General features: G+C 67.7%; 51 protein-coding genes (2 of these 51 running past the window's edge). 24 read left to right on the forward strand and 27 right to left on the reverse strand.

Annotation, left to right across the window (positions count from 1 at the left end):
- The 9 genes from EJO71_RS22510 to EJO71_RS22550 all read right to left on the reverse strand — a co-directional run.
- Positions 1-723 carry the 5' portion of an L-idonate 5-dehydrogenase gene (locus EJO71_RS22510; protein ID WP_125950881.1) on the reverse strand. The gene continues 315 nt to the left of window position 1, outside the view, so the window shows 723 of its 1,038 coding nt (coding positions 1-723); the start codon lies at positions 721-723; the stop codon falls past the left edge of the window.
- Between the two features lie 115 nt (positions 724-838).
- Positions 839-1,675, reverse strand: a complete 837-nt coding sequence (locus EJO71_RS22515; RefSeq protein WP_125950882.1) for a transporter substrate-binding domain-containing protein — start codon at positions 1,673-1,675, stop codon at positions 839-841.
- 50 nt (positions 1,676-1,725) lie between these two features.
- Positions 1,726-2,571, reverse strand: a complete 846-nt coding sequence (locus tag EJO71_RS22520; RefSeq protein ID WP_125950883.1) for a transporter substrate-binding domain-containing protein — start codon at positions 2,569-2,571, stop codon at positions 1,726-1,728.
- A gap of 62 nt (positions 2,572-2,633) precedes the next feature.
- A complete protein-coding gene (locus EJO71_RS22525) occupies positions 2,634-3,368 on the reverse strand; it encodes a FadR/GntR family transcriptional regulator (RefSeq protein ID WP_125950884.1) in 735 nt (244 codons plus the stop codon).
- Between the two features lie 88 nt (positions 3,369-3,456).
- Positions 3,457-3,813 carry a response regulator gene (locus EJO71_RS22530; protein ID WP_125950885.1) on the reverse strand — a complete coding sequence of 119 codons (357 nt, stop codon included), beginning with the start codon at positions 3,811-3,813 and terminating at the stop codon, positions 3,457-3,459.
- Positions 3,814-3,862: 49 nt separating this feature from the next.
- Positions 3,863-5,086 carry a hybrid sensor histidine kinase/response regulator gene (locus tag EJO71_RS22535; RefSeq protein ID WP_125950886.1) on the reverse strand — a complete coding sequence of 408 codons (1,224 nt, stop codon included), beginning with the start codon at positions 5,084-5,086 and terminating at the stop codon, positions 3,863-3,865.
- A complete protein-coding gene (locus EJO71_RS22540) occupies positions 5,076-5,681 on the reverse strand; it encodes a chemotaxis protein CheB (protein WP_125950887.1) in 606 nt (201 codons plus the stop codon). Before EJO71_RS22540 ends, EJO71_RS22535 begins: the two co-directional genes overlap by 11 nt.
- The gene (locus EJO71_RS22545; protein WP_276311676.1) at positions 5,678-6,550 is read right to left on the reverse strand and encodes a protein-glutamate O-methyltransferase CheR; all 873 of its coding nucleotides are present in this window, start codon (positions 6,548-6,550) and stop codon (positions 5,678-5,680) included. The genes EJO71_RS22540 and EJO71_RS22545 overlap by 4 nt, the downstream gene beginning before the upstream one ends.
- Entirely contained in the window at positions 6,547-10,032 is a 3,486-nt protein-coding gene (locus tag EJO71_RS22550; protein WP_125950888.1) for a response regulator, read from the reverse strand. The genes EJO71_RS22545 and EJO71_RS22550 overlap by 4 nt, the downstream gene beginning before the upstream one ends.
- Positions 10,033-10,187: 155 nt before the next feature.
- Between EJO71_RS22550 and EJO71_RS22555 the strand changes: the two genes are divergently transcribed.
- Positions 10,188-12,518: an ATP-dependent DNA helicase gene (locus tag EJO71_RS22555; protein WP_125950889.1), complete on the forward strand. Its 2,331-nt coding sequence runs from the start codon at positions 10,188-10,190 to the stop codon at positions 12,516-12,518.
- Positions 12,519-12,794: 276 nt separating this feature from the next.
- On the opposite strand, the gene EJO71_RS34795 is transcribed toward EJO71_RS22555, so the two are convergent.
- Complete coding sequence (locus EJO71_RS34795) at positions 12,795-13,295, reverse strand: hypothetical protein (RefSeq protein WP_240651859.1); 501 nt, start codon at positions 13,293-13,295, stop codon at positions 12,795-12,797.
- Here EJO71_RS34795 and EJO71_RS34800 point away from each other — a divergent pair.
- Genes EJO71_RS34800 through EJO71_RS22570 form a run of 3 tightly spaced genes read left to right on the forward strand, consistent with a single transcriptional unit; the run spans position 13,270 to position 15,369 of the window.
- Entirely contained in the window at positions 13,270-14,121 is an 852-nt protein-coding gene (locus tag EJO71_RS34800; protein WP_240651482.1) for a glycoside hydrolase family 16 protein, read from the forward strand. The two genes, EJO71_RS34795 and EJO71_RS34800, sit on opposite strands and share 26 nt — an antisense overlap.
- A gap of 31 nt (positions 14,122-14,152) precedes the next feature.
- Complete coding sequence (locus EJO71_RS22565) at positions 14,153-14,782, forward strand: alpha-ketoglutarate-dependent dioxygenase AlkB (RefSeq protein WP_125950891.1); 630 nt, start codon at positions 14,153-14,155, stop codon at positions 14,780-14,782.
- Complete coding sequence (locus tag EJO71_RS22570) at positions 14,779-15,369, forward strand: DUF4304 domain-containing protein (protein WP_125950892.1); 591 nt, start codon at positions 14,779-14,781, stop codon at positions 15,367-15,369. The genes EJO71_RS22565 and EJO71_RS22570 overlap by 4 nt, the downstream gene beginning before the upstream one ends.
- 11 nt (positions 15,370-15,380) lie before the next feature.
- Here EJO71_RS22570 and EJO71_RS22575 read toward each other — a convergent pair whose 3' ends face one another.
- Genes EJO71_RS22575 through EJO71_RS22600 form a run of 6 tightly spaced genes read right to left on the reverse strand, consistent with a single transcriptional unit; the run spans position 15,381 to position 22,497 of the window.
- Complete coding sequence (locus tag EJO71_RS22575; protein WP_125950893.1) at positions 15,381-16,952, reverse strand: ABC transporter substrate-binding protein; 1,572 nt, start codon at positions 16,950-16,952, stop codon at positions 15,381-15,383.
- A gap of 34 nt (positions 16,953-16,986) precedes the next feature.
- On the reverse strand, positions 16,987-18,654 hold the full coding sequence (locus EJO71_RS22580) for an ABC transporter ATP-binding protein (protein ID WP_125950894.1): 1,668 nt from the start codon (positions 18,652-18,654) through the stop codon (positions 16,987-16,989).
- The gene (locus EJO71_RS22585) at positions 18,651-19,478 is read right to left on the reverse strand and encodes an ABC transporter permease (RefSeq protein WP_125950987.1); all 828 of its coding nucleotides are present in this window, start codon (positions 19,476-19,478) and stop codon (positions 18,651-18,653) included. Before EJO71_RS22585 ends, EJO71_RS22580 begins: the two co-directional genes overlap by 4 nt.
- Before the next feature lie 5 nt (positions 19,479-19,483).
- Positions 19,484-20,428 (reverse strand): ABC transporter permease, encoded by a 945-nt coding sequence (locus EJO71_RS22590; RefSeq protein ID WP_125950895.1) that lies wholly within the window; start codon positions 20,426-20,428, stop codon positions 19,484-19,486.
- Positions 20,429-20,461: 33 nt separating this feature from the next.
- Positions 20,462-21,349: a hydrolase gene (locus EJO71_RS22595; RefSeq protein WP_125950896.1), complete on the reverse strand. Its 888-nt coding sequence runs from the start codon at positions 21,347-21,349 to the stop codon at positions 20,462-20,464.
- A gap of 14 nt (positions 21,350-21,363) precedes the next feature.
- A complete protein-coding gene (locus EJO71_RS22600) occupies positions 21,364-22,497 on the reverse strand; it encodes a C45 family peptidase (protein ID WP_125950897.1) in 1,134 nt (377 codons plus the stop codon).
- Between the two features lie 161 nt (positions 22,498-22,658).
- Here EJO71_RS22600 and EJO71_RS22605 point away from each other — a divergent pair, with 161 nt between their 5' ends.
- From EJO71_RS22605 to bioD, 5 genes are all read left to right on the forward strand, one after another.
- Complete coding sequence (locus tag EJO71_RS22605; protein ID WP_125950898.1) at positions 22,659-23,555, forward strand: LysR substrate-binding domain-containing protein; 897 nt, start codon at positions 22,659-22,661, stop codon at positions 23,553-23,555.
- A gap of 111 nt (positions 23,556-23,666) precedes the next feature.
- Positions 23,667-23,981, forward strand: a complete 315-nt coding sequence (locus tag EJO71_RS22610) for a plasmid stabilization protein (RefSeq protein WP_125950899.1) — start codon at positions 23,667-23,669, stop codon at positions 23,979-23,981.
- A 304-nt stretch (positions 23,982-24,285) separates the two neighbouring features.
- Entirely contained in the window at positions 24,286-25,680 is a 1,395-nt protein-coding gene (bioA, locus tag EJO71_RS22615; protein ID WP_125950900.1) for an adenosylmethionine--8-amino-7-oxononanoate transaminase, read from the forward strand.
- A complete protein-coding gene (gene bioF, locus EJO71_RS22620) occupies positions 25,664-26,896 on the forward strand; it encodes an 8-amino-7-oxononanoate synthase (RefSeq protein WP_125950901.1) in 1,233 nt (410 codons plus the stop codon). The genes bioA and bioF overlap by 17 nt, the downstream gene beginning before the upstream one ends.
- Positions 26,893-27,636 (forward strand): dethiobiotin synthase, encoded by a 744-nt coding sequence (gene bioD / locus EJO71_RS22625; protein WP_125950902.1) that lies wholly within the window; start codon positions 26,893-26,895, stop codon positions 27,634-27,636. The genes bioF and bioD overlap by 4 nt, the downstream gene beginning before the upstream one ends.
- Here bioD and EJO71_RS22630 read toward each other — a convergent pair.
- The gene (locus EJO71_RS22630) at positions 27,619-28,671 is read right to left on the reverse strand and encodes an aldo/keto reductase (RefSeq protein ID WP_125950903.1); all 1,053 of its coding nucleotides are present in this window, start codon (positions 28,669-28,671) and stop codon (positions 27,619-27,621) included. The genes bioD and EJO71_RS22630 overlap by 18 nt on opposite strands.
- 233 nt (positions 28,672-28,904) lie before the next feature.
- Between EJO71_RS22630 and EJO71_RS22635 the strand changes: the two genes are divergently transcribed.
- The 3 genes from EJO71_RS22635 to EJO71_RS22645 all read left to right on the forward strand — a co-directional run bounded on the left by EJO71_RS22635 (position 28,905) and on the right by EJO71_RS22645 (position 32,849).
- Positions 28,905-29,900, forward strand: a complete 996-nt coding sequence (locus EJO71_RS22635) for an AraC family transcriptional regulator (RefSeq protein WP_125950904.1) — start codon at positions 28,905-28,907, stop codon at positions 29,898-29,900.
- A 153-nt stretch (positions 29,901-30,053) separates the two neighbouring features.
- Positions 30,054-31,286, forward strand: a complete 1,233-nt coding sequence (locus EJO71_RS22640) for a cyclopropane-fatty-acyl-phospholipid synthase family protein (RefSeq protein ID WP_125950905.1) — start codon at positions 30,054-30,056, stop codon at positions 31,284-31,286.
- Between the two features lie 75 nt (positions 31,287-31,361).
- Entirely contained in the window at positions 31,362-32,849 is a 1,488-nt protein-coding gene (locus tag EJO71_RS22645) for an MFS transporter (RefSeq protein ID WP_125950906.1), read from the forward strand.
- Between the two features lie 19 nt (positions 32,850-32,868).
- Here EJO71_RS22645 and EJO71_RS22650 read toward each other — a convergent pair whose 3' ends face one another.
- Positions 32,869-33,297, reverse strand: a complete 429-nt coding sequence (locus EJO71_RS22650; RefSeq protein ID WP_125950907.1) for a GNAT family N-acetyltransferase — start codon at positions 33,295-33,297, stop codon at positions 32,869-32,871.
- 217 nt (positions 33,298-33,514) lie between these two features.
- Here EJO71_RS22650 and mgrA point away from each other — a divergent pair, with 217 nt between their 5' ends.
- The 10 genes from mgrA (at position 33,515) to EJO71_RS22700 (ending at position 43,199) form a co-directional block, all read left to right on the forward strand.
- Positions 33,515-34,555, forward strand: coding sequence for an L-glyceraldehyde 3-phosphate reductase (gene mgrA, locus EJO71_RS22655; protein WP_125950908.1), 1,041 nt, complete (start codon positions 33,515-33,517; stop codon positions 34,553-34,555).
- A 123-nt stretch (positions 34,556-34,678) separates the two neighbouring features.
- Entirely contained in the window at positions 34,679-34,876 is a 198-nt protein-coding gene (locus EJO71_RS22660; protein WP_125950909.1) for a hypothetical protein, read from the forward strand.
- Positions 34,877-34,927: 51 nt separating this feature from the next.
- Positions 34,928-35,428 carry an AAA family ATPase gene (locus EJO71_RS22665; protein WP_125950910.1) on the forward strand — a complete coding sequence of 167 codons (501 nt, stop codon included), beginning with the start codon at positions 34,928-34,930 and terminating at the stop codon, positions 35,426-35,428.
- A gap of 101 nt (positions 35,429-35,529) precedes the next feature.
- The gene (locus tag EJO71_RS22670; RefSeq protein ID WP_125950911.1) at positions 35,530-36,543 is read left to right on the forward strand and encodes an LLM class flavin-dependent oxidoreductase; all 1,014 of its coding nucleotides are present in this window, start codon (positions 35,530-35,532) and stop codon (positions 36,541-36,543) included.
- A gap of 44 nt (positions 36,544-36,587) precedes the next feature.
- Positions 36,588-37,931 (forward strand): LLM class flavin-dependent oxidoreductase, encoded by a 1,344-nt coding sequence (locus tag EJO71_RS22675; RefSeq protein WP_125950912.1) that lies wholly within the window; start codon positions 36,588-36,590, stop codon positions 37,929-37,931.
- The gene (locus tag EJO71_RS22680; protein ID WP_125950913.1) at positions 37,931-38,470 is read left to right on the forward strand and encodes a GNAT family N-acetyltransferase; all 540 of its coding nucleotides are present in this window, start codon (positions 37,931-37,933) and stop codon (positions 38,468-38,470) included. The genes EJO71_RS22675 and EJO71_RS22680 overlap by 1 nt, the downstream gene beginning before the upstream one ends.
- Positions 38,467-40,293, forward strand: coding sequence for an amino acid ABC transporter permease/ATP-binding protein (locus EJO71_RS34965; protein ID WP_125950914.1), 1,827 nt, complete (start codon positions 38,467-38,469; stop codon positions 40,291-40,293). The genes EJO71_RS22680 and EJO71_RS34965 overlap by 4 nt, the downstream gene beginning before the upstream one ends.
- A 28-nt stretch (positions 40,294-40,321) precedes the next feature.
- Positions 40,322-41,242 carry an ABC transporter substrate-binding protein gene (locus EJO71_RS22690; RefSeq protein ID WP_125950915.1) on the forward strand — a complete coding sequence of 307 codons (921 nt, stop codon included), beginning with the start codon at positions 40,322-40,324 and terminating at the stop codon, positions 41,240-41,242.
- On the forward strand, positions 41,239-42,186 hold the full coding sequence (locus tag EJO71_RS22695) for an ABC transporter substrate-binding protein (protein WP_125950916.1): 948 nt from the start codon (positions 41,239-41,241) through the stop codon (positions 42,184-42,186). Before EJO71_RS22690 ends, EJO71_RS22695 begins: the two co-directional genes overlap by 4 nt.
- Positions 42,183-43,199 (forward strand): LLM class flavin-dependent oxidoreductase, encoded by a 1,017-nt coding sequence (locus tag EJO71_RS22700; RefSeq protein WP_125950917.1) that lies wholly within the window; start codon positions 42,183-42,185, stop codon positions 43,197-43,199. The genes EJO71_RS22695 and EJO71_RS22700 overlap by 4 nt, the downstream gene beginning before the upstream one ends.
- 115 nt (positions 43,200-43,314) lie before the next feature.
- Here the strand turns inward: EJO71_RS22700 and EJO71_RS22705 are convergent, their stop codons facing one another.
- From EJO71_RS22705 to EJO71_RS22725, 5 genes are all read right to left on the reverse strand, one after another.
- Positions 43,315-44,970, reverse strand: coding sequence for an ankyrin repeat domain-containing protein (locus tag EJO71_RS22705; RefSeq protein ID WP_125950918.1), 1,656 nt, complete (start codon positions 44,968-44,970; stop codon positions 43,315-43,317).
- Positions 44,971-45,124: 154 nt separating this feature from the next.
- Positions 45,125-45,856, reverse strand: coding sequence for a LuxR C-terminal-related transcriptional regulator (locus EJO71_RS22710; protein WP_125950919.1), 732 nt, complete (start codon positions 45,854-45,856; stop codon positions 45,125-45,127).
- Positions 45,857-45,879: 23 nt separating this feature from the next.
- Positions 45,880-47,826, reverse strand: a complete 1,947-nt coding sequence (locus tag EJO71_RS22715) for an alpha/beta fold hydrolase (protein WP_125950920.1) — start codon at positions 47,824-47,826, stop codon at positions 45,880-45,882.
- Entirely contained in the window at positions 47,826-48,857 is a 1,032-nt protein-coding gene (locus EJO71_RS22720) for a DUF4105 domain-containing protein (protein ID WP_125950921.1), read from the reverse strand. The genes EJO71_RS22715 and EJO71_RS22720 overlap by 1 nt, the downstream gene beginning before the upstream one ends.
- Before the next feature lie 78 nt (positions 48,858-48,935).
- On the reverse strand, positions 48,936-51,644 hold the full coding sequence (locus tag EJO71_RS22725) for a GNAT family N-acetyltransferase (RefSeq protein ID WP_125950922.1): 2,709 nt from the start codon (positions 51,642-51,644) through the stop codon (positions 48,936-48,938).
- A 102-nt stretch (positions 51,645-51,746) separates the two neighbouring features.
- On the opposite strand from EJO71_RS22725, the gene EJO71_RS22730 reads away from it, so the two are divergent.
- Positions 51,747-52,241, forward strand: a complete 495-nt coding sequence (locus EJO71_RS22730; RefSeq protein WP_125950923.1) for a protein tyrosine phosphatase — start codon at positions 51,747-51,749, stop codon at positions 52,239-52,241.
- Positions 52,242-52,344: 103 nt separating this feature from the next.
- Positions 52,345-52,923, forward strand: a complete 579-nt coding sequence (locus EJO71_RS22735; RefSeq protein WP_164546877.1) for an alpha/beta fold hydrolase — start codon at positions 52,345-52,347, stop codon at positions 52,921-52,923.
- 18 nt (positions 52,924-52,941) lie between these two features.
- On the opposite strand, the gene EJO71_RS22740 is transcribed toward EJO71_RS22735, so the two are convergent.
- The 4 genes from EJO71_RS22740 to EJO71_RS22755 form a co-directional block, all read right to left on the reverse strand.
- Positions 52,942-53,148, reverse strand: a complete 207-nt coding sequence (locus EJO71_RS22740) for a dodecin (RefSeq protein WP_070735159.1) — start codon at positions 53,146-53,148, stop codon at positions 52,942-52,944.
- Positions 53,149-53,214: 66 nt separating this feature from the next.
- Positions 53,215-54,375 carry a cytochrome c gene (locus EJO71_RS22745; RefSeq protein ID WP_125950925.1) on the reverse strand — a complete coding sequence of 387 codons (1,161 nt, stop codon included), beginning with the start codon at positions 54,373-54,375 and terminating at the stop codon, positions 53,215-53,217.
- Between the two features lie 6 nt (positions 54,376-54,381).
- On the reverse strand, positions 54,382-55,194 hold the full coding sequence (locus EJO71_RS22750) for an ABC transporter ATP-binding protein (RefSeq protein ID WP_125950926.1): 813 nt from the start codon (positions 55,192-55,194) through the stop codon (positions 54,382-54,384).
- Positions 55,188-56,125: the 3' portion of an ABC transporter permease subunit gene (locus EJO71_RS22755; RefSeq protein ID WP_125950927.1), read on the reverse strand. Its footprint extends 145 nt past the window's final position; the window shows 938 of its 1,083 coding nt (coding positions 146-1,083); its start codon lies beyond the right edge, outside the window; it ends in the stop codon at positions 55,188-55,190. The genes EJO71_RS22750 and EJO71_RS22755 overlap by 7 nt, the downstream gene beginning before the upstream one ends.

Genomic DNA, 56,125 nt, shown 5'->3' on the forward strand with positions numbered 1-56,125 from the left:
GAAGCTCGCGTCGACCTGGCCCTTGCCTTCGGCGAGCGCTTCGAGCGCAGCCGGATCCTTCGCGACGTTGATGGTCTGGGTGGCGCCCACGCGGGTGCAGGCGGCGAGCGTCTGGTCGACGATGTCGACCGCGATCAGCCGGCTCGCGCCCGCCAGCTTCGCAGCCATGAGGATCAACGCGCCGATCGGGCCCGCGCCGACCACCATCACCGTCTTGCCCAGCAGCGAGCCCGCCTCCTTCACGGCGTGCAGCGCCACAGCCAGCGGCTCGCCGAAGGCGGCCAGCTCGAAGGGCAGGCTCTCGGGCACCGGCACGCACTGGCTCGCCTCGACGACCACCTGCTCACGCATCGCGCCCTGCATGTGGGGCCACTTGCTGGCGCTGCCGAAGAAATGCACGTTCTCGCAATGATTGGAGGCACCCATGCGGCAGAAGCGGCATTGGCCGCAGGTGCGCGAGGGGTTGACCGCCACGCGGTCGCCGACGCGCACGGAACTGACCTGCGAGCCCACCTCCAGCACCTGGCCCGAAGCCTCGTGGCCCGGCGTGAGCGGCGCGCGAATCAGGAAGTCGCCGACGCGGCCGTGCTGGTAGTAATGGATGTCGGAGCCGCAGATGCCCACGGCCTTGATGCCGACGCGCACCTGGGTGGGTGAAAGCGCCTCGGTGGGAGCTTCCTCCACGCGAAGGTCGCGGGCTCCGTGGATCTGGCAATTCAACATGTTGGGAACCTCGATGAAATGATGGGCAAAGGGTGGCCCGCGGGCAGCGCCGATGGCGGCGGCCCGGAAGGCTCTGTCGGGGAAAGATGGGGCGCCCCGAGAGGGCGCGCCCGGCTTACTTGAGGTTCTGCGTCATGCGGCGCTCCTCGGCGGTCACCGCCGGCTGCATGCGCTGCGCCACCGAGCGCAGCCAGTCGAGGTACACCTGCTGGTCCTTGGCCACGCCCATGCCGGAATCGATCGCGAAGATCTTGCTGTCCTGGCAGTCGTTCTCCTTCGGAAACGCGGCAAGGCCCTTCACCTTCTTGCTGATGTTGGGCCACAGCATGCGGTTGAGCGGCGCCACGTCGGAGCGGCCGGCCAGCACTTCCTCGATGGGCGCGACCGAGCCCGAATTGGCCACGCCGCGCAGCCTGGCCTTGGGGAACTGCTGGCGCACCAGCGGCTCCTCGCCGGCGCCGGAGAAATACGCGACGGTGATCTCGGGCTTGTTGAAGTCCTCCAGCGTCTTCGCGCTCGTGAACTTGGGGTTGTCGGCGCGGCCGAACATGCACACGCCGGTGCTGGAGAAGGTCACGAAGTCGATGATCCTGGCGCGCTCGGCCGTCTGGTTCAGCGGGCCGATCATGATGTCCATCTGGTTGGCCACCAGCGCCGGCACCTTGGTCTCGTGGCTCACCGCTACCGGCACCATCTTCACGCCGAGCAGCTTCGCGAACTCCTTGCCCAGCAGCCACGAGGGGCCGGCCCAGTCTTCTCCGTCGCCGCTGGTGTTCTGCACCAGCCACGGCGGGTTGTTGACCACGCCCACGCGCAGCACGCCGGCCTTGCGGATGGCATCGACGCGCGGGCTGGCGCCGGGCGCGGGCGGGGTCTGGGCCAACGCTGCCGGGCCCAGGGCCAGGAGCGTCGCGGCGATGGCGGTGCGGGCCAGGAAAGTAGCGATCTTCATGACTGTCTTCCTTTGGTGTTGCTGGTGTTCGTGCGGGTCTGCGGGGCCGCTCACTGGAGCCCGCCGACGATGCGTGCCTCGTCGGCGTCGAGCCGCGTCTTCTGCGCCTTCGCGACCTCGCGCAGCCAGTTCAGGTAGGCGGGCTGGTTCTTGTCCACCGCCAGCCCCACGGGCGAGGCCTTCTCGGTGCTCGACTGGCAGTTGTTGTCCTTCGGCAGCACGGCCAGGCCCTTGACCTTGTGCTGCAGCGTGACCCACGGCACGCGGTTGATTGGAGCGGCATCGGCGCGGCGGGCCATGATTTCCTCGACCGGGGCCGTCGCGCCCGAGCTTGCGACCGCGCGCAGCTTCGCCTGCGGAAAGCGCTGCTTCACCCACGCCTCCTCGGCGCCGCCGGTGAAATAGGCGATGGTCACGTCGGGCCGGTTCAGCTCGTCCACCGAGGCGGCCTTGCCCAGCTTCGCGTTGTCGGCGCGGCCGAACATGCACACGCTGGTGGAGGAGTAGATGACGAAGTCCACCACCTTCAGCCGCTCCGGCGTCTCGCCCAGCGGGCTGATGGTCATGTCGACCTGGTTGGCCGCCAGCACCGGAACCTTGGTCTCGTGCGAGACCGGAACGGTGCGCAGCTTCACGCCCAGTTGCTTCGCGTATTCGTTGGCCAGCAGCCAGGCCGGGCCGCTCCACGGCTCGCCCTGGCCGGTGGTGTTCTCGATGAGCCAGGGGGCGTTCTGCAGCACGCCCACGCGCAACTCGCCGGCCTTGCGGATCGCGTCGATGCGCGGGCTGGCGCCGGGCGCGGGCTGGGCGGAAGCGCCGCCCGCGGCGGCGGCCAGCAAAGTCAGGGCGAAGCAATGCGCGGCGATGCGGCATCGCCGATTGACGGTCGATCTCATGGTTTGTCTCCGTGGTTTTCGGGGTGGCTCCGGCCCCGGGGCCGGTCACCGGGGGCCTGCTCTCAGCGCCAGGCTTGCGCGAACTCGCTGATCACGCGCTCGATGTGCGCGCGCATGGCCTTGCGGGCCGCGTCGGCATCGCGCTCCAGCAGGGCGGTGAACACGCGCTGGTGATCGTCCTGCGAGGCGCGGCGCAACGCCGGGGTGTGGAAGTGGGCTTCCAGCTGCGACCAGATCGGCGCCTTGGTGTGGTCCCACACCGCGGTCACCATCTGCAGCAGCACGCTGTTGCCGGTCGACTCGGCAATGCGCAGGTGAAACAGGCGGTCGGCCGCCTCGTTGGCTTCCTTGTCGTGCATCTTCTCGCGCATCTCGGCGAGCGCGGCATAGATGCGGTCGAGGTCGCTGTCCTTGCGGCTCTCGGCGGCCACCGCCGCGATCTCTCCCTCGATCAGGCAGCGCGCGCGCAGCAGCTCGAAGGGCCCCGGGCCGGGCGACAGCGTGTAGGCGGAGGCCGGGGTCACCACGCCGGCCGGCGGTGGTGCGCAGACGTAGATGCCCGAGCCGCCGCGCACTTCGACATTGCCCTGGATCTCCAGGACGATGATCGCCTCGCGCACCAGCGTGCGGCTCACGTTGAAGCGGTCGGCCAGCGCGCGTTCGGACGGCAGGCGGTCGCCCACCTTGAATTCGCCCTCGGTGATGAGGGCGGCGATGCCGGCAGCGAGCTTCTGGTACGAGCGGTCGGAATCCGGCTCGCTCGCAGGCAGGCGTGGGAGTTCGTGGATGGTTGCCATGTGGTGAGCCAGTCTAAAAGTGGTTCACCAATTTACCGATAGTGGTTTACCACTAGGCTGCGCACCAGATGCGGCGCGGACGCCAGGCTCAGCGCTGCACGAGGATGCGCTCCAGTTCCCCGATGTCGACCGGCTTCTGCAGGTGGTGGTCGAACAGCCCTTCGGCCGACTGGCCGCCCACGTCCTGCGCCGAGAACCCGGAGACGGCGACCAGCAGCTTCGGCGTGCCTGCGGCGGTGCTTGCGCGCAGCCGGCGCGCCACCTCGGTGCCGGGAAGGTCGGGCAGGGTGAGGTCGATCAGTGCCGCATCGAAGCTCCCGGCGACGGCCGCGTCCAGCGCCTGCTGCGCTGTGTAGGTACAGAGCGCGGTGTGGTCGTGCAGGGCCAGCACTTCCTGCAGCAGGTCGGCGGAGGCCTTGTTGTCGTCGACGATCAGCACGTTCACGGGAAATCTTCTTTCAGGTCAGGCAGTTGGAACAGACAGTATGGCCGGGCTAGTTTTCCTGCCGCTCGCCGTGGCCGGCATCGGGCGCGCGCAGCGGCAGGTCGACAACGAAGCGCGCGCCTTCGCCCGGCGCGCTCTCCACGCCGATCTGCCCGCCGTGAAGGTCGACGATCTTGCGCGTGATGTAGAGCCCGAGGCCCAGGCCCGCCGCATGCTTGCGGCTCACGTCCGTGCGCTCGAACTGCTCGAAGATGCGGCCCTGGTCTTCCGGCGCGATGCCGATGCCCTGGTCGCGCACGGCCACCTGCGCGGTGTTTCCCATCTGCTGCACGACCATCTCGACCGGCTTGCCGCCACCGTAGCGCAGCGCATTGGTCAGCAGGTTGGTCAGCACCTGTTCGATGCGGAACTCGTCCCACGCGCCGCGCAACTCGGCCGGTGCCGCCAGCGTGATGACCGAGCCCGCGGCCTCGGCCTGATGCCGCAGGTTCTCCACCACCGCTTGCGCCAATGCGGCAAGGTCCACCGGCTGGGGCTTGATCGACAGTGCATCGCGCCGCATGCGGGTGACGTCGAGCATGTCGTCGATCAGCCGCACCATGTTGCGGATCTGCCGCTGGTCGCGCTCGATCATCGCGGGCAGCCGTTCGGGCGCGAAGCTGTCGAGCTTGCCTTTCGACAGGTGCAGCTGCCGCAGCTGCGCCTCGAGGTAGAGCGTGTTGAGCGGCGTGCGCAGCTCGTGCGACACCATCGACATGAAGTCGTCTCGCATGCGCACCGCGTGCTCCAGCTCGTGCTGCGTCTGCTGCAGCTGCTGCACCAGCTCTTCCTGCTTCTTGTGCGCGGCGGCGAGCGAATCCATCTCGTGCCGCAGCGCCTTGCGGTGCTGGTAGAGGTCGACGAACACGTTCACCTTGCTGACCACCGCGTGCGGGTCGAGCGGCTTGTGCAGGAAGTCGACCGCGCCGCTTTCGTAGCCCTGGAAGGCGTAGTTGAGCTCGCGCCCGGCGGCGCTCACGAAGATGATCGGGATGTGCCGCGTGCGCTCGGTGCCGCGCATGAGCTCGGCCAGCTCGAAGCCGTTCATGCCCGGCATCTGCACGTCGACGATGGCAAGCGCGAATTCGTGTTCCAGCAGCAGCGCCAGCGCGGCATCCGCAGAGCCGGCGCGGTATGCGATGCGCCCAGGCGCGCGGATCAGCGCTTCCAGCGCCAGCAGGTTTTCGGGAAGGTCGTCGACGAGCAGCAGCTTGCTTTCGATGTCAATGTTCATGGACAGCCTCCAGTTGGAGCAGCAGGTTGCGCAGTTCACGCAGGGGCAGCACGTAGTCGGGAAGGTGGCGCGCGATGGCGGCGAGTGGCATGGTTGGAATCAGGGCTTCCTTCGGTTCCTGCACGGCGGTGAGCCCGCCGGCCAGATGGATCCGGTGCAGGCCTTCTGCACCGTCGTCGTTCGCGCCGGTCAGCAGGAAGCCGGCGAGGGCAGGGCCGTAGGCGTCGGCGGCGGAGGCCATCAGCACGTCGATGGACGGCCGCGAGAACAGCACCGGCGGTTCGCAGCTCAGCGAAAACGCGCGCTCACGCTCGATCGACAGGTGATAGCCGGGAGGCGCGAAGTACAGGCTGCCGTTTTCCAGCGGCATCTTGTCGTTGGCTTCGTGGACCGGAATGGGCACGCGCTGCGCGAAGATTTCCGCGAGATGGCTCTCGTGCTCCTCGGGCAGGTGCAGCACCACCGCCATCGGAATGTGCCAATCGGAAGGCAGGCCGTGCAGCAGCGCGGAGAGCGCGTCGATGCCGCCTGCAGAGGCGCCCAGCACCACGGCGTCCACGCGCTTGCGAACGGGGGAGCGGAGGTTGCGCTTCATGCGGCTTTCTTGCGGTAGATGCGTTCGGCGCGCGCGTGCGTGTCGAAACGGTCCGAGTAGCCGGAGAAGTCGATGGTTTCCTTCGAGCCCAGTCCGAGAAAGCCGCGATGCGACAGCGACTCGTGGAACAGGCCCAGTGCCCGGTCCTGCAGCTCGCGGTTGAAGTAGATGAGCACGTTGCGGCACGACACCAGCTGCGTCTCGGCGAACACGCTGTCGGTCGCCAGGCTGTGGTCGGCAAAGATCACGTCGGCGCACAGGCTGGGGTCGAAGCGCGCGGCGTCGTAGGCGGCGGTGTAGTAGTCGGAGAACGCGCTGCGCCCGCCCGCGCGCTGGTAGTTGGTGGTGTAGCCGCGGATCGCCTCCAGCGGGAAGATGCCCTGGCGCGCCTTCTCCAGCGAGGCGGGGTTGATGTCGGTGGCGTAGATCTGCGTGCGCGCGAGCAGGCCTTCCTCCCGCAGCAGGATGGCCAGCGAGAAAACTTCCTCGCCCGTGCTGCAGCCTGCCACCCACACCTTGACCGACGGGTAGGTGTGCAGGATCGGCACCACGTGCTGCCGCAGGGCCAGGAAGTAGGCCGGGTCGCGGAACATCTCGCTCACCGGGATCGTCAGGTACTGCAGCAGCAGGCCGAACAGCGCCGGATCGCGCAGCACGCGCTCCTGCAGCGCCGAGATGCTCGGCAGCCCGAGCTGGCCGAGCGCGTGCAGCACGCGGCGCTTCTGCGAGGCCACTGTGTAGTTGCGGAAGTCGTAGCTGTACTTGAGGTAGATCGCCTCCATCAGCAGGCGCAGCTCGATCTCCGTGTCGCTCAGCGGATGCAGTGGCGCAGGCGTGAGCGGGGAGGGACGGGAGGGGGGGCGGCTCACAGGCGCTCCATCTTCGGCATCCACACGCGCAGCAGCGAGAACAGGCGCTCCAGGTCCACCGGCTTGGCGAGGTAGTCGTTGGCGCCGGCGGCCAGGCACTGCTCGCGGTCATCCTTGGTGGCCTTGGCGGTGATGGCGATCACCGGCATCTTCTCGAAGCGCGGGTCGCCGCGCAGGCGGCGCGTGGCTTCGAGGCCGTCCATCTCCGGCATCATGATGTCCATCAGCACGAGGTCGATCTCGCTCACCTGGTCGAGCTTCTCCAGCGCCTCGCGTCCGTTGCGGCCGATCTCGACGATGGCGCCGCGCTGCTCCAGCGCGCTGGTGAGCGCGAAGATGTTGCGCACGTCGTCGTCCACCAGCAGGATGGTGCGGCCCTCGAAGATGCGGTCGCGCCCGCGCGCTGTCTTCAGCATGCCCTGGCGCTCGCTCGAAAGCTCGGCCTCCACCTTGTGCAGGAACAGCGTCACTTCGTCGAGCAGGCGCTCCGGCGAGCGGGCACCCTTGATGATGATCGAGCGCGAGTAGCGCTGCAGCTCGGTTTCTTCGTCGCGCGTGAGGTTGCGTCCGGTGTAGACGATGACCGGCGGGAACGACACGATCTCCTCGGCCGCCATGGCCTTCAGCAACTCGCTGCCCTGCATGTCGGGCAGCTTCAGGTCGGTGATCATGCAGTCGAAGACGCGGGTACGCAGCAGCTCCAGCGCCTCTTCGCCGGAGCCGACGGCCACGATCTCGATGTCGTCGTCGCCGATCAGCCTGATGACGCTCTCGCGCTGCAGCTCGTCGTCTTCCACCAGCAGCACGACCTTGACCTTCTGCGTGAGCTTTTCCTCCAGGCGGCCGAACACCTTCATCAGTTCGTCGCGCGTGGCCGGCTTCAACGCATAGCCGATGGCGCCCATCTGCAGTGCCGCGCCCTGCGCGCCCTCGGCGGCGGACACGATGTGGATCGGAATGTGCCGCGTGTGCGGCGAGTCCTTCAGCCGCTGCAGCACGTCCAGGCCGGTGCTGTCGGGCAGGCGCATGTCGAGCAGGATCGCGTCGGGCAGGAACTGCGTGGCCAGGTCGAAGCCGTCGGCCGCGCCGTGCGCCACGAGGCAGCGGTAGCCCAGTTCGTGCGCCAGGTCGTAGAGGATGTGCGCGAACTGCGGCTCGTCCTCGATCACCAGCACGCGGCGCACCTGGTCGCGGGGCAGGGCGCGGTCATCGGCGAACAGCGGCGCGGGCACCGGAGTCGGGGGCTTGGGGGCCAGCGGAGCCTGCGCATGCATCGGCGCATGCGCGGGCCTCGGCACGTAGACCGGTGGCTGCTGTTGCTGATGCGCCGGCGAGGCCTGCGGCGCCACGGCCGGCAACTGCAGCGTGAAGGTGCTGCCCTGGCCCGGCGTGCTTTCCACGATGAGCGTGCCGCCCAGCAACTGGGTGAGATCGCGCGAGATCGACAGGCCCAGCCCGGTGCCTCCGTAGCGGCGGCTGGTGGTGCCGTCGGCCTGGCGGAAGGCCTCGAAGATGAATTCGTGCTGCTGCGGGTCGATGCCGATGCCCGAATCGGACACCGCGAAGGTGGCGCCTCCGTCGGCGGCCGGCGATACGACCAGCGCCACTTCGCCGTTGTCGGTGAACTTGATCGCGTTCGACAGCAGGTTCTTCAGGATCTGCTCCACCCGCTGCCGGTCGGTGAGCAGCGTGGCCGGAGCGTCGGCCCGCACCTCGAGCCGGAAGCCCAGGTTCTTCTGCGTGGCCAGCGGGCCGAAGGTGCTTTCCAGCCCTTGGGCGAGCTTGGCGAGCGTCACGTCCTCGGGCACCACTTCGAGCTTGCCGGCCTCGACCTTCGCGATGTCGAGGATGTCGTTGATGAGCACCAGCAGGTCGTTGCCCGAGGAATAGATCGACTCCGCGAACTTCACCTGCTCCGGCGTCAGGTTGCCCTGCGGGTTGTCGCCCAGCAGCTTGGCGAGGATGAGTGCGCTGTTGAGCGGCGTGCGCAGCTCGTGCGACATGTTGGCGAGGAATTCCGACTTGTAGCGGCTGGCGCGCTGCAGTTCGTCGGCGCGGTCCTCGAGGTCGCGCTGCACGCGGCGCAGCGCGGTGTTGCGCTGGTCGAGCGCCTCGGTGCGCTCGGAGAGCTGGCTGTTGGTCTGCTCCAGCTCGGCCTGCTGGTTCTCCAGCATGGCCTGCGAGGCGCGCAGGGCGCGCGACTGCTCCTCCAGTTCCTCGTTGGCGGTGCGCAGCTCTTCCTGCTGCACTTGCAGCTCCTCGTTGAGCTGCTGGGTCTCGGTCAGCACATCCTGCAACTGCTCGCGGTAGCGCGCTGCCGCCAGCGAGGTGCCGATGTCGTCGGCCACCAGGTCGACCAGCTGGCTTCCGCGCTCGTCCAGCGCGCCGGGCAGGCCGAGTTCGACCACGCCGTTGACCATGCCGCTGCTCGCAACGGGCAGCAGCAGCACGGATTTCGGCGCCATATCGCCCAGGCCCGAATTGACCTTCAGGTAGTCGGCATCGACCGGGTCGATCAGCATGCGCCGGCGCTCGGCTGCCGACTGGCCGATCAGGCTCTCGGTGGGAGAGAAGACCTGCGGCGTGGCTTCGGCCGCGCTCGAGAAGCCGTAGCTGGCCGCCCGGCGCAGCGGGCCGTGGCGCTCGCGCACATAGATGGCGCCGACCGACGTGCCCAGGTGCCGCGAGAAGAAGGCGAGGATCTTGCGGCCCATGTCCGGCGCGCTCAGTTCGCCGACGAGTTCGCCAACCAGCTCGGTCTGCGCGCCGCGCAGCCAGGCTTCATGGGCAAGGCGGTCGGCGTGGTCGGATTGCTCCTTGAGCACCACGTCGTAGCTTTCCGACAGACGCACCAGCTGGCGCCGGCCGAAGTAGGCCACCAGCCCGGTGAAGCTCAGCGTGAACAGCAGGAACAGCCCGACGACCCACCAGGCGGTGCTGTTGGCGTCGTTGTTGCGCTGGAAGCGCAGGGCCTGCTCGGTTTCCATGAACGCGGTGAATTCGGCGCGCATGCTGTCCATCAGCCGCTTGCCCCGGCCCACGCGAACCTCGGTCTGGCCGTCCTGGCCGGTGCGGTGCGTGTCGATCACCTCCTTGGCGAAGTCGTTCCAGCTGGCCTGGATGGCTGCGATGCGGTCGATGCGCTCCACCTGCTGACGGTTGTCGGACACCAGTTCGCGCAGTGCGGCGGTGTCGCTCTTGATGCGGGTCAGTGCATTCTGGTAGGGCTCCAGGAAGCTTTCGTCACTCGTGATCAGGAAGCCGCGCATGCCGGTTTCCATGTCGATGCTCTGTCGCTGCAGCTCGCTGGCGGCACGGGTGACGCGATCGGTGTGCTCGACCCAGCCGATGGTGTTGAGCAGGAACAGGATCAGCCCGACGAACACCACGGCGCCGAAAAGACCGCCGAAGAGAGGGAGCTTGAGGTTGCGGCTCAGCAGGCGCTCGAAGTCGTCGGGGTCGATGGCGGTTGAAGTCTTCATTGATGCCGTTTCCAAGCAAAACCGTAAGCAAAACCTGCGAAGTCTGGCCGATAAATGCCCGTGACCCTGTCGGAGAAGACCCCGACAGGGCGCCAAGGCGGGTGCGCCGATGTGGCTCACGTCGCTATACTGTAATTTCATACAGTAAACGCCAGATGGGCTCCGAACTCTCCCGTCCGCAAGACGCGGCCCCCGTTGTTGCCGAGCAGGCCGTTTCCGTCAAGGCCCTGTGCGCCTTCGGCGCGAAGGCGGGCGACCTCGACCTGCGCTTCGTGCCCGCGCCCAGCGCGCTCGAAGGCATGGCCGGGCACGCGATGGTGCAGCACCGGCGCGATCCGGAGCACTACGCCTGCGAGGTCGGGCTCGAAGCCACCTGCGGTGCGCTGCGGGTGCGCGGCCGGGCCGACGGCTACGAGGCGCGCAGGGCCCGGGTCGAGGAAATCAAGACCTTCCGAGGCGACTTCGACGCCATTCGCGGCAACCATCGCGCGCTGCACTGGGCACAGGCCCGCACCTATGGCTGGATGCTGTGCGAGCTGGATGGTCACGACGAAATGACGGTCGCGCTGGTGTATCTCGATCTCGCCACCGGCGACGAGACCGTGCTCGAAGAGCAGCACACCCGCGAAGCGTTGAAGGAACACTTCGAGTTGCTGTGCGGCAGGTACAGCGAATGGGCGCGCGGCGAAGCCGCCCACTGCGAAGCCCTGGGTGTCACGCTGGCCGGGCTCGAATTCCCGCACCGCGCCTTCCGCGCAGGCCAGCGCGAGCTGGCGGAGGCCGTCTACCGCGCGGCCTTGAACGGACGCTGCCTGATGGCGCAAGCGCCCACGGGCATCGGCAAGACCCTGGCCACCATCTTCCCGCTGCTCAAGGCCCGCGCGGCACGCAGGATCGACAAGCTCTTCTTCCTCACCGCCAAGACCTCAGGCCGGCCGGTGGCGCTCGATGCGCTGCGCGTGCTCGACAGGGGGCAGGGCGAGAGCAGGCTGCGCGTGCTCGAACTCGCGGCGCGCGAGAAGGTCTGCGAATACCCCGACCGCGCCTGCCACGGCGACGCCTGCCCGCTCGCCCGTGGCTTCTACGACCGACTTCCGGCCGCGCGCGAGCAGGCCGCGCAGGTGGCGTGGCTCGACCGGGAGGCGCTGCGCAACATCGCGCTCGCGCACGAGGTGTGCCCCTATTTCCTGGCACAGGAGATGGCGCACTGGGCAGACGCCATCGTCGGCGACTACAACTACTACTTCGACGGCAGCGCCTTCCTCTACGCCACCATGCGCGACGCCGGCTGGCGCGTGGCCGTGCTGGTCGACGAGGCCCACAACCTGCTGGAGCGATCACGCGGCATGTACACCGCGCAGCTCGAAGGCGAGGCGCTCGAGGAAGCGCACCGCGCGGCACCCGCGGTCCTGTGCGGCCCGCTGGCCCGGCTGTTCCGCGAATGGGACACCGTGCAGCAGTCGCAGGTGGCCGACTACGAAACCGCCGACGAGATCCCCGAGCGCTTCCTGCGCACCCTGCAGGCCACCAACACCGCCATGGCCGAGTATTTCGCGGCAACGCCCGATGCCTCGCAGGGGCCACTGCAGCGTTTCTTCTTCGACGCGCTGCACTTCGCCCGGCTGGCCGAGGCCTTCGGCGACCATTCGGTGTTCGAGCGCACGCTGGGCGCCGCGCAGCAGGACCGTACCCTCGCCATCCGCAACCTCGTGCCGGCGCCGTTCCTCGAATCGCGCTTCGGAGATGCGGTGTCGGTCACCTGCTTCTCGGGCACGCTGTCGCCTTTCGGGTTCTATCGCGACGCGCTGGGCCTGCCCGAAGACACGGCGCTGCTCGACGTGGCCTCGCCCTTCGACAGCGCGCAACTTCGCGTCGAAGTGGCAACGCACGTGTCGACGCGCTTCCGCGACCGCGCCGGTTCACTGCGCGACGTGGCGGACATCATCGGCGCGCAATTCGAGCGCCTGCCCGGCAACTACCTGGCCTTCTTCAGCAGCTTCGACTACCTCGAGAAGGCCAGCGCCGCCTTCTCGATGCGGCACCCCGGCGTGCCCGTGTGGACGCAGACGCGCGGCATGCGCGAGGCCGACCGCCACGGCTTCATCGCGCGCTTCGAGGAGGGCGGGCAGGGCGTCGGCTTCGCCGTGCTCGGTGGGGCCTTCGGCGAGGGCATCGACCTTCCGGGCAGCCGGCTGATCGGCGCCTTCGTGGCCAGCCTGGGATTGCCGCAATACAACGAGCTCAACGAGATCACGCGCGAGCGCATGCAGGCTCGCTTCGGCAAGGGCTACGAGTACACCTACCTCTACCCGGGCCTGCAGAAGGTGGTGCAGGCGGCCGGCCGCGTGATCCGCACCGAGGAAGACCGGGGCGTGCTGCATCTGCTCGACGACCGGTTCGCACGTGCCGAGATTCGGGAACTGCTGCCGCGCTGGTGGCATGTGCGCTCAGGCGGAGACGAAGAAGAAGCGCCCCGATGGCCGTGAAAGTGCCTTGGGTACTGATCGTGTTGTGCCGATGCGTTCTGTCCTTGGTAGCTTGTCGCGGCCAATTCGGTCGACATCGAATACGGCGGCTGAAATTTCATCCACTTTCTCGACTGGAAAGAATGAATTGTTGCCGAGCGATTGCAATTGGGAATGAAATGGAATTGACGTGACTTTGGTCCGGGGAAAAGAAATTTCCTTCTCGGGACTGCCTTATGAGCTACTTAGACTTGAAGAGGAAACTTCAACTACGGCATAGCTTTTCATGAAATCAAGTTATTTAGTCACGGAATCGGAAATCACGGAAAACTCGCGCAGGCGGTTCCTGCAAAGGGGCGCGCAAACCGCGACGGTGCTTTGGAGCGGCTCGATGCTGGCTGGTTGTGGAGGCGGGGGATCAGGCGGTGATGCAGGGTGGAACAGCGGAAGTTTGCTTCCGGCTGCAAACAATTCCGACGGCGAAAACCCATTTTCGGGCCCCGCAAGCACCTCGATAAATGGGAATTCAACGCCACCTTCTGTAAACACTTCAATCAGCGAAAATTCGTCGCCGCCTGCTACAGGTAGCACGGCCAATGAGAATTCCTCGTCTGCTGCAACAAGTCCAACTGTCCAGTCTTTTTCTTCATCCGCCGAGGCTCCGGGTGGGGTAATTGTTATCACCGGCTCCAAATTCGATTCAAGCACTTCCGTCAGTTTTGGAGGCGTGGCGGCAACGCAATTCAGCGTCGACTCGGCAACGCAAATTTCGGTGACCGTGCCCGCTTCGGCGATCACCGGGCCGGTCACGATCAGAACGGCTGGGGGAACGGGCCGATCCAGCGTGCTGTTCTCCGTACTGACTGCGCCCCCGCCGGCAACCGGATACCGGCTCGCGTGGCACGATGAGTTCGACGGGACCAGCGCGAACAGCCGTAACTGGAGAATGCATGCCAGCCAGCGAGACGACGCGACGCAAACGGCCGATGCGGTCAGTGTCTCCAACAGTGTCCTGACGGTCTCGACCTATACAGACCTCGCGACAGGCAAGCACCACACAGGTTTTCTGGATACGAATACCAATCCAGGCTGCAAATTCATCTTCGGGTACATCGAGGCTCGCATTCGCTTCGTGAACCGACCTGGGCAGTGGTCTGCTTTCTGGTTGTTGTCAGACAGGAACAAGGCCTATACACCGCTCAATCCGGCTGCTGGCGTGGAGATCGACATCATCGAGCACCGTGCGGTCGAGGCGAACAACCGGACGGACGTCAGCAACCTTCACTCGAGCGCGGTGCATTGGAATGGCTATGGATCGGACACAAAGAGCATCGGCAGCGGGGTGAGAGCACTGCCGACAGGGGAGTCGTTCTCCGACTGGCATACGGTCGGCCTGCTTTGGACCGACACCAAATATCAGTTCTATCTCGACGGAACACAGTTTTGGGAGGCCACCGAAGGTATTTCCCAGAGCGCCGAATACATCCTGCTCACAACCGAAGTCAAGGACAACGCTTGGGCAGGCGATATTCCTCCAGACGGCTATGGCCCGCGCGGCGCCAGCACGAATCCGGTCATGGAGGTCGATTGGGTTCGCGTCTGGCAACTGCCGTCGGCTCCGTGACTCACGGTGAATCCCGCGAAAACAGCCGGAGATGACGAAGACGACGCGCACCGCCAGAAGACTCGAACACGCCGGCCAGCCCGACCTGTTCGGCGAAGCGCCTGCGGCCGCCATCGAGGGCCTGCGCTACAAGAGCGGCTTCCTCTCGCGCGAAGAGGAGGTCGAACTGGTGTGCATCGTGCAAGGCTTGCCGCTCAAGGAGATGCGCTACAAGGAATACACCGCCCGCCGGCGCGGCACCAGCTTCGGCGGCAGCTACGACTTCGACAACAACCGGCTCAAGCCCGGCGCGCCGCTGCCCGAAGCGCTGCACCCGCTGCGGGCGAAGGCCGCCGCCTGGGCCGGCATCGCACCCGAGGAGCTCACCCACATGCTGATCGCCGAGTACCGGCCCGGCACGCCGCTGGGCTGGCACCGCGACGTGCCTGACTTCGAGGACGTCGTCGGCGTCTCGCTGCACAACGACGCGGTCATGCAGTTCCGGCCCTATGCGCCCGGCGCACCCGCGTCGGGACCGGCCACGCTCGAATTCCTGGTCGAGCCGCGCTCCGTGTACCTGCTGCACGGCCCGGCGCGCTGGGAATGGCAGCACGCCATCGCGCCGACGAAGGCCTTGCGATACTCGATCACCTTGCGTACCCGGAGGTTGTCCCGCAGATGAACCGCACCACTTTCCTCAAGCTGCTGTCGCAGAAGTTGTATCCCGTTCTGAAGGCCGAAGGCTTCCAGGGCTCCGGCCAGACGTTGCGCCGCATCGACGGGCCGTTGATCCATGTGTTCAACGTGCAGGGCGCGAGTGGCGGCAAGGCCTGCTACCTCAACCTCGGCGCACACCTGGCCTTCCTGCCGAGCGAAGGTGGCGCAACGGTGGTGCCCAAGGAGCTGGAGGAGGCTGGCTGCATCTTCCGCGACCGCATGGAGCCGCCGCCCGGACCGGCCTTCGGCTGGGCCTACGGCACTTCGAAGGAGCAGGCCGAGGAAAACGTGGAATTCATCGTGAGCGAATGGGCCGGTCCGGGCCGTGCCTTCTTTGCCCGGCACGGCAGCTATCCGCAGAGCTTCGAGCAGATGCTGCGCGAAACCGATCCGGACCGGATCCACGCGCGAACGGCGCTGCACCTTGCGCGCATCGCCGTGCACCTGGGCGATCGGGAGCGGGCGCAGGCCCTGGTCGATGCCGGCCTGGCGCGTGCACCGGAAAGGGCCACGAGCCTCAAGGCGGATCTCGCCAAGGTCCTACCGGCCTGAGCGGCAGTGCGCTAGCTACGTGCGGCCGCGACCGACACGCCCCACAGCCGCGGCTTGCCTTCCCAAACCGCGAAGCCGCTCACGCGCTTGCGCACGGCCCATGCGTCGAGGTCGTTGAACAGCATCACCATCGGCACCTGCTGGATCATCAGCGCGTGGATCTGGTCGAACAGGGCCTGGCGCTTCTTCGGGTCCGACTCGGCGAAGCTCTCGTCGATCAGCTTCAGCGCCTGCGGGTCTTCCCACACCTTGCGGGCCTGCTTGTCCTTCGGACCCGAGAACTGCTCGTAGCTCAGCGCCGGGTCGAGCCGCGAGGAGTAGCTGAACGAGCTCATCTGGTAGTTGCCGCTGTTGTAGCGGTCGAGCTGCGTGGCCCATTCGAGCACTTCGATCTGCGCGTTGATGCCCACCGACTGCATCATGGCCTGCGCCAGCACCGCCACCGTGTAGCTCGGCACGTGGGCGCGCTTGTTGGTCTGGATGGTGATCTTCTCGCCCTTGTAGCCGGCTTCGCGCAGCAGCTTGGCGGCCTGCGCCGGGTCGTAGTGCCAGCCTTTCTTCTGGGCGGCGCTGTAGTAGGCGGAGCCCTTGTGGATGGCCGAGTTGTTGACCGAGCCCAGCCCCTCGGAGGCGGCCGCCATGATCTGCTCGATGTCGAGCGAGGCCGCGATGGCCTGGCGCAGCTTCTGGTTTTTCAGCAGCGGGTCGCGCGTCTGGATCAGCAGCACGTTCTTGACGGCCTGGGGCGGCGCCTGCACCGTGAGGTTGCGGTCGTTCTTCAGCTCCTGCGCGTCGCTCGCCGTGATCTGGCCGGCGTCGATGGCGCCGGACTTCAGGCCTGCCGCCGCGGTGGCCGCGTCGGGTACGACGAGGAATTTCACCGAGTCCACCAGCGGCGTCTTCAACCCGATGTACCCGTCCGATTTGGTGGCGCCGGGCGTCGAGGTGTAGCCCTTGAAGGCCGTGAGCGTGACGTATTCGCCGCGCTTCCATTCGCCGAACTTGAAGGGGCCGGTGCCCACGGGCTTGTCCCAGCTGCCGTCGGCCTTCAACGAGCTCTTGTGCAGGATGGCCGTCATGCCGCAGTCGGTGCGCGCGAGCGTGTCGAGGAACACGGCCGAGGGCTTGTTGATCTTCATCACGAAGGTGCTGTCGTCGGGCGTGGCGGTTTCCAGCACCTTCAGGCCGTTGCGGCCGTCGTATTCGCTGGTGCAGCGCCAGTCGGTCTTCGGGTCCATGTAGCGCTTCCAGTTCCAGGCCACATCGGCCGAGGTCATCGGCGCGTCGTTGTGGAACTTCACGCCCTTGCGCAGCTTGAAGGTGTAGGTCAGGCCGTCCTTCGACATGTCAACCGACTGCGCTAGCAGCGGGCCCACGCTGCCGTCCAGGCGGTAGCCGACCAGCCCCTCGACGATGTTGAGCACCACGCCGTCGGTGGTGTTGTCGCGGTTCACGCCGGGGTTGGTGGAGCGGATGTCGGCGGGCTGGGCCACCGTGATGCCGGTCTGCGCGAATGCGCCCGATGCTGCGGCCAGGCAGGCGGCGGCGATGGCGGCGTGGCGGAAGTTGAAGAAGCGGGGCATGAAGAACTCCTGCGATGCAATGACAAGAAAGAAATCAGGCGAAGGCCGGGACCGGCGTTTCGGCGCCGAAGCGCCAGCGCAGCCGCACGCCGCCGCTCGCGGTCGGCTCCAGCGCCGGAATGGCCGACAGCAGCTTGCGCGTGTAGTCCTGTTGCGGCGCATCGAACACTGTGTCGCGCGAGCCCTGTTCGACGATGCGGCCGTCCTGCATCACGATCACGCGGTCGGCCACCTGCTCGACCACGCCGAGGTCGTGGCTGATGAAGAGGCACGAGAAGCCATGGCGCTTCTGCAGCTCGGCGAACAGCTCCAGCACCTGCGCGCGCACCGTCACGTCGAGCGCCGACACCGGCTCGTCGGCGATCACGAAGCTCGGCCGGCGCACGATGGCGCGGGCGATGGCCACGCGCTGGCGCTGGCCGCCCGAGAGCTCGTGTGCGTAGCGTTGCGCAAAGCCCGAGCCCAAGCCCACTTCGTCGAGCACCTCCTGCACGCGGCGCGCCTTGTCGGGCGTCGACATGCCCTTGACGAGCCGCAAGCCTTCGCCCACCAGCTGGCCGATCGTCATGCGCGGATCGAGCGAGGCATACGGGTCCTGGAACACCATCTGGCACTGCAGCCGGTAGTCGGACCAGCCGGCGTCGGAGCGCAGGATGGGGCGGCCGTTGAAGAGGATCTCGCCGCCGCTGGGCTTGAGCAGCCCGGCGATGGTGCGGCCCAGCGTGGTCTTGCCCGAGCCCGAGCCACCGACCACCGCGACCACCTCGCGCGGCCGAACCACCAGGTCGATGCCGTGCAGGGCGCGCTTGGGCGTTGCCTTGGTGAAGAGGCGACGGTGGCCCGCGTAGTCGACCACCAGGTTGCGCACTTCGACCACCGGCGCCTGGTCGGTCACCTGCCGCGCGGGCAGGCGGCGCGGCATGGCCTGCAGCAGCTCGCGGGTGTATTCGTGCTTCGGACGTTCGAGCATCTCGTCGGTGCGGCCGGTTTCCTTCACCTCGCCGTGGCGCATCACGACCATGCGCTGGGTGAAGCGGGCCACCATCGGCAGGTCGTGGCTGATCATCAGCACAGCGGTGCTGTGCTCGCGCGTGAGGCCGACCATGAGCTCCAGCACGTCGCGCTGCACGACGGCGTCGAGCGCCGTGGTGGGCTCGTCGGCGATCAGCAATGCGGGCTCCAGCAGCATCACCGAAGCCAGCATCATCCGCTGCCGCATGCCACCCGAGAACTCGTGCGGCCATGCGTCGAGAGCGCCCCTGGGGTCGCGGATGCCGACGCGCGCCAGCATGTCGAGGATGCGTTCCTGCCGCTGCGCCGGCGACAGGTTGCGCCGGTGCAGCGCCAGCGCTTCGCCGAGCTGCTTGCCGATGGTCATCGACGGGTTGAGCGAGGTCATGGGCTCCTGGAACACCATGCCCACGCGCGCGCCGCGCAGCTCGCGCAGCCGCGCAGGCTTTGCCAGCGCCAGGTCTTCGCCCTCGAAAAGGATGCGCCCTGCGGTGCGCACCAGCGGCGGCGGCGTGAGGCCCATGATGGCGCGCGCGGCCTGTGTCTTGCCGCTGCCCGATTCGCCGACGATGCCGACCATCTCGCCCGGCGCGATGTCGAAGGACACGTTGCGCACGATCTCGCGGCCGCCCATGCCGATGGCCAGCGTCAGGCCTTCCACGCTGACCAGTGGAGTTGTCCGGGAACTCATTGAACGCCCTTCATGCGCGGATCGAGCCAGTCGCGCACCGCATCGCCCAGCAGGTTGATGCCCAGCAGCGTCAGCGCGATGCACAGGCCCGGAAGAATCGAGAGATAGCTGGCCTGCGCCATGAACGGGCGGGCCGACGCGAGCATGTTGCCCCAGGTGGGTGCCGGCGGCGGCACGCCCAGTCCGAGGAAGGACAGCGCGCTCTCGGCCAATATCACCCAGCCGAACATCGAGGTGGCCAGCACCGTGAGCGGCGCGGTGCAGTTGGGAAGCACGTGGCGCACCATGGTGTAGAGCTCGGAGTTGCCCAGCACGCGCGAGGATTCGATGAACTCCTTCTCGCGCAGCGACAGCACCGTGCCGCGCACGATGCGCGTCACCGAGGGCGTGTAGGCCAGCCCCAGCGCCAGCACGATGCCGTACTGGTTCGCGCCCACCACCGCGAGCAGCCCCAGCGCCAGCAGTAGGCCCGGGAAGGCCAGCAGCGCGTTGTTGAAGGCCATCACGATGCGGTCGGTCCAGCCGCGCAGGAAGCCCGTCAGCACGCCGACGATGCTGCCCACCACGATCGAGAAGCCGACCGTCAGCGTCGCGATCCACACGCTGGTGGCGGCGCCGGCCATGAGGCGCGAGAGCTCGTCGCGGCCGAATTCGTCGGTGCCCAGCGGAAAGGCGCCGCCGGGCAGCTTCAGGCGCGAGCCGAAGTTGATGCGCAGCGGATCGTGCGGCGTCCACACGAGGCTGACGAGCGCCGCGGCCACGATCAAACCGACGATGACGATGCCGATCAGTGCGTTGAGGGGAATGCGCTTCTTGCGCTTCATCGTGCTCATTCGACGGCGACTCTCGGATCGAAGAAGGGATAGCAGAGATCGATCACGAGGTTCACCACCACATAGATCACCGCCACGAACAGCAGGCAGCCCTGGATCACCGGGTAGTCGCGCGCGAAGATCGCGTCGACCAGCAGCCGGCCCAGCCCCGGGATGGTGAACACCGTCTCCACCACTGCGATGCCGCCGAGCAGGTTGCCCAGCACCAGGCCGATCAGCGTCCAGGTCGGGCCGAAGGCGTTGCGGAAGGCATGGCGCATCAGCACCGCGCTCTCCGACAGGCCCTTGGCGCGCGCGTGGGTGATGTAGTCCAGCCGCAGCACCTCGAGCGTGCTGGCGCGCGCCATGCGCATCAGCACGCCGATCTCGTGCAGGAACAGCGTGAGGATCGGCAGCAGCAGGTAGAGCAGGCCGTTCTTCCAGTCCTCGGAAATGCCCACGTAGCCCACCACCGGCAGCCAGCCCAGCTTCAGGCCGAACAGCAGGAGCAGCAGCAGGCCGAGCCAGAAGGTGGGAATGGACACCAGCAGCGTTGCCGCGCCGACCAGCAGCAGGTCGGGTGCGCGGTTCTGCTTCCACGCGGCGATCATGCCGGCGGGCACCGCCACCATCGCGGCCAGCAGGACGGCCACCAGCACGATGCGGCCGCTGATCAGAAAGCGCTCGGTCACGAGCGAGAGCACGTCCTGTCCGCTGTTGATCGAGGTGCCCAGGTCGCCCTGCAGCACATGGCCGAACCAGATGCCGAACTGCGCCGGCAGCGAGCGGTCGAGCCCGAGGCGCGCGCGCAGGTCGGCCAGGCTGGCGGGCGTGGCGAGGTCGCCCAGCAGCAACTGGGCGGGGTCGCCGGGAATCAGCCGTATCAGCACGAACACCGACACCGCCACGATGAGCAGTGTGGGGATCGCCATCGCGATGCGGGAGGCTGCGAAACGGAACATGTGCCGTCTTCCTTGTTGTTGCCGCGAAGTGCGTCAGGCCGGCGACGATACGACGGCACGCATCGCCTGCAGCGCTTCGGCGAAGAAGTCCTGCACGTGCCCGACGCAGGCCATGCCGTTGTGCGGCACGTTGTCGAGCAGGTCGAAGCTGACCTTCACGCCCGCGGCCTCGAAGGAGCGACGCAGCGTTTCCAGCCGCTCGGGCCGGGTGCGGCCGGCATCGTTGGCGCCGGGCATGTAGTACTTGCCGCCTTCGCGGTGCGTGATCTCCCAGGTTTCGATGTCGGCCTTGCCGGCGATCATGTGGACCGGCACGCGGCGCAGGGCCTCGAGGTTCATCGGCTTGCCGAAGCGGCCGGCGAAGTCCTTCGTGCCCACCCACCAGCCTTTCTCGGGGTCGATCAGCGTGACCGAGCCCGGCGCGCCGATCGACACGGCCCACAGCCGCTCGGGGTGCAGCATCGCGAAGCGGTTGGCGAACTGGCCGCCGCCCGAATAGCCGAAGAGGGCGAAGCGGCTGAAGTCGCAGCCGAACTTCTGCGCCACCTCGTCGACCATGTCGAGCAGGATGCGGTCGTAGTGGATGTCGGCCTCGATCAGGTGCTTGAAGCCGTCGCGGTTGCCGTCGCCGCGCACGCCGGCCGGGAACAGCGGGCACAGCACGATGCAGTCGTTCCACTTGGCGAAGCCGCTGAAGGCCTCGCGGTAGTTGACGAAGGCGCGGCCGGTGCCGTGCACCACCACCACCAGCTGCATCGGCCGGGCGCCGGGCTTGCCGATGTGCTCGGGCACGTAGGTGCAGTACGAGAAGCGCGGGTCGCTGCGCGAGGCGTAGATGGTGCTGGGGCCCAGGTCGTAGATCGCGCGGGCGCGCTGGTCGGCAAAGGCGGTGGGGGCTTCGGCGGAAGTGCTGGTAGTCATGGAGGGCGGGGCGGTCAGAGCGTGTATTCCTGGAAATTGCGGGCCTCGTAAGGCTTGCGCGCCACCCACATCACGCGGTTGGCCGCGTCCATGAGCGTGGTGGCGACGGTGGCCGAGATGCTGCTGAAGTCGGCCGGCTTCGGTGTGCGCAGCACGCCGTCGGGCTTGCCGAATTCGTCGGCCAGCGCGGCCTTGATGTGGCTCCAGTCGATGCGGTCTCCGGCGCGGCGCAGGGCGTTTTCCACGCGGTGCTGGCGGTAGATGCTGTCGGGCCGCTGCGGCAGCCCGGGGTCGCGCAGCTTGACGATGGCCGAGGGCGACATCCAGTGGTTGGCGTGCACCAGCAGGTCGTTCTCGGGCAGGGTCCAGAAGATCTCGCCGGGCGAGGTCTCGAGGCTGATGCCCGAGCCATCGTTGCCAGTGGACTGCGCCAGGATCATGTTGTTGGCGCAGTAGCGCTTGGAAGCCCAGATGGTCTTCATCGCCTGCGCGAGGTTGGCGGCCTCCAGCACGCGGCGGCGCAGCAGCACCAGCGGCACTCCGGCGCCTTTCTGGAAGTCTTCGTGGCAGGTCAGCGAATTGCCGGTGAGCGACACGCCGTTGCTGTTGAAGCCGTGCCGCGCCAGCGCGCCGGCCTCGGTGAAGGTGAGCATGTCGGGGCCGCCGGCGTTGCGGATGCGCAGCACGATGCCGGTGTCCACGCATTCCTGGCGCCAGTCCCAGTTGTGGGCGTGCATCAGGCGGCCGGTGGCCGAGCGCGCGGGCAGCACGACGAGGCCGGTGCAGTCGCCGTCTTCCGAAGATGCCGCATTCGCCGCAGGTTCGGTGGAGCGCTTCATGTCGGCATAGCCGAAGAGCATCTCCGTGCGGCAGTTGATCATCACGATGTCTTCGAGCGGCACGCCCGCGCCTTCGGCGATGCCGCGCATCTCTTCCAGGTAACTGGCGTCGTAGGACTCGATCAGCGGCAGCATCGACTGCGCGAGGTGGCGGATGGTGGCGTCGTCGAGGCCGCGGCGGCCGAGCTGGGCGCGATAGAGCGCGACGCCGCCGGCCACGCGCTCGGGCACGGCGCGGCCGTGCTGCAGGCCGCGTTCATGAGGCGTGCCGGAAACATCGACGAGGGGAAAGTATTGAGGGCTGGGCATGGATGTGTGGGCTGGGGTGTTCCTGTCATCCGCCTGCCGTCTGGAGGCGCTATGGCGGTGACCTTGGCCCGCATTGTTTTGCAAGCACAGGAAAAAATAAATTTAAAAAATATTTAGAATTAGTAAAGAAATTATTTCTCTTCCATCGAAGGCGCCAGGGCATGAGCAGCATCCGATTTCTCCGCACCTTCGTGGCCGCGGCCCGCGGCGGTTCCTTCGCCGCGGCGGCCGACCAGGTCGCGCTCACGCAGGCGGCAGTGGGCCAGCAGATGCGCGCGCTCGAGGCGGAGCTGAAGAAGACGCTGTTCGACAAGACCGGCCGCACCATGGTGCTGAGCCCCGCAGGCCATCTGCTGCTGCCGCGTGCCGAGGAACTGCTGGCGCAGTACGAGTCGATGCGGCGCGACCTGCAGGACCAGCGGCAGATCGCCGGCACCATCAAGCTCGGCTCGCTGATCTCGGCGATGGGGCTGCTGTCGAGCACGCTGGCGCACCTCAAGTCGCTGCATCCGCACCTCGAAGTCGAGTTGCGCGTGCGCGAGCAGACGCAGCTGATGCAGGATGTGGTGAGCGGCGAGCTCGACGCGGCCGTGGTCGTCGAGCGGCAATGGCCCGAGGCACCGGGCCTGCTGTGGACGCCGTGCTACGACGAGACGCTCACCGTCATCGCCAATTCGAGCATCGCCGCTCCCGACACCAGCATCGCGAGCCTGTTCGCCACCCATCCCTTCATCCGCTTCGACAGGCGAACGCCGACCGGTGCGCGCATCGACCGCATCCTGCGGCGGCTGCAGCTGGTGCCGAAGGAGTTCCTGGAACTCAACTCGCTGCTGGCCATCGCCGAGCTCGTGCGCAAGAACGTGGGTTTCACCATGGCGCCGCTGCTGAAGAACTTCGACTGGGAAAGCGACCCCGCGCTGTGTGTGCTGCAGCTTCCCGGACGGCCCGTCGCGCGGCGGCTGGGCATGCTGGAAAACGGGCGGCGCAGCCACATCACCAGCGTGGTCCGCGAGGAGATGCTGGAGCATCTGCGGCGCATGAAGAAGCCGGGGGCCTGACTGCAGGGCGCACGACGGACAACGCCGACGCCCGGCATGACCGTCTTCTTACCCACGGTGCGCACGCCGCGCCCAGCATGGAAGCTTCTCAACCGTTCGCAGGAGCAGCACATGCCAAGAGGCGACAAGTCGTCCTATACGGACAAGCAGAAGCGACAGGCCGAGCACATCGAGAAGGGCTACGAGCAGCGTGGCGTCGGCAAAGGCGAAGCCGAGCGCCGCGCCTGGGCCACGGTGAATGCCGAAACCGGCGGCGGCAGGAAGTCGGGCTCCGGCCGAGGCAAGGCCGGGAACCATGGGCCTTCGCGCAAGGGTGGACGGCTGGGCGGTGCCGCTGCCGCGCACCGCACTGCGGCGGAGCGCTCGGCTTCGGCGAAGAAGGGGGCCGCCACGCGCAGGCGCAATGCTGAAAGGCGTTCTGCCTGAATGAACCGGGTGAACCGCTGAAACCCGCCAATGCACTGTCTGAAAAGTGGCTTTCATGCCTCGCAGCCCTGAAAACCGGACATTCATGACCTGTTTCTGGCTCCAGCCTGCCAACTTGCGTTTTCCCGCCACGTGGGCGTGAGCGCAAGAAGCCGGCTTGTTCCGCGACGTTGCATCGAACGCGGGCGCTACGCCGGCAAACGCCGCCGATCCAGCCGTCATTTCGCAAGCCGTCCGGCGGTTTGCCGCCCCGTGAACGCGTCGATACGATCCCGCGCCTTGCCCTCACGAAAGGAATGCGCGGGTGCCTCCAACGACTGCTTTTTCCTCCGGACCTTCGCCCTCCGGCAACGCCGCCTTGCAGCAGCGCAGCCGGCGCCATGTCTGGCATCCATGCACGCAGAGCATCCGCCTCGAAGCGGTGCCGCCGCTGCCCATCGCTAGGGGCGAAGGCGTCTGGCTGACCGACCATGAAGGCCGGCGCTATCTCGACGCCACCAGCTCGTGGTGGGTCAATCTCTTCGGCCATGCGCATCCTGCGCTCAACGCCGCGCTGAAGGACCAGCTCGACAAGTTGTCGCACGTGATGCTGGCCGGCTGCACGCACGCGCCTGCCGTGGAACTGGCGGAGCGCCTGTCCGCGCTCACGGGTCATTCGCTGGGCCATTGCTTCTACGCCTCCGACGGCGCCTCGGCGGTGGAGATCGCGCTGAAGATGAGCTTTCATTTCTGGCGCAACGCGGGCCGAAGCGGCAAGCGCGGCTTCGTAGCGCTCAAGCGCGGTTACCACGGCGAGACGCTGGGCGCCCTGCACGTGACCGACGTGCCGGTGTTCCGCGACGCCTACGCGCCGTTGCTCGCGAATGCGCGCCTCGTCGCGTCGCCCGACGCGCGCGACGCCCGGCCGGGCGAGAACGCCGCCGCAGTCGCCCGCCGCGCCGCCGCCGAACTCGAAGCGCTGCTGGCCGAGCGGCACGACACCATCGCCGCCGTGATCGTCGAGCCGCTGGTCCAGTGCGCCACCGGCATGGCGATGCACGATCCCGAGTACCTGCGGCTGGTGCGTGCCCTGTGCGACCGCTTCGGAGTGCACCTCATCGCCGACGAGATCGCGGTGGGCTGCGGCCGCACCGGCAGTTTCTTCGCATGCGAGCAGGCGGGCATCTGGCCCGACTTCCTGTGCCTGTCGAAGGGCATCAGCGGCGGCTATCTGCCGCTGGCGCTGGTGATGACGCGCGACGCCATCCACGACGCCTTCATCGACGACGACGCGGCGCGCAGCTTCCTGCATTCGCATTCGTACACCGGCAATGCACTGGCCTGCCGCTCGGCGGTGGCCACGCTCGATCTGTTCGAGTCGGAAGACGCCCTGCGGCGCAACCGCGACCGCGCGGCGCGGCTGCTGCAGCGGCTGCACGACGGACTCGAAGGCCAGCCGGTCGATCACCTGCGTCAGCGCGGAATGATCACCGCCTTCGACGTGCGCGAGCCCGGTGCGCGCTTTGCCGAGCGCTTTCACATGGCGGCGCGTGCTCAGGGGCTGCTGATGCGGCCGATCGGCAACACCGTGTACCTCATGCCGCCGTATGCGATCAGCGACAGCGAGATCGACCGGCTGGTCGACGGCACGCTGGCCACGCTCGACGCCACCATGGCGACGAACCCGAACGAAGGAGCCCGCGATGTTGCGCTTGCTTGACCGCCTGAAGGACGAGATCGACGGGCTCGACGCCCAGTCGCTGCGCCGCCGCAGGCAGATTGCCGAAACCGCCTGCGCCCCCGAGCAGACCCTGACGCTGGCCGGCGCGACCGCACCGCGCACCATGCTCGGCTTCAGCAGCAACGACTACCTCGGCCTCGCCGCGCACCCCGCGCTGGCGAAGGCACTGGCCGAAGGTGCCGCGCTGTACGGCACGGGCAGCGGCGGCTCGCACCTGATCCTCGGCCACTCGCGCGCCCACGCGCAGCTCGAAGAGCGGCTCGCGGACTGGATGTCGCCCTTCATCCCGCAGGCGCGCAGCCTGTTCTTCTGCACCGGCTACATGGCCAACCTCGCGGTGCTGTCGGCGCTTGGCGGGGCCGATGCCGTGATCTTCTCGGAGTCGCTCAACCACGCCTCGCTGATTGACGGCGCGCGGCTGGCCAAGGCGCGCGTCGAGCGCTATCCGCACTGCGACGTGGCCGCGCTCGACGCGCAGCTTGCCGCCTGCGACGCGCCGGTGAAGCTCATCGTGAGCGACGCGGTGTTCAGCATGGACGGCAACATCGCGCCCGTGGCCGAGCTGCTCGCGCTGGCGGAGCGGCACGACGCCTGGCTGGTGATCGACGACGCGCACGGCTTCGGCGTGCTGGGCGCCACGGGGCGCGGCGTGCTGCAGGCCCTGAGCCTGCGCTCGGAGCGGCTGGTGCTGGTCGGCACGCTGGGCAAGGCTGCGGGTGTGTCGGGTGCCTTCGTGGCGGCGCATCGCACCGTCATCGACTACCTGGTGCAGCGTGCCCGGCCGTACATCTTCACCACGGCCGCGCCGCCGGCGGTGGCGCACGCGCTGCTTGCGAGCCTTTCGCTGATCGAGGGCGAGGAGGGCGCCGAACGCCGTGCGCGGCTGCGTGCTCGCATCGCGCAGCTGCGCCGGGGGCTGAAGGCCGTTCTGCCGGCGGATGGCAGCGCGTGGCTGGCGGAGTCGCCCACCGCGATCCAGCCGCTGATCGTGGGCGACAACGCGCGCGCGATGCGGATGATGGCGCAGCTCGATGCGCACGGCCTGCGCGTCGGCGCGATCCGGCCGCCGACCGTGCCGGCAGGCACTGCACGGCTGCGCATCGCGCTGTCGGCAAGCCACAGTGAAGCGGACGTCTCGCGGCTGCTCGATGCCCTGGGCGAAGCCCTCGCGCAGCCGGCGAAGGAAGCCGCATGACGCGCAAGGCCTGGTTCGTGACGGGCACCGACACCGGCATCGGCAAGACGCTCGTCAGCAGCGCCATGCTGAGCCTGCTGGCCGGCTCGGGCCTGCGCGCGGTCGGCATGAAGCCGGTGGCTGCGGGGTTGGAGGAAATCGATGGCGAATGGCGCAACGAGGACGTGGAGCAGCTGCACGCAGCCGGCAACGTCAGTGCACCACTGGCGCTGCGCTGCCCGTACCTGCTGCGCGCGCCGATGTCGCCGCACCTCGCGGCAAGGCAGGAGGATGTGCGCATCGAGCTGCAGCCGCTGCTCTCGGCTTTCGATGAGCTTTCAGAGCGCGCCGACGCGGTGGTGGTGGAGGGCGTGGGCGGCTTCTGCGTGCCGTTCTGCGACGACCTCGACAGCGCCGACCTCGCGGTGGCGCTCGGCCTTCCGGTGATCCTCGTGGTCGGCTTGCGGCTGGGCTGCCTCAATCACGCGCTGCTTAGCGCCGAGGCGATCCGCGCGCGCGGCCTGGTGCTGGCTGGCTGGGTGGCGAGCATGGTCGATCCGTCGATGCTCGCGCCGCAGGCCAACCTGCAGACGCTGCGCGCGCGGCTCGGAGCGCCGTTGCTCGGCATCGTGCCGCACCTGGAAAGGCCTGATGCGGCCGGCGCGGCCCGCCACATCGACCTGCGCGCGCTGCGGGCGACGGCGGCCCACGCCGCGCGCCGTACCGCGTCGGAGGCCGCAGCTTCAGCCGCGTTGGCCTGATTCCGCGAGCCGCTTGCCGCGCACGCCGCCCTGGCGTTCGAGCATCCAGCCCGGGTACTCGGCCGGCAGCGCGCTCACCTTGTCGAGCGTGGCGAGTTCGTCGGCCGTGAGCTTGATGGCGGTGGCGGCGATGTTGTCGTCCAGCTGCTCGGTGCGCTTGGCGCCGATGATCACGCTGGTCACCACCTGCTGGTGCAGCAGCCACGCCAGTGCGATCTGCGCGACCGACACGCCGCGTGCCTCGGCCAGCCCGCGCATCACGTCGATGCAGTCGTAGGCGCGCTCGACGTTCACCGGCGGAAAGTCGAAGGTGGTGCGGCGGCTGCCTTTCTCCGCCTCGGTGTCGCGGCCGTACTTGCCGCTCAAGAGGCCGCCGGCCAGCGGGCTCCACACCATCAGGCCGACGTTCTCGCTGCTCAGCAGAGGCACCAACTCGCGCTCGAGGTCGCGCCCGGCGATGGTGTAGTAGGCCTGCAGCGATTCGAAGCGCGCCAGCCTGTCGCGCTCGGCGATGCCCAGCGCCTTCGCGATCTGCCAGGCCGCCCAGTTCGACACGCCCACATAGCGCACATGGCCCTGGCGCACGAGGTTGTCCAGCGCGTGCACGGTTTCCTCGATGGGCGTGACCGGGTCGAAGCCGTGGATCTGGTACAGGTCGATGTGGTCGAGCTGCAGGCGCTGCAGGCTGGCCTTCACGCCGTCCATGATGTGAAAACGCGAGGCGCCGGCCGAGTTGACGCCCTTGCTGCCGGTCTCGCCCAGCACCTTGGTGGCCAGCACGAAGCTGTCGCGCGGCACCTTGAGGTTCTTCAGCGCCTGGCCGGTGATGACTTCCGACTGGCCTTCGGAATACACGTCGGCGGTGTCGATGAAGTTGATGCCGGCGTCCAGCGCGCGACCGATCAGCCCCTCGGCCTCGGACTGCTGCAGGTTGCCGATCTGGCCCCAGATGCCGGAGGAGCCGCCGAAGGTCATGGTGCCGAGGCAGAGTTCGGAAACGAAAAGGCCTGTGCGGCCGAATTTGCGGTATTGCATGGAAAGGTTCCTTTGCGGAAAGACGGGAGCGCAAGCGAAGCGGCGCCGAAAAAGTATCCCGCCGGCCTCCTGCCCGAGGCGAGTGCGTTCCTGCAAAGTATTTGCCTGATTCTCCAGACCTCCCTTGCGGCGCGTGCGAAGCGGGGGGAGGAGCGCTAAGCTCCGATCCGCTCATTCCTCCAAGGTGGCCACCTGTCCGTTTCCGTGGCTCCATCGTGACAAGGCTTTCGAACATGTCCGACGAAACTCCCGAAATCGCCGCAGCAATTGCCCAGCCGATGCCGCTGGAACCCGAACTCGACGCAGCCCGCCAGGAACTGGTGGCGCTGATCGAGCACATCACCCAAGGCCAGGAAGGCACCGTCATCACCGCCGTGCCCGGCCTGCAGGTGTTCTGCATCCGCAAGCCCGAAGGGCCCAAGCACGGCTTCGCGTCCCCGGCGCTGGGCCTGATCGCGCAGGGCTCCAAGCGGATCATCGTGGGCGACGACATCTACGTGTACGACCCGATGCATTACCTCGTCACCTCGGTCGACCTGCCGGTATGCGGCCAGGTGTGCGTGACGAGCGAGAACGAACCGTACCTGGGCGTGCGGCTGGAGCTGGCCCTTGACGAGATCGGCGACCTCATCGGCGACGAGAAGCTGCCCGCCAAGGCCAACGCGCCGGCCTCGCGCGGCATGTACGTCAACCGCATCGCCATGCCCGTGCTGGAGCCGGTGCTGCGCCTGCTGCGGCTGCTCGACACGCCGGAAGACGTGCCCATCGTCGCGCCGCTCATCAAGCGCGAGATCATGTATCGCCTGCTGGTCAACGGCGAGGGCGCGCGGCTGCGGCAGATCGCGCTGCAGGACAGCCACACGCAGCGCATCACCAAGGCCATCAGCGCGCTGCGCATGAACTACGCCCAGTCGCTGCGGGTGGAAGACATGGCGCGGGCGGTGCACATGAGCGTGTCGTCGTTCCATCATCACTTCAAGGCCGTGACCGCCATGAGCCCGCTGCAGTACCAGAAGCAGCTTCGCCTGCAGGAGGCACGGCGGCAGATGCTGATTGCCGGCGCCGACGTGGCGAGCGCGGCGCACAACGTGGGCTACGAGAGCACCTCGCAGTTCGCGCGCGAGTACGGCCGCATGTTCGGCGCGCCGCCGCTGCGCGACAAGCGCCGCTGGCTCGGCGAGGCGGGCAACGACGCGATGGGCGCCGCGGCTTCGATGGAAGCGGCCTGAAGCACGGAGGTCGCAGGCAGGTTGCCTTCTAGCACTTGCTGCGATTTCTTGCGCTGACGTGACCATGCACGTCCGACGGAATTTCGCTATTGTTTTGTTCGCTGCAGCAACCCGCCCGTCCGGGCGGGAGAACTCAACAACACGGAGAAATGCATGCTTTGGGAAAAGAAGCTGGCGCAGTGGAGCGCCGCCGTCCGCGCACGCGCCAACCTGCCGGCGCGGCTCACCTTGTGGGACGGCCAGTCCTATGACTTCGGCAACTTCAGCGGGCCTTCGGTCACGCTGCACGTGAAGTCGCCGGCCGCGCTGTCGCTGATGCTGCAGCCCACGCTCGACAACCTGGGCGAGGCCTACGTCAAGAGCAAGATCGACATCGAGGGCAAGCTCAGCGACGTGATCGACATCGCCTACGGCCTCGCCAGGACGTCGATCGACAAGCCGAGCGGCGCGCTGCAGAACATGGCGCGCTACTTCACGCACACCAAGTCGTCGGACAAGAAATCCGTCCAGTACCACTACGACGTTTCCAACGAGTTCTATCAACTCTGGCTCGATCCGAACATGGTGTATTCGTGCGCCTACTTCGAGAACGGCGACGAAGATCTCGCCACCGCGCAGCTGAAGAAAATAGACCACATCCTCACCAAGATCGAACTCAGGCCAGGCCAGACGCTGCTCGACATCGGCTGCGGCTGGGGCGCGCTGGTGATCCGCGCGGCGCAGAAGTTCGGCGCGCGCTGCGTGGGCGTCACGCTGTCGCAGAACCAGTTCGACCTTGCGACCGAGCGCGTGCGCGCCGCGGGGCTGCAGGACCGCATCGAGATCCGCCTGCAGGACTACCGCGACGTGACCGGCCAGTTCGACCGCATCACCAGCGTCGGCATGTTCGAGCACGTGGGCCGCAAGAACCTGCCCGACTATTTCAAGCGCGTGCAGCAGCTGCTGGCCGACGACGGCGTGGTGATGAACCACGGCATCACCTCGTCCGACCCCGAGGGCGGCGGCGTGTCGTACGGCGGCGGCGACTTCATCGACCGCTATGTGTTTCCCAACGGCGAGCTGCCGCACATCAGCCTCGCGCTGCAGGCCATGCAGCAGGGCGGCCTCGAAGCCTTCGACGTGGAGAACCTGCGCCGCCACTACGCACAGACGCTGCGCTGCTGGAGCGACGCCTACGAAGCCAACAGCGAGAAGGCGCGCGCCCTGGTCGACGAGGAGAAGTTCCGCATCTGGCGCATCTACCTCGCGGGCTGCGCCTATGCCTTCGAGAACGACGACGTGGCCATCTACCAGATCGTCGGGCGCAAGGCGGGCAGGGTGGCGAAGACGCTGCCGTGGTCGCGCCGCTACATCTACGACAGCACTTCGGCACTGAATGGGGGCTGAGCGCAGGCGCATGGAGGCGGCACGAGAGCCTGAGTGCCAGACAGGGACTCGTGCCGTCTATAGCATGCACCGCTCATGACCTCCACGAACAGAACAACAAACCGCCCGCTGGTCATCGCCGCCATCATGGCCTCCATGGCGATGGTGGCCATCGAAGCCACCATCGTCTCCACCGTGATGCCGCAGATCGCCTCCGAACTGGGCGGTCTGCATCTCTACAGCTGGGTGTTCGCATCGTTCCTGCTGGCACAGACCGCGATGACGGTGGTGTTCGGCAAGCTCTCCGACCTGTACGGCCGCAAGCCCATCATGTTCGTGGGCATCGCGGTCTTCGTCATCGGCTCTGTGCTGGCGGGCTTCTCGGGGTCGATGCCGGCCATGATCTGCTTCCGGCTCATACAGGGCATCGGCGCGGGTGCGATCCAGCCTGTGTCGCTCACCATCGTTGGCGATCTTTATCCGGTGCGCGAGCGTGGCAAGGTGCAGGGCTGGCTTGCGAGCGTGTGGGCGGTGTCGGCGGTGGTGGGGCCGATGATCGGCGCGCTCATCGTGCAGAAGCTCTCGTGGGCATGGATCTTCTGGGTCAACGTGCCCATCGGCCTGGCTGCCGCGGCGGGCTTCTGGCTCTTCCTGCACGAGGCGCCTACGGTGCGGCGCTCGTCCATCGACATGGTGGGGGCGGTGCTCTTCACCATCGGCATCGCGGCGCTGATGATTGCGCTCACCGAATTCGGCGTGGGCAACTCGGGCGTGGCGCTCGCGTGGGCCGGGTTGTTCGTTGTCACGCTCGTACTGTTCATCGCGCAGGAGCGCCGCGCGGCTGACCCGATGGTGTCGCTGCGCCTGTGGGGCGCACGCATGATCGCGACCGTGAATGGCGCGGCCATGCTCGCCGGCATGGTGCTGATCGGCATCACCACCTTCCTTCCGATGTACGTGCAGGTGGTGCTGGAGCGCTCCTCGGTCACGGCCGGCCTCACGCTCACGATGGTGATGCTCGGCTGGCCCATCGGCGCGACGCTGACCTCGCGCACTTTCCATCGCATCGGGCTCTGGCGCATGGTGGTAGCCGGCGCCGCGCTGATTCCGGTGGGCACCTCGACGTTCGCTCTGCTGGGCTCTGGCAGCTCACCGGTGCTTCCCGCAGTCGGCTCTTTCATCATCGGCCTTGGCATGGGCGTGATGAGCCTGAGCTCGCTGATCCTGATCCAGGAAGGCGTGGAGCTTTCGCAGCGCGGCGTTGCCACGGCCTCGAACGTGTTCTCGCGCAACCTCGGCAGCGCGCTGGGCGCGGCCTTCTTCGGCGCGGTCTTCAATTTCGGGCTCACGCATGGCGATGGCCGGCCGATGTTCAGCGACGAGCAGCTGCGCATGCTGCTGCAGGGCGTGCACGGCTCCGTCGCAGGGGATGCGGGCATCCGGCTCGCGCTGGGCGGCTCGCTGCATCTCACCTTCCTGATGATGCTCGTGGTGAGCCTGGGCGTGATCGCCCTGGCCTTGCTGCTGCCCAAGGAAGGGTTGGAGAACCACTCGGTCGGGGCGGGGAAGCCCGCGCCGAAGTAGCCCGCCCAGGTAGCCCGCTTCAGGGCGCCTGAAGCGACTTCTTCATGTACGCCAGGTAGAAGCCGGGCGCGTAGTCATCGATGCGGGCGTATTCCTCGTAGCCCTGCTTCAGGTAGAAGCCGCGCGCCTGCCATTCGAAGGTGTCGAGCTTCGCATTCGTCGCGCCCAGCGCGACGGCCTGCCGCTCGGCTTCGGCCAGAAGGCGGCTGCCGAGGCCCGCGTCCCGGGCGTCTTCTTCCACGAAAAGCACTTCGATGTTGAGCCAGTACAGGAAGACGAAGCCGCGCAGCCCGCCCAACAGGCGGCCGTTCTGATCCCTCGCGTTGAGGCGGATGTACTTCTGCTCGGGATACTCGCCGACGAAGCCGTAGTTGTAGTGGCGCAGCTTGCGGCCGAGTTCGCCAGAGCGAAGCTCTTCGTCGGTGGCCGGCGAGATGGTGATGTTCATGGCGGTCGCTACCCCGGTCTTGCGGAGGCGGCATTCTGCCCGCGCCTGCGCAAGCCGCATATCGATTCACGCTTTCCTTCTTTGCGCCTCGCGTTCCCCATCGATATGTTTCCGTGCCGTATACGCACGCCTGTGCCGTGGGCATGATTGCGTCCGCGCGCCTGCACGGGCATCCTCGAAAAAAACACCTCCATTCATCCACAGTCACGACACGCCCATGACCTACCACGCCGACTCCAAGCGCTACGACGCCATTCCCTACCGCCGCGTCGGGCGCAGCGGGCTCGTGCTGCCCGCCATCTCGCTCGGGCTCTGGCACAACTTCGGGGACACCACCTCCATCGCCACGCAGCGCCAGCTGTTGCGCACCGCCTTCGATCTGGGCATCAACCACTTCGACCTGGCCAACAACTACGGCCCGCCCTACGGCAGCGCCGAGACCAACTTCGGCCGCCTGCTGCGCGAAGACTTCAAGCCGTACCGCGACGAGCTCATCATCTCGAGCAAGGCCGGCTGGGACATGTGGCCCGGCCCCTACGGGCAGGGTGGCGGTTCGCGCAAATACGTGCTCGCGAGCCTCGACCAGAGCCTGAAGCGCCTGGGCGTGGACTACGTCGACATCTTCTATTCGCACCGCTTCGATCCGCACACGCCTCTGGAGGAAACGGCTTCAGCGCTGGCCCAGGCCGTTCAGCAGGGCAAGGCGCTGTACATCGGCATTTCTTCTTACTCGGCCGGCAAGACGCGCGAGATCGCCGCGCTGCTGCGCGAGTGGAAAGTGCCGCTCTTGATCCACCAGCCGGCCTACAACCTGTTCAACCGCTGGATCGAGAAAGACCTGCTCGATGCCACCGGCGAGCTGGGCGCGGGCGTCATCGCATTCACGCCGCTCGCGCAGGGCCTGCTGACCGACAAGTACCTCAACGGCATCCCGGCCGACGCGCGCATCAACCGGCCCGGCGGCGGGTCGCTGAAGCAGGAGCACCTGTCGGAGGCCAATGTCGAGCGTGCCCGCGCGCTCAACGAGATCGCCCGTCGTCGCGGCCAGACGCTGGCGCAGCTCGCTCTGACGTGGACGCTGCGCGACCCGCGCGTCAGCTCGGCGCTGATCGGCGCGAGCCGGCCCGAGCAGATCGTCGACAACGTGGCGGCGCTGTCGCATGCGCCGCTGAGCGCGGAGGAGCTGGCCGAGATCGACAAGCATGCGGTGGAAGGCGGCGTGAACCTCTGGGAGAAGCCTTCGACGGACTTCGCCTGAGCCGGGCTCATTGCGAACCGCATCAGGTAACTTGGAATCCGTCTTTGGAAAAAGCAGGTGCGCTTTGCAGAATCGGGCGAAGCATTCATCCGATTCCGATTCCGATTCCGAGTCTGTCCTGCCATGCAACTGCGCACCCACTACGTTTCCCCGGCCGCACAGGCCCATCATGTTCTCGCCGTGACGGCCAAGGCCTGGCGCGTTCCACCAAGTTCGCCGCACGCGGTGGCGCGCCGGGCGCCCTACGGCCATGTGCCGGTGAGGGCGCTGCGGCGGCTGCATGCGGCAGCCTTGCTGACCCTGCTGCCGCATTCGTGGTGAGCCGGTGCCAGGGCCCTGAACCTGGATGCAGAGAGGGAGAAGAAGGATGAGATGCTGATCGTTCTCGGTGGCTTGCCTGGCACTGGCAAGTCCACCATCGCGCGCGAACTCGTCGCGCACCTTGGCGCGGCGTACCTGCGCATCGACACCATCGAGCAGGCGCTGCGCTCGACTGGCGCGTTGGCTGGTGACGTAGGGCCGGTCGGCTACGTCGTGGCCTGTGAACTGGCCCGCTCCAATCTTTCGCTCGGGCAGGCGGTCGTGGCCGACTGCGTCAATCCCTTGCCCGTTACCCGCGAGGCATGGCGTGCCGTTGCGGCGGATGCCTCTTCGCGCATCGTCGAGGTCGAAGTCGTCTGCTCCGACGTGGCCGAGCATCGGCGCCGCATCGAGCAGCGCAGCATCGATGTGCCGGGCCTTGTGCCGCCGACCTGGGAGGCCGTGCAGCGGCACGACTACGCGCCGTGGAGCACGCAGTGCCTCGTCGTCGATACCGCGATCGTCGGCGTGCCAGAAGCCGCGCAGTTAATTCTTTCGCACGCACGCGACTGAGCATCCAGCAGATATCGATATAGAAATTCGGCGCAAGCGATGCGCGCGATGCCCAAGAGAATTTGAAGCAATTCTTTCAAGGGCTTTTCCCGCCGCACATCGTGTCCTATTCGCTGTCCCTGCTCGACAAGAGCCTGATTCCCGAAGGCGCCGACGCCGCACAGGCGTTCCAGCACACCATCTCGCTTGCGCAGAGCGCCGAGCGGCTGGGCTACCGGCGCTACTGGCTCGCCGAGCATCACGGCAACAGGAACTACGCGGGATCGGCACCCGAGGTGCTTGCAGCGCATGTGCTTGCCAAGACGTCACGCATCCGCGTGGGCACCGGCGGCGTCATGCTGCAGCATTACAGCCCGTTCAAGGTGGCGGAGACTTTCCGCGTGCTGGCCTCGCTGGCACCGGGCCGCGTGGACCTGGGCATCGGCAAGGCGCCCGGCGGCCCGCCGCTGACGAGCAAGGCGCTGCAGTGGCTGCACGATCCGGAAAAGAAGAAAGCAGAAGACTTCGGCGTGCGCCTGTCCGAGCTCGATGCCTTCCTGCATGACGGCATCGCCTCTGGCCACGAGCTGGCAGGTGCCGCCGCCACGCCCAACCCGCCGCAGTTGCCGCAGCGTGTGCTGCTCGGCGGCAGTTCCGAGAGCGCGGTGCTCGCGGCGCGCCTCGGCTGGCAGTTCGTCTATGCGGGGCATTTCAACGGCGACCCGGTGAATCTCGCGCAGTCGCTGGAGGCCTATCGCACGGAGGCGGGGCGCGCACCCTTGCTCGCGCTCTTCGCCTTCGCCGCCGAGACGCACGAGAAGGCAGCCGAACTCGTCGGCGCCTTGCGCAGCTTCCGCGTGCACTTGCCGACGGGCCAGAGCGTCAACCTGCCGAGCCTCGAAGCCGCGGCCGAGTTCGCGCGCCAGGCCGGCGTCAGCGACTACCGCACCGAAGAACGTCGCCCCCACGTGATCGCCGGCACCGGCGAAGAGGTGCGCGATGCACTCGACGCACTGAGCGAGCAGTACGGCATCGAGGAGTTCGTCATCGACATCCCGGTGGCCGGCTTCGCTGAGCGCCATGCATCCGTCGAGTTGCTTGCGAAGGCGCGCGAGACGGCTGCAGTGCCGGCCTGAGTCTCCCTGTTTTCCTTTTCCTTTCCATCGAGCGAGCGATCGTCATGAGCGACAACAACATCAGGTTCGGCGTCATGCTGCAGGGCGCCGGCAGCCACATGAACTCCTGGAAGCATCCGGGCGGGCCGGCCGATGCCAGCGTCAACCTCGACTTCTTCGTGCGCACCGCGCAGAAGGCGGAAGCGGCAGGCATCGCCTTCGCGTTCGTGGCGGACGGGCTCTACATCAACGAGAAGTCGATCCCGCATTTCCTCAACCGCTTCGAGCCGATCTCGATCCTCTCGGCGCTGGCGACCGTGACCTCGAAGATCGGCCTCGCGGGCACGATCTCCAGCTCGTACAGCGACCCGTTCACCGTGGCGCGCCAGTTCGCCTCGCTCGACCTCATCAGCGGCGGCCGCGCTGGCTGGAACGTCGTGACCACGCCGCTCGAAGGCAGCGCGAAGAACTACAGCCGCGCGCACCCCGAGCACGCGCTGCGCTACGAAATCGCCGACGAATACCTGGCCGTGACGCAGGGCCTGTGGGACAGCTGGGACGACGACGCCTTCGTGCGCGATCGCGAGAGCGGCCGCTTCTTCGACCGCGACAAGCTGCACACGCTCGATCACAAGGGGCGTTTCTTCCAGGTGGCGGGGCCATTGAACATCCAGCGCTCGCCGCAGGGCCAGCCGGTGATCTTCCAGGCCGGCTCGTCGGACGCGGGCATCGGTCTGGCCGGCAAGTACGCGGATGCGGTGTTCACGCATTCGCCCTCGCTGGAGGACACGCGCAGCTTCCTTCGCCAGGTGAAGGCCAGTGCGGTCGCGCAGGGCCGGCAGGCCGGCGACGTGAAGATCTTTCCCGGCATCGGCCCCGTCGTCGCCGCCACCGAGGAAGAGGCCGAGGCCAAGTACCGCGCCATCCGCGAGCTGCTGACCATCGAGGAAGCGCTGGCCTATCTCGGCCGCTTCTTCGACCACCACGACTTCAGCCAGTACCCGCTGGATGCACCGTTCCCCGAACTGGGAGAGATCGGCCGCAACAGCTTTCGCTCGACTACCGACCGCATCAAGGCCAACGCGAAGGCCAAGGGCCAGACGTTGCGCGAGGTGGCGCTCGAAGTGGCCACGCCGCGCACGCAGTTCGTGGGCACTGGCGAGCGCATCGCCGACGAGATCATCCGCTGGGTGGACGAGGGCGCGGCCGACGGCTTCATCCTCGGCTTCCCGGTGCTGGGGCAGGGCCTGGACGACTTCATCGAGTTCGTGATTCCGGTGCTGGAGGCGCGCGGGCGCTACCAGCGCGAGCTGCCCGGCCAGACGCTGCGAGACCACCTGGGGCTGCCGCGCAAGGCGAGCCGCTACGTGACCCAGGAAGTCACGCCAGCAGTGCAGAAGGCTGCCTGATGAGCGAACAGTTCCTCTACACCACGCCGCTCGACCCGCGCGCGAAGCCGCTGATCGAGGGCCTGACCTTCGAGTACGACAGCCGCTATGGCGACGTGATGCGCGAGCCGGGCCAGCCGCGCGAGATCGACCGCTATCCGGCAGAGATGTTCGCGCCGGCGCGGGGCGGCAACTTCGTGCTGCTGCTGCGCGACGGGGTGGCGATCGGTGGCGGTGCGTTCATGCGCCATGACGAGCGCACGGCGGAGCTCAAGCGCGTGTGGACGCACAGCGAGCTGCGGCGCCAGGGCCTGGCCAGCAAGGTGCTCGCCGAGCTGGAGGCGCAGGTGCTGCGGCAGGGCTACGAGCGCATCTACCTGACGACAGGCTTCCGCCAGCCGGAGGCCGTGGGGCTGTATCTGGGCCATGGCTACACGGCGCTGTTCGATCCGCCCGTCGACCCCGAGACACCGCGCAAGCTGCCATTCGAGAAGCACCTGGACACCGGGCGCAATCACGTCCGTCCCGTCGCGCAGCAGATCGAGGCGGTGCAGCGATGAACACCACCGTTCTGGACGCCGCCGCCGAGCCGCGAAGCCCCGCGCCGGTTCGCGCACCGCAGCGCGCCGTGCCCGCACCGGCTCCCGCCAACGGCGACTACTCGCACTTCCGCGTCGTGCCGGCCCGCTACCCGGCGCGCACGGCCGGCACCGTCTTCGCGCTGCTGGTCATCGGCATCGTGCTGCACTCGACGCTCACCAATCCGCGCTGGGGCTGGGGCGTGTTCGCGCAATGGTTCTTCGCCGAGCCGGTGCTCGCGGGCCTGGGCCGCACGCTGCTGCTGACAGCGCTGGGCGCGCTGCTGGGCTTCTTCTTCGGCACAGCCCTGGCACTGGCGCGGGTGTCGCGCTCGCCGCTGCTGGAGCGGCTCGCATGGGTGTTCACCTGGCTCTTCCGCTCGGTGCCGGTGATCGTGCTGCTGCTGATCATCAACAACCTCGGCTACCTGTACGAGACGGTGACGCTGGGCATTCCGGGCACCGACGTCACCTTCTTCTCGTACCCGACCACGCAGCTCATCAGCCCCTTCGTGGCGGCGCTGCTGGGCCTCACGCTGAACCAGGCCGCCTTTGCATCGGAGATCGTGCGCGGCGGCATTCTCTCGGTGGAGCAGGGGCAGCTCGAGGCGGCGGCGGCGCTGGGGCTGTCGCGCACGCGGCAGTCGTTCCGCATCGTGCTGCCGCAGGCGATGCGGACCATATTGCCCACCGCCTTCAACGACATCATCGGGCTGGCCAAGGGCACGTCGAACCTCTACATCCTGGCGCTGCCCGAGCTGTTCTACACGATCCAGATCATCTACCGGCGCAACCTGGAAGTGATTCCGCTGCTGATGGTGGCGACGGTGTGGTACCTCATCATCCTCACGGTTCTGTCGGTAGTGCAGCACTACGTGGAGCGGCATTTCTCGCGCGGCGCGCTGCGCAATCCACCGAACTCCTGGCTTGGCTGCGTGGTGCGCGGGCTGTGGCGCTCGAAGGCACCGACAGCGGTGCCGGTGGCCGAGGCGCCTGCCGCCGATGCCCCCGCGCAGGTGCCGCGTTGGACCGATCCGCTCACGCAGGGCGGCGAGGTCACGATCCACGGCGTGTCGAAGAGCTTCGGTGCGCTCAAGGTGCTCGACAACGTGACGCTGACGGCGCCGCAGGGCAGCGTGACGGTCATCCTCGGCCAGTCGGGTTCGGGCAAGTCGACGCTGCTGCGCGCCATCAACCACCTGGAGCGCGTGGACGACGGCTTCATTGCCATCGACGGCGAGCTCATCGGCTACCGCCGCGACGCGGACACGCTCTACGAGCTGCACGAGAAGGAGATCCTCAAGCGCCGCGTCGACGTGGGCATGGTGTTCCAGAACTTCAACCTGTTCCCGCACCTCACGGTGCTGGAGAACATCGTCGAGGCGCCGGTGTCCGTGCGCGGCCTGCCGCGCGCCGAGGCCGAGGCGCTGGCCTCGGAGCTGCTGGTGCGGGTGGGCCTGGGCGACAAGACGCATGCCTATCCGCGGCAGCTTTCGGGCGGGCAGCAGCAGCGCGTGGCCATTGCCCGCGCGCTGGCGCTCAGGCCCAAGGTGCTGCTGTTCGACGAGCCTACCTCGGCGCTCGATCCTGAACTGGTGGGCGAGGTGCTGGCTGTCATCAAGGAGCTGGCGCGCTCGGGCACCACGCTGGTCATCGTCACGCACGAGATCGGCTTTGCCCGCGAGGTCGCCGACACCATCGTTTTCATGGAGCGCGGCCGCATTCTCGAGACCGGCTCGCCCGACAAGGTGTTCAACGCGCCGGAGCATCCGCGCACAGCCGAGTTCCTGGCCAAGGTCCTTTGATTTTTTCCTTTCCTACTGCATCGCCCCAATGACCCATCGACGAAACATCCTGTTCGTTCTTCTGGCCGCACTGCTCGTGCCGCTCGCCGCATCGGCCCAGCCGGCTCCCGACCTGAGCCCCGAGCAGCCCGGTCGCCCGCGCGCGCAGAAGATCGACGAGGCCGTTCGGCTCGCGAAGGACTTCAAGTTCCAGAAGGAGGGCGTGCTCGTCGTCGGCACCACCACCGGCCGCCTGCCGTTCGCCGCCTACGCGACCGACACGAAGACGCCGGTGGGCAACGCCCCCGACATCGCGCAACTGGTGGCCGACAGCCTCGGGCGCAAGCTCGAGCTGGTGTCCACCGCCTGGGCCGACTGGCCATTGGGCCTGCAGTCGGGCAAGTTCGACGTGGTGGTCTCGAACGTGACCGTGACCGAGGAACGCAAGGAGAAATTCGACTTCTCCACCTATCGCAACGACCAGCTCGGCATCTACGTGAAGTCGGACAGCAAGCTCGGCGCGATCAGGGAGCCGAAGGACATCGCGGGCCTGAAGGTGATCGTCTCCGCCAGTACCAACCAGGAGCAGATTCTTCTGCGCTGGAACCAGCAGAACGTGGCGGCCGGGCTGAAGCCGGTGGAGATCCAGTACTACGACGACGATGTAGTGCAGCGCCTGGCCATCCAGTCGGGGCGCGCCGATGCGTACCTGGGCCCGAACGGCATCGCGGCCTACGAGGCGCGCGACGGCAAGACGAAGCTTGCCGGCCTGTTCTCGGGCGGCTGGCCGCTGAATGCCGAGATCGCCGTCACCTCGCGCAAGGGCTCGGGCATTGCCGAGGCCGTCACGCTGGCGCTGAACACGCAGATCAGGAACGGCAACTATGCCAAGGCGCTGTCGCGCTGGAACCTGGAGTCCGAGGCCATCGAGGTCGCGCGAACCAACCCGCCGGGCCTGCCGAAGAAATGACGGCCATGGCTCTCTTCAAGCACTCCTGGATGGTGCTCGGCTTCGTTGCGCTCACGTTGATCGCCGGTGCGGCCCACGCCGCCGACAAGTTCGACTTCAGCCTCGAGCAGCGCGGCCGCCTGCGCGCGGGCAAGGACGCCGGGGCCGTCAACGCGATTCCGCCGAGCTTCAAGTTCGTGAAGGAAGGCGTTCTGACGGTCGCCATCGCACCGTTCGCGCCGCCCATCTCGACCTACGCCTCCGACGCGAAGACGGTCGTCGGCTTCGACCCCGACTTCGCGCTGCTCATCGCCGATGCACTGGGCCTCAAGCTCGACCTGCAGCCCATCGCCTGGGCCGACTGGCCGCTGGGCCTGAGTTCGGGCAAGTACGACGCGGTGATCTCCAACGTCGGCGTGACGGAGCAGCGCAAGGAGAAGTTCGATTTCTCGACCTATCGCCTTGGCCTGCACGGTTTCTACGTGCGCACCGACAGCGCCATCAAGTCGATCCGCGAGCCGAAGGACGTGGCGGGCCTGAAGCTCACGACCGGCGCCGGCACCAACCAGGAACGCATCCTGCTGGAGTGGAACCGGCAGAACGTCGCGGCGGGCCTGAAGCCTGTCGAGATCCAGTACTACGACGACGATGTGACGCGCACTCTTGCGGTGGTCACCAGGCGGGTCGACGCCAACTTCAACCCGAACGCGCCGCAGGCCTACGAGGCCGCGAAGAACGGCCAGATCAGGCTGGTCGGCACGGTCAACGCGGGCTGGCCGCTGAAGTCGGACGTGGCCATCGCCACGCGCAGGGGCAGTGGCCTCGCCGTGGCGCTGACCACGGCGGCCAACAACCTGATTCGCAACGGCACCTATGCCAAGGCGCTCGCGCGCTGGAGCCTGGCGGAAGAAGCCTTGCCGAAGTCGGAAGTCAATCCGCCCGGCCTGCCGAAGTTCGCCCCATGAGCAGCACCGGCATCCGTCATCTCGCATTCCTGACGCCGGGCAATTACGCCGAGGGCGCCCCGCTGGCCGGCATCGAAGCCGCGCTGAAGCTCTTCGAGTTCGGCGAGAAGCTGGGCTTCGACGGGGCATGGGTGCGCCAGCGCCACCTGGAGCGTGGCGTGTCGTCGGCCGCGACCTTCCTGGCCGCCGCCACGCAACGTACGCGCCGCATCGAGTTGGGTGCTGCGGTGATCCAGATGGGGTACGAGAACCCGTTCCGCCTTGCCGAAGACCTGGCCACGGTCGATGTGCTGTCGCGCGGCAGGCTGCAGGTGGGCCTGAGCGCGGGCGCGCCGCTGCATGGCGCCTTGCTCGGCAACCGCTTCCAAGACGCGGCACCGAACACCGTCGATTTCACGCACAAGCGCGTGGGGCGGCTCAAGGCCAACCTGGAAGACGTGCTGCTGGGTGACGACGAGACGTTCATCGAATCCGCCGGCGGGCGTGTGCGGCCGCGCGTGCAGCCGCATGCGCCGGGACTGATCGACAGGCTCTGGTACGGCGGCGGCTCGCTGCGTTCGGTCGAATGGGCCGGGCGCAACGGCTTCCACCTGCTGCTGGGCAACGTGCTGTCGGGCGAAACCACCGACGACTTCCTGCAGGCGCAGCTGGGTCTGATCGAACGCTACCGCGCCAGCGAAACCGGCGGACGCAGGGGCAGGGTGGCGCTGGGCCGCGTGATCGTTCCGCTCGATGGTGCGGATGCCGCCACGCGCAAGCGCTACCGCGAGTTCGCGGCCGGCCGGGTCGAACGCACGCTGGCGCCGCAGGGCGAGCGACGCACGCTGTTCGCGGGCGATCTCGTGGGCACGTCCGACGAGATCCTGGAGCGCCTGCGCCGCGACCCGGTGCTGCCGCATGTAAGCGAACTGCGGGTGGAGTTGCCCTACAACTTCAGCAGCGGGGAATACGAACAGATATTGACCGACCTGTCGCGCCGCATCGCGCCGGAACTCGGTTGGCGCGCACGCTGAGTTGGAGAAGGAAGTGAGAGGAAACAGGAGTTGAGTTCGAGGTGAGTCGGAGTCGGGTCGCGTGCTTCTCGCAACCCGATGTACGGCTTTGGGCGGGCCCTCGGGCCCGCTTTTTTTAGCCTTGCGCGGTGGACACACCCAGCAGGTAGTCCGTCACCTCGTCCGAGAACACATACCGCCGCCCGCCGACGAGCAGCCAGTCCGGGCTTGCGGGATCGGGCCGCGCGGCGGGCATGCCGTGGGCGACGAGTGCCTGGGCGCAGCCGAGCCAGTCGCCTTCGCCGTCCGGTGGTTCGTTGCACGAAGCCCACGAGAGACCGCCGCATGCGTTGTCGCCGAAGCCGTGCTGTTCTTGCCAGCTTGCGCCGTGCTCCAGCAGGAAGCGGACGAGTCCGGCGTCGCCGCGGAACACGGCCTTGTTGAGCGCCGAGGCGTCCCAGTCGCCGCCGCGGGTTGCGATGGGCCAGCCGAGTTCGACCATCAGCTTCACGGCGCCGGCGCAGCCTTGAGCCGCGAGCTCCGGCAGCTGGCGCAGTTGCGCTTCGGAGAGCGTCCCGACGATGCCGGGGTGGGCGGCCAGGATGCGGCGCGCGGTGGCCTCGTCGCCCTGCGCGCAGGCTGCGACGAAGGCTTCGGCCACGGGAAGCGGGGTGTCATCGCCGGTGGGCTGGAGAAGGTGCGCGACTTCCGGCAGCCCGAAGCGCAGGGCCGCCGTATAGGCGCTGATGCCATCGCTCGTCGTGACCGAAGGGTCCGCGCCTGCCGCCAGCAGGGCCTCGATGTGTGCGGGGGACTTGCGCCGACGGATGGCCCACAGCAGCAGCGAACCCCAGTCGGAGGTGGGTGGGCCCATCGGCGGTTCGTTCGCATTGCCGCCGTGCGCGAGCAACAGCCGGAGCGTTTCCACGTCGTCGAGATCGAGCACGCGATAGAGCGCGTTCGTGCCCGCTATGCGCGCACCGGCGTCGAGCAGCAGCTTCGTGCAGGCCGGGTTCTCCAGCGAGTGATAGAGCGATTCGCCGTCGTTCGGATCGGCGCCCGCATCCAGCAACAGTTTGGTGAGTGCGGGGTCGTGGTTCTGGCCGGCGGCACCATACAGCGCCGAAAGCCGCTCGGTTTCGGTGGGCGTCTCGAGGGAAGCAGGCGGCCAACGGTTGCCGACTGACTGGTTCGGGTCCGCGCCTGCGTCGAGCAGCAGCCTTGCGCAGGCAAGCAGGCGTTCGCGGAAATCGGGCAGCTTCAACAGGCTCGAATGGGCCACGGCAACGAGCGGCGGCAGTGCCAGCGGGCCACTCGGTCGGTTCACCCACGCGGGGTCATGCGCGATGGCTCGGCGCAGCGGCGCTTCATCGCCGATCGCGCAGGCAAGGCTCGGGTCGTCGCCGAGCAGGCCGGGGCTTTCCTCTAGCAGGCGAAGGGCCGCTGCGGGCCGCGCGCGATTGTTGCCGCCGGCGATGTCGCCCGCGTAGACGAGGCGCAGCCAGTAGAGGACGGCCTTCGCGGGGTCTTCGGCCTGCGACCGTCGCGCGAGAACGAAGCCCTGCAGGTCGGCCCAGGATGCGAAGCCGTATTCGCGCGCCAGGCACGACTGGGCGTCGTGCAGGCGCAAGCGGAGTGCCGCTATCTCTGCATCGCTCCTGCCTGCGGCGGCTGGCAGGGCATCGCGGAATCGGGCTGTGGCGGCGGGGTCGTTGCTTCGATGGAGAGCAAGCAGCTCCTTGGCTTGCTTCTTCAAGTGGCCCTGGTCGGGCCGGGCGGGCATGCGCTTCATGTGAACCTCCGTGCATCAGGTGCCGATGACCCGCAAATCCGGCTGCACAAAAGGCGCTTGGATCGTCAAATGAAGGCAAGTGGGTTCAACCCTTCCCGCGGGTCCGGGCGCGGCTTGCAACCGCGGCCCGCATCTTAGCGCGGGGCCGCGGGCTTCAAGCCTGCAGGACGACCGGACCGGCTTCCGCGTCGTTCATCGCCGCCGACGGGTCGCCGCCGCTGGAACGCCAGCTCAGCAAGCCATGCTTCATCGCCTCGCTGATTGCCTGTGTACGCGATTTCACGCCCAGCTTGCGATACAGGCTCTTGAGCTGAGCCTCGATGGTGTTGATGGAGCGGTGCGTGGTTTCGGCGATCTCGCGATTGCTCCATCCGCGCGAGACGTACCACAGCACCCTGAGCTCACGTGCGGACAGCAGTGCCTTCGCTTTCGCTTTTTTCGCAGGTGCGAGAGGCCGGATGACCCCCACGTCGACGTCCATTGCCGCAGGCGCCGGGTGCGCGGGAAATGCAATGGGCCTGAGGATATCGTGCGCCAGCCGCGCGGCGGCCGATGCATTGCCCTGCTCGATGGAGTGCAGCAGCGACGCGAGCTCCGGCTCGCTGACCTTCGTGAACAGTTGGCACAGCGCGTTCGCGACCGCCGCGGCGCTGGCAGCGCGTGCATCGGGTTCGTCGTGGTCCGTCACCAGATGGAGTTCGGGTGGCTGCAGCCTGTGCGCGGCGAGGTTTGCTAGAGAAGAAGAGAGCGGCATCTTGAAGCAGGTTGCTTCGATGCAGGTGGCATTCGGGAAGCCGGTGCACGCACCAATCAAAGCGAGGACGATCGTATTAATTACGACCACCAAGCGCAGCCTGTTTCGCGGTGCGGATGTGTCGTGCTTCACATCCGCGCGCAATCAGCCTGCGATCAGCGCGCGGGCCCCGGCTCCGTGCGCAGCTGTTCCCTGAGGATGCGCCGTATCTCCAGGATGGCCAGCGGGTTCTCCTGCACGCTGTGCGCCGACGGGATCACCAGCTCCGATGCCGCGCCGTCCAGGTGCGCGCTCTCGTACGGCACGATGCCATCGCTCGACAGCGCCTGCGCCACGCCGGGCGTGTCGTTGCCGATGATCGAGTGGAAGCGCACGCGCGGATTCATCGGCAGCCCCGACGACAGCCGCACGAACGGGTCGCGGTCGCTCAGGTTGTCGATGCTGTTCGGAATGCGCAGCGTGCCCTGGTCCTGCCGGGCGGGCGCGATGCGGATCAGCTCGCGCGAGATGTCGCTCAGCTGCCCGAGCATCGCCACCGGCAGCGTGATGAGGTTGGCCACCCAGCGCGAGATGCGGTTGTTGGCGAAGTCGGTGCCGCGGTGCGGCGAGGCGATGAAGATCGCGTCGCTCACCTGCGGCAGCGGCTCGAAGCGCAGGTAGGGGGCGAGCTTTTCCTCCATGCGCCGCTGCTGTGCGCCCTGCATCGGGTAGCTGGCGAGCAGTGCGTCCCAGAGCTTGTCTTCCGACGAAGACACCATCAGCCGCGACAGCACGCCGCCCATGCTGTGGCCGATCAGCGTGATGTTGTTCGAGGCGGGAGCCTTGCCCGTGGGGTCGAAGTGCGCCAGCGTTTGCGTGACGGCTTCGCGGATCGCGAAGTTGTTGATCGGCAGCGGCGCGTTGGTCGGGTAGTAGACCTGCCAGATCTGGTAGCGGCGGCGCAGCGTCTCGTCGCCGAGCACTTCGTTGGCCACGTTGATCCATGCCTCGGGGCTGCTCGCCAGGCCGTGCAGCATGATGACCGTGCGGCGGTTCGGGTCGTAGGGCTGCATCAGGTAGATGCGCGGCTGCGTGAGCCCGTCGCGGCCGCCGAACAGGCTGCGCAGCGCCTGCAGCGCGAAGTCGGAGCGCGCGAGCCACAGGCCGTAGCCGGAGGTGAAGTTCGCGGCCAGCGGCACTTCCTGGCCGGCCAGCTGCGCGTTGGCGGTGCGGTACGGGTCGTAGGCTGCGATTCGCAGCGTGCGCGTGTTCAGCACCTCGGCGAGGCTGGCACCGTCGAACAGCAGCAGCGCGGTGACGGCGGGGAAGGGCATCTCGCGATACGGCGGGCGCTTGTCGGCCTGATCGGCCGGGGCGGCCGGATCGATCCGTGGTGCTTCGTCGTCCGTGCGCTTGCTGTCGGCCGCCACCAGCTCGGCACCGAAACCGTCGCGCCGGTAGGTGTTGCGCAGGCCGGAGAAGGTCAGCGAGGCGGCAGGGATCAGCTCGTCGGGCAGCGGCGTGTCGGCGGGCAGGCGCAGGCCCGAGACGTCGGTCTCGATGCGCCAGTCGCCCACCTTGGGCATTTCCGGCTGTGTGGCATTGCGCGAGCCGTTGCGCCGGATGCCGTGGAACAGGCCGGTGATGGCCTGCTGCACCGCGTAGTTGTAGTAGTCGCGCACCTGTGTCTGTCGGTCCTCGAAGGCTCGGTCGCGCGGCTTGCGGGCGGTGAAGAAGAGGTAGGCATAGGCGTGGCGTGCCGTCTCGAACCAGGCTTCGATGGCGGTGGCGTCGGTCGCGGTGCCGCCCTTTTCTGCCGCGAGCGCCACCTGGAGCCAGACTTCCGACAGCGCGGAGAGGCGCTGCTCGTCGCTGAGGCCCGAGGAGTCGGCCAGTGCGTTGCGGCAGGCCTGGCCGTCCTTGCGGCACAGGTCGGCGTCGGAGCCGATCACGCGCAGCACTTCCTCGGCCGAAGTGCTGAGCCGGCCGGTGGTGAGCACGTCGCCGCGGCGCTGCGCGAGGTATTCGGCCGGCGAGATCGAGCCGACCTTCACGCCCGCACAGCCGGCCAGCAGGACGGCGGCACACAGAAGCGCCGGAAGGGAGAGAAAGCGAGCGCGCATCACTGTGTCGCCTTGAGCGTGTCGACGCCCGGCAGGCCCTGGCGGATCGCCTGCGAGAAGTTCGTGCCCGGCGGTGCCTTGTCGGTGGCAATGGCCCGGTCGGTGATGCGGCCGGCCGCGCGCAGCGCTTCCATGCTGTAGCCGGGCGCGAGGCCGCCCACGTCGAAGAGGTAGTCGGGCAGGTAGCCCGAGGCCAGCAGCCGCCAGTCCATCGGCAGGCCGGGCACGATGCGCTTGGCCAGCGCGTACACGATGGTGGTGCAGTTGGCGGTGATCGTGTTGTAGAAGCTCGGCGCGCGCACCAGCGCGGCGCCTTCGCCGAGGTAGGCGAGGAACAGCGAGCGCATCTCCTGCTGCGGCAGGCGCACGCGGTACATGTAGACGTCTTCGTCGCGCACATTGGTGCGCACTCGCAGGATGTCGTGCTCGTCGGCTGCGACGAGGCTGGTCTCGAACTGCTTGAAGAAGCCGCCGACGGAGGAGAAGCTCTCGCCGCGTTCCTTGCGGATCTCGATGGAGAAGGTGACGAACTGCCCGTCGTCGAAGCCGAAGGACACCAGCGTGTGCGCGATGGCCGGGCCGGTCCAGTACGAGAGCGACACGTCGACAGAGCGCAGGCGGTCGAGGTCGTAGCTGCGCGTTTCCCAGCGCTGGGTGTAGTCGGTGTCGCTGCGCCACTCGAAGTTGCGCACGTTGTCCATCGTGACGATGCTGCCATCGACATGGGCATGCAGCTGGCGCGACACGTCGTCGGCCCACACGCGGTTCTGCGAAGGCAGGATGGTGCCCCACCAGCCGAGCAGCAATGCGAAGCCGACGATGTAGGAGAGCAGGGCGCGTGCGAGCCGTCCGCGCCACAGCAGCACGATGGCCGCAAGGCTGAAGGCGGCCCACAATGCGCCCGCACCGGCTTTGACGGCGACCGGTCCCGGGAACTGGTACCAGAGCGCAAGGCAGGCCCACATCGCCGAGAGCAGCACGACGAGCGATGCCGCGAGGCGGCCGAGAAAGCGCAGGATCATTCGGGTCAACGGAAAGTGAGGCGCGATTATCCCCGCCCGTGTCGCGCCGGCTCCTGTCCCGGCCGGTGGCTCGGAGCGGGCCGCGCCCTACAGCATGTAGGTCACGAGCTTGAAGTCCGGGTCTTCGGGGAACGGCTTCACGCTGAAGCCCAGCCTGCGTACCAGCTTCAGCATGTCGGGGTTGTTGGCCAGCACCAGGCCGTCGATCTCGGCGAGGCCCTTGTCCCGCGCCACGTCGATGATGCTTTCCATCAGCCGCGAGCCGATGCCCTTGCCGCTGAATTCGTCGGCCACCACCAGCGAGAACTCGCAGCTGGTCTGGTCGGGATTGGTGACATAGCGCGACACGCCTACGATGCGCTCGCTCTCGAGCACGGTGCCGTCGGGCGACACGCTGCGTTCCATCACTATCGCCACCAGCGCCATCTCGCGGTCGTAGTCGATCAGCGTGAAGCGCGAGAGCATCGACGGCGGCAGCTCGTGGAAGCGCGAGACGAAGCGGAACCAGCGGCTCTCGGGCGACAGGCCCTGCACCAGCGCCTGCAGCATCTGCGCATCGTTGGGGTGCACCGGCCGCACGATGTAGATGCCGCCACCGGTGCCTGGCATAGGCCATTCGCGCCGGTAGCGCGCGGGGTACGGCATGATGGCCAGGTGCTGGTAGCCGTTGACCGCGTTGCTCACATGCGCCGCCACCGCCTGCGTGCTGCTGCCGACCACGATGCGCGCATCGACCGAGATGGCGCCGTTCTCGTCCACGATGATGGGGTTGATGTCCATCTCGCGCAGCTCTGGCAGCTCGCACACCATTTCCGACACGCGCAGCAGCAGGTCTTCGAGCGCTTCCATGTCCACGGCGTTGGCACCTCGCCATTCGCCCAGCGTCTCGGCCACGCGCGAGCGCTCGATGAGCCGGTGCGCCAGGAACTGGTTGAGCGGCGGCAGCTCCATGGCGCGGTCGTTCATCAGCTCGATCATGGTGCCGCCCGCGCCGAACACGATGACCGGGCCGAAGGGCTCGTCGGTGACCATGCCCACGTAGATCTCGCGCCCGCGTCGCGCGCGCACCATCTTCTGCACCGTCACGCCGTTGATGCGCGCCTCGGGCGCGAGGCGGGCCACGCGCTCCATCATCTCGACGTAGGTGTCGCGCGCGGCGGTGCCGTTGAGCACGTTGAGCGCCACGCCTTCCACGTCGGACTTGTGCGGAATGTCGGGCGAATCGATCTTCAGCGCGACCGGAAAGCCCAGCTGCGTCGCGATCATCATCGCCTCGCTGGCGCTGCGCGCGAGCAGCGTGCGCGTGATCGGAATGTGGAAGGACGACAGCAGCGACTTCGACTCCATCTCCGTCAGCACATGGCGCCGCTCGGCCAGCACGCTCTCGATGAGAAGCCGCGCGCCCTCTATGTCGGGCTTGGCCAGCGCCGACAGCGGCGGCGGCGTCTGCTGCAGCAGCTGCTGGTTCTGGTAGAAGGCCGCGATGTTGCCGAAGGCGCCCACGGCGGCTTCGGGCGTGCGAAAGCTCGGGATGGTCGCGTCGGCCAGTACCGTGCGTGCCTTGCCGACCGACGAGTCGCCCATCCAGCAGGCCAGCAGCGGCTTGTTCATCGGCCTCGGAATGTCGGCCAGCGCCTTTGCGGTGGCGGCTGCATCGGCGCCCGCTTTGGGCGAGAAGATGGCGAGCACACCGTCGACCTGGCTGTCGGCCGAGGCTGCCTCGATGGCGGCGCGGTAGTGCGCAGGCTGGGCCTCTTCGGAAAGATCGATCAGGTCGGCCAGCGAAGCGAGCGGAGGCAGGGTGGGCTGAAGCACCTTCTGCGCGGGCGCCGAGAGCTTGCCCAGGTGGAGCCCGATCTCGTTGATCCAGTCGGCTGCGAGCACGCCCGGCCCGCCGCCGTTGGTGACCACGGCGAGCCGCTTGCCCACCGGCCGGTAGCGCGAGGCCAGGCATTTGGCGGCGGAGAACAGCTCGACGAAGGAGCGCACGCGAACCGCGCCCGCACGGCGCAGCGCGGCATCGAACACATCGTCGCTGCCCACGATGGCCGCGCTGTGGGTCTGCGCGGCCTCGTTGCCCGCCGGCTTGCGCCCGGCCTTGAGCACCACCACCGGCTTGGCATGCGAGGCCGAGCGCAGCGCGCTCATGAAGCGACGCGCATCGGCTATGCCTTCGAGGTACACGATGATGCTGTGCGTAGCCTGGTCGTTGGCGAGGAAGTCGAGCACCTGCGGAATGTCGACCGAGGTATGCGGGCCCAGCGACACCACGCTCGAGAAACCCACGCCGTTCTGGTGTGCCCAGTCGAGCATCGAGGCCGTGAGCGCACCGGACTGCGCCACCAGCGCGAGCGGTCCGCTCCTGGCCAGCGGGCCGGCCACGCTGGCGTTCAGGTGCAGCAGCGGACGCTGGAAGCCCAGCGAATTCGGCCCCAGCAGGTGCACGCCCTCGCGGCGCGCGATCTTGCGCCACTGCGCCGCCTGTTCGGCACCGATACCGCTTGAAAGAACCACCGCCGCCTTGCAACCGATGCGCCCGGCGATTTCGAGCGCGGCCGCCACGTCGCCCGGCGCCAGCGCGATCAGGGCGAGGTCGGCATGGGTCTGCGCCAGTTCCTCGAGCGTGCCCTTGGTGCGCACGTCGAGGAAGCGCAAGGTGCCGTCGAAGCGGTCGGCGCGGAAGGCCTCACGCAGCGTGCGGCCGGCCGGCGTCTGCCCGCCCGGGCCGTCGGCATTGCCGACGAATGCCACGATGGAGGCGGGCGCGAAGAGCGGGGTCAGGAAATGCTTGTCCATGACCCCCGAGTCTGCACCGTTCCGCGTCTTTCGGGGATGGTTGGGCGGAGTGTTGACCTAAGTCATGACGTGGTCAGCGCGCATGGCTATATTCAAGGCTCCATGCAAAAACGTATCGGCGTGATATTCGTCTCCCGACGAAATTCATTGCGCAGCATCCTGGCCGAAGCGTGCCTCGCGCACCTGGACCCGAAGAGGTTCTCGGCGTCTTCCTGCGGACAACCCGGACAGGTCGTCCGCGAGTTCCATCCTGCTGCCGTTGCCGCGCTGAAGAGCGCGAGCATTCCCGTTCCCGAGCGGCTGCCGCGCAGCTGGGACGAGCTGGTGCGCGCGAATGCCTCGGCGGCGGATTTCGTCATCACCCTCGACACCGCCACCGAGCAGCGCCAGCCGCGATGGCCCGGCCAGCCCGATGCGGCGCTGTGGGAATACCCCGACGTGGCCGGCGGCGCCAACCCCGACAAGGTCGCACACGACGCGGTCCTGACGCTGTTCTCGCTGCGCCGCAGGCTCGAACTGCTCGTGAGTCTGCCGATGCAGGGGGCCGACCGGTCGGCCGTGCGGTCCGATGTGCGGGACCTGGGTTACCTTCGATAGTCTGCCGGTAGCTCATTCCGATACCACCGCTGATCGAGCCCGGCAATCGCGAGCTGCCGACGGATGCTCGGGCCGATTCGAAACTTCACGACAGGACGACCCGATGGACGTGGTGCTCGTACACGGCATCTTCAACAACGGCAATATCTTCAGGCGCATGGTGCGGGCGCTCGAGGCGGACGGCCATCGCTGCTGGGTGCCTTCCCTCAAGCCCGCCGATGGCCGCAAGGGAATCCATGACCTTGCGTGCAAGCTCAAGGCCTACATCGACGCGCACGTGGAGCCCGATGCGCCGATCGCCATCGTCGGCTTCAGCATGGGCTGCATCATTGCGCGCCAGTATCTTCAGGTGCTCGGCGGCATCGCCCGCGCCCAGGCACTCTTCGCCATCGCCGGGCCGCATGAAGGGACCATGACCGCCTATGCCTACCCCGGCCGTGGCGCCAGGGACATGCGGCCGCGAAGCCCCTTGCTCGAGAACCTGAGGAAGACCGAAAGCTGCCTGGACGGACTGAAACTCTTCACGTACTGGACGTCCCTGGACATCACGATCCTGCCCGCCACGAGCAGCAACTGGCGACGCGCCGCGAGCAGCCTCGATGCGCGCGCCTGGTTGCACCGGCTCATGCCGGGCGATGCGAAGGTCTGCGCCGACATCACGCGCCGCGTGTGCGCGCTGTGACGAGGCGTCGATGCCGCCTCACTCCAGCGTGAACCCGATCTTCAGCGTCACCTGCCAATGCGCCACCTTGCCGTCCACCACGTGCCCGCGCGTCTCTGTGACCGTGAACCACTGGATGTTGCGTACCGTCTCGTGCGCCTTGGCAATGGCGGTCTGCACGGCGTCCTCGATGCTGGTCGGGGAGGAGCCCGTCAGTTCGAGCGATTTGTAGACGTGATTGGACATGGCGTCTGTCTCCTTCTGGGTTGACGGGCGAGGGGCCCGGAAAACATCGTAGTCTTGTTGCGGGCGTCAGTGGACGAATCCGCCCTTGATGAAGCGCACGGGCTCGGCGTCCATGCGGGCGATGAGGGCGCCGAGGCCGTCCGGAGCCAACGGCCGCGTGCCGGACGATGGAGTCTGTTCGGTGCGGCACAGCAGGTCGTCGTCGCTCCATGCGCCCTTGCCGGGTTCGCCGCGTGCGCGCAGCCAGCCGTCACGGTCCACGATGAACTGGGTGCCTGCGAGTTGCGTGGTCGCGGCAATGAGCGAGAAGGCGGCCCACGCGGCGGGCGAGGCGGCGGTGCAATCACCAGACCGGGATGCGCTGACCCCGGCGTCCGGCGCGAGAGTCACGGTGACGAGGCGTGGGTCGTCCAGCGGCGTTGTGTCGTCGCCGGCCGCCACGATCCGCACGCGCTGCCCGCGCCAGCTGCCCAGCCTGCGCGGCGGCTTGCTGCCGCATTGCACGGTCACGTCCGGCGGTGCGATCGGCTGGGTCCACAGGCCGGCCGCGCGCAGGCTTTCGCCGGCGCCCTGGGCTTTCATGAAATCGATCAGCGCCCAAGCGTCCGCATCGCTCAGCGTGGAGCCGAAGCCGGGCATCGTCGTGTTGCCGCGCCGGTCGCGCATGCCGTTCAGCAGATGCCAGAGCAGATCGCCATCGGTGCGCCGCCACAGCAGCGGGCCGGAGAGGTTGGGCGGCCACACGGGCTGTGCGGAAGCCAGCGGGCCTTGCCCGCGCCCGTCGGTGCCATGGCAGGCCACGCATTGCGCCGCGTAGAGCCCGCCCCCGCGCGCGATGCTCTCGGCCGTGAATCCTGTTGGAGACGACTGGAAGCTCGTCGGGTACGCGGGCACCAGCACCACGTTGGCCTCGGGCCAGGGTGTCGCGACCACCAGCAGTGCGGCCAGAACCGCCTGCCAGACACGACCCCGGCGCCAGAGCAGGGCGAGCAGCAGGACCAGCAGCGCTACCGAAAGAAGCACCACCGTGAGCCCGAGCCTTCGCGCCTGCCCGAGATCGATCAGCAGGTTCTCGCCCGACAGCCGCAGCGCCCACGGCCATGCCGGCTGGCCGTGCGCATGCGCGACCAGCCCCAACGCATCGAGCACGCGCAGCAGCTGCAATTGCGCACCCTGCAGCAGGCCGATCAGCAGGTTGAGCCAACCGGCCTCCGGCGGACCGCTCATGTCAGGTCACCACGTGGCGTCGAGTCCCAGGTGCTTGAGCGCCTCGTGACGCAGCCCGGCCAGCTTCGGGTCGCCGCGATGGCGCGGGTAGGGCAGGTCGACCACCAGCTCCGCCGCGATGCGCGCGGGCCGGTCGCTCAGCACGATCACCCGGTTGGCAAGGAAGAGCGCCTCTTCCACGTCGTGCGTCACCAGCAACGCGGAGAAACCGGCGCGCTGCCACAGGTTGACCAGCTCGCTCTGCATCGCGATGCGCGTGAGCGAATCGAGCTTGCCCAGCGGCTCGTCGAGCACCAGCAGCTGCGGGTCGTTGACCAGCGCGCGCGCCAGCGCCACGCGTTGCGCCATGCCGCCGGAAAGATGGTGCGGAAAGGCCTTCGCGAACTCGGTCAGGCCCACGAGCTTGAGCGCTTCGTCGACGCGGGCACGCTGTTCCTTCAGCACGCCGCGCGCCTGCAGGCCCAGCGCCACGTTGTCCCACACGCTGCGCCAGGGGTAGAGCGTCGGGTCCTGGAACACGACGATGCGCGACGGATCGGGCCGCGTGATGGTCTCGCCGTTCTGCGTGATGGTGCCGGTGGTCGCGGGCTCGAGCCCGGCCACGAGCCGCAGCAGCGTCGACTTGCCGCAGCCGCTGGGCCCCAGCAGCGCGACGAATTCGCCGGGGCGCACCTGCAGGTCGATGCCGTCGAGCACCTGCAGCACGCCGCCGGACACCTCGAACCAGTGGCTGACGCCGCGAATGTCTATGTGCGCGCCGCCGGCATTTGCATTGGCCGGGGAGGGCGCGGGAGGAAGCACGGCGTTCGTCGTCACCATTTGACGGTTCCTTTCTGCCAGGACAGCACGCGGTCGCGCACCTTGAAGAGCAGCGTGATGAGACCCGAGCACAGCGCCGCCATGACGAGCAGTGCCGCATACATGTTGGCGTAGGCGGCCCAGCCCTGGGCCCACTGCAGATACCAGCCCAGCCCGGCCTTCACGCCCATCATCTCGGCCGTGATGAGTACCGAGAACGAAGCCCCCAGGCCCATGAACAGCCCGACGAAGACCTGCGGCAGCGCAGCAGGAATCGCCACCCGCAGCACCAGGAAGCGCTCCGACGCACCCAGCGTGCGCGCCACGTCGTAATAGCTCTTGTGCACCGAAGCCACGCCCGACCAGGTCAGCACCGCCACAGGGAAGAAAGTGGCCAGCCCTACGAGGAACACGGCAGCCGAATAGCTCGACGGCGCGAAGAAGAATGCGAGCGGCAGCAGCGCCGACGCCGGCACCGGCCCCAGGAAGCGCAGCAGCGGATGCACCCAATACCCCGCGATGCGCGACCAGCCGATCGATACGCCGGTGACGAAACCGACCAGCGCGCCCAGCACGAAACCATTGACCAGCAGGCGCAGCGAATAGGCGGTCGACAGGCCCAGCCGGCGCCAGTCTTCATGCACCACGTCGATCAGGCTCTGCGGCGGCGCGAAGAAGGGCGAGGGCAGCACGCCCAGCTTGGCGGTGCCGATCTCCCACAGCGCGAGCGCCACGGGCAGCGCGACCAGCCATTGCCCGGCCGGCCTCAGAGCGCGGGCCAGCCTGCCCGCCCGGCTGCCCAGCAGCGCGATGGCCAGCAGCACAGCGGCGCCCACCAGCGTGGCAATGCCGAACTCGAAGGTGAAGGCCCAGTCGCTGAAGCCGACTTCCTTGTTCGGCCACAGCAGCGTGAGCAGGCCCAGCGCGACCCATGCGGCCGCGGCGAGCAGGC

Source organism: Variovorax sp. 679 (assembly GCF_003952185.1).
Classification (GTDB): Bacteria; Pseudomonadota; Gammaproteobacteria; order Burkholderiales; family Burkholderiaceae_C; genus Variovorax.

Bases quoted from the DNA above. Each gene is read 5' to 3' on its own strand.
- EJO71_RS22515 (WP_125950882.1), bottom strand. From the start codon at position 1,675: ATGAAGATCGCTACTTTCCTGGCCCGCACCGCCATCGCCGCGACGCTC.
- EJO71_RS22520 (WP_125950883.1), bottom strand. From the start codon at position 2,571: ATGAGATCGACCGTCAATCGGCGATGCCGCATCGCCGCGCATTGCTTC.
- EJO71_RS22525 (WP_125950884.1), bottom strand. From the start codon at position 3,368: ATGGCAACCATCCACGAACTCCCACGCCTGCCTGCGAGCGAGCCGGAT.
- EJO71_RS22535 (WP_125950886.1), bottom strand. From the start codon at position 5,086: ATGAACATTGACATCGAAAGCAAGCTGCTGCTCGTCGACGACCTTCCC.
- EJO71_RS22540 (WP_125950887.1), bottom strand. From the start codon at position 5,681: ATGAAGCGCAACCTCCGCTCCCCCGTTCGCAAGCGCGTGGACGCCGTG.
- EJO71_RS22550 (WP_125950888.1), bottom strand. From the start codon at position 10,032: ATGAAGACTTCAACCGCCATCGACCCCGACGACTTCGAGCGCCTGCTG.
- EJO71_RS22555 (WP_125950889.1), top strand. From the start codon at position 10,188: ATGGGCTCCGAACTCTCCCGTCCGCAAGACGCGGCCCCCGTTGTTGCC.
- EJO71_RS22565 (WP_125950891.1), top strand. From the start codon at position 14,153: ATGACGAAGACGACGCGCACCGCCAGAAGACTCGAACACGCCGGCCAG.
- EJO71_RS22570 (WP_125950892.1), top strand. From the start codon at position 14,779: ATGAACCGCACCACTTTCCTCAAGCTGCTGTCGCAGAAGTTGTATCCC.
- EJO71_RS22575 (WP_125950893.1), bottom strand. From the start codon at position 16,952: ATGCCCCGCTTCTTCAACTTCCGCCACGCCGCCATCGCCGCCGCCTGC.
- EJO71_RS22580 (WP_125950894.1), bottom strand. From the start codon at position 18,654: ATGAGTTCCCGGACAACTCCACTGGTCAGCGTGGAAGGCCTGACGCTG.
- EJO71_RS22585 (WP_125950987.1), bottom strand. From the start codon at position 19,478: ATGAAGCGCAAGAAGCGCATTCCCCTCAACGCACTGATCGGCATCGTC.
- EJO71_RS22590 (WP_125950895.1), bottom strand. From the start codon at position 20,428: ATGTTCCGTTTCGCAGCCTCCCGCATCGCGATGGCGATCCCCACACTG.
- EJO71_RS22595 (WP_125950896.1), bottom strand. From the start codon at position 21,349: ATGACTACCAGCACTTCCGCCGAAGCCCCCACCGCCTTTGCCGACCAG.
- EJO71_RS22600 (WP_125950897.1), bottom strand. From the start codon at position 22,497: ATGCCCAGCCCTCAATACTTTCCCCTCGTCGATGTTTCCGGCACGCCT.
- EJO71_RS22605 (WP_125950898.1), top strand. From the start codon at position 22,659: ATGAGCAGCATCCGATTTCTCCGCACCTTCGTGGCCGCGGCCCGCGGC.
- EJO71_RS22610 (WP_125950899.1), top strand. From the start codon at position 23,667: ATGCCAAGAGGCGACAAGTCGTCCTATACGGACAAGCAGAAGCGACAG.
- bioF (WP_125950901.1), top strand. From the start codon at position 25,664: ATGTTGCGCTTGCTTGACCGCCTGAAGGACGAGATCGACGGGCTCGAC.
- bioD (WP_125950902.1), top strand. From the start codon at position 26,893: ATGACGCGCAAGGCCTGGTTCGTGACGGGCACCGACACCGGCATCGGC.
- EJO71_RS22630 (WP_125950903.1), bottom strand. From the start codon at position 28,671: ATGCAATACCGCAAATTCGGCCGCACAGGCCTTTTCGTTTCCGAACTC.
- EJO71_RS22635 (WP_125950904.1), top strand. From the start codon at position 28,905: ATGTCCGACGAAACTCCCGAAATCGCCGCAGCAATTGCCCAGCCGATG.
- EJO71_RS22640 (WP_125950905.1), top strand. From the start codon at position 30,054: ATGCTTTGGGAAAAGAAGCTGGCGCAGTGGAGCGCCGCCGTCCGCGCA.
- EJO71_RS22645 (WP_125950906.1), top strand. From the start codon at position 31,362: ATGACCTCCACGAACAGAACAACAAACCGCCCGCTGGTCATCGCCGCC.
- EJO71_RS22650 (WP_125950907.1), bottom strand. From the start codon at position 33,297: ATGAACATCACCATCTCGCCGGCCACCGACGAAGAGCTTCGCTCTGGC.
- mgrA (WP_125950908.1), top strand. From the start codon at position 33,515: ATGACCTACCACGCCGACTCCAAGCGCTACGACGCCATTCCCTACCGC.
- EJO71_RS22660 (WP_125950909.1), top strand. From the start codon at position 34,679: ATGCAACTGCGCACCCACTACGTTTCCCCGGCCGCACAGGCCCATCAT.
- EJO71_RS22665 (WP_125950910.1), top strand. From the start codon at position 34,928: ATGCTGATCGTTCTCGGTGGCTTGCCTGGCACTGGCAAGTCCACCATC.
- EJO71_RS22675 (WP_125950912.1), top strand. From the start codon at position 36,588: ATGAGCGACAACAACATCAGGTTCGGCGTCATGCTGCAGGGCGCCGGC.
- EJO71_RS22680 (WP_125950913.1), top strand. From the start codon at position 37,931: ATGAGCGAACAGTTCCTCTACACCACGCCGCTCGACCCGCGCGCGAAG.
- EJO71_RS34965 (WP_125950914.1), top strand. From the start codon at position 38,467: ATGAACACCACCGTTCTGGACGCCGCCGCCGAGCCGCGAAGCCCCGCG.
- EJO71_RS22690 (WP_125950915.1), top strand. From the start codon at position 40,322: ATGACCCATCGACGAAACATCCTGTTCGTTCTTCTGGCCGCACTGCTC.
- EJO71_RS22695 (WP_125950916.1), top strand. From the start codon at position 41,239: ATGACGGCCATGGCTCTCTTCAAGCACTCCTGGATGGTGCTCGGCTTC.
- EJO71_RS22700 (WP_125950917.1), top strand. From the start codon at position 42,183: ATGAGCAGCACCGGCATCCGTCATCTCGCATTCCTGACGCCGGGCAAT.
- EJO71_RS22705 (WP_125950918.1), bottom strand. From the start codon at position 44,970: ATGAAGCGCATGCCCGCCCGGCCCGACCAGGGCCACTTGAAGAAGCAA.
- EJO71_RS22715 (WP_125950920.1), bottom strand. From the start codon at position 47,826: ATGCGCGCTCGCTTTCTCTCCCTTCCGGCGCTTCTGTGTGCCGCCGTC.
- EJO71_RS22725 (WP_125950922.1), bottom strand. From the start codon at position 51,644: ATGGACAAGCATTTCCTGACCCCGCTCTTCGCGCCCGCCTCCATCGTG.
- EJO71_RS22730 (WP_125950923.1), top strand. From the start codon at position 51,747: ATGCAAAAACGTATCGGCGTGATATTCGTCTCCCGACGAAATTCATTG.
- EJO71_RS22735 (WP_164546877.1), top strand. From the start codon at position 52,345: ATGGACGTGGTGCTCGTACACGGCATCTTCAACAACGGCAATATCTTC.
- EJO71_RS22740 (WP_070735159.1), bottom strand. From the start codon at position 53,148: ATGTCCAATCACGTCTACAAATCGCTCGAACTGACGGGCTCCTCCCCG.
- EJO71_RS22745 (WP_125950925.1), bottom strand. From the start codon at position 54,375: ATGAGCGGTCCGCCGGAGGCCGGTTGGCTCAACCTGCTGATCGGCCTG.
- EJO71_RS22750 (WP_125950926.1), bottom strand. From the start codon at position 55,194: ATGGTGACGACGAACGCCGTGCTTCCTCCCGCGCCCTCCCCGGCCAAT.